Genomic DNA, 57,671 nt, shown 5'->3' on the forward strand with positions numbered 1-57,671 from the left:
CATTTTATGCTATAATCAAGTAGAATGATAAAGGTGGAGGAATAGTAGTTGGAAAAGAAAATTGTAAAAGATATGATGTTTTTATCGCAAGTATCCCAGCCTGCGAGTCAGGAGGATTTGCCTCTAGCAAAGGATTTGCAAGATACCTTGCTGGCAAATCGTGAAACCTGTGTTGGACTAGCGGCCAATATGATTGGAGTGCAAAAGCGCGTGATTATTTTTAATATTGGCATGATTCCCATGGTTATGTTTAATCCCGTTCTCAAGTCTTTTGAAGGGCCTTACGAGACCGAGGAAGGATGTTTGTCTCTGACGGGTGTAAGACCGACAACTCGGTATGAAAAAATTACCGTATCCTATAGAGATGTTCATTGGAAAGAACAGACCATTACCCTGACAGGTTTTCCGGCTCAGATCTGTCAGCATGAACTCGATCATTTAGAAGGTCGTATTATTTAGGCTCAAATCCTTGGTAGTCATAGGAAAATATGCTACACTAAGACTATGAAAATTCTAATCCCAACTGCAAAAGAAATGAACACTGAAATCCCTAGTTTAGATGCAAATCCCTTGCGTCCTGAAAGTCAGGCTATACTAGAGGAGTTAGCAACATACTCGGTCCAAGAACTAGAGACTTTTTACAAAATTTCTGCTGAAAAAGCACAAGAAGAGTATGAACGCATCCAAGCTTTAAAAAATGGAACTGCAAACTCTTATCCTGCTTTGCAACTCTTTGATGGACTTATGTATCGTAACATCAAACGGGACAATCTAACCAAGGCTGAACAAGCCTATCTGGAGAAACACCTCATGATAACGTCAGCTCTTTACGGTGTGATTCCAGCCTTTGCACCGATTGCACCTCACAGACTGGACTTTTTGATGAAGCTTAAAATCGCTGGGAAAAGCCTGAAAAGTCACTGGCAGTCAGCTTATGAAGAGTCGGTGAAGGGTGAAGAACTAATCTTTTCACTCTTGTCTTCGGAATTTGAAACTGTCTTCCCTAAAGAGGTTCGCGAGCAAATGGTGACCTTTAAGTTTATGGAAGACAGAGATGGAAAACTTAAAGTCCACTCAACCATTTCAAAAAAAGCTAGAGGTGCTTTCTTAACAGCCTTGATGGAAAATCAGGTGACTTCTGTAGAAGAAATCAAAAAGCTCAGCTTTGCAGGTTTCCACTATCGAGAAGACTTGTCTAGTGACAAGGAAATGGTCTTTGTAAAATAGATTGAAAATAGAGTCTGTCCTAGGTTGTATCAGGGCAGACTTTTTTATGATTTGACGCTCCTATTTTTAATTCAGAATGGTAGGAATTTTCTCACAATTTTGGTATAATAGGACTATTAGAAAATTTCGAGGAGACAAATATGTCAGTTAAGATTGCTTTACTTGGATTTGGTACAGTAGCCAGTGGTGTACCATTCTTACTAAAGGAAAATGGAGAAAAAATTGTTCAAGCAGCACATTCAGAAATTGAAGTAGCCAAGGTTTTGGTCAAAGACGATGAAGAGAAAGCACGCTTGCTTGAGGAAGGAAATGATTTTAATTTTGTAACAAATATCGATGAAATCTTGTCAGACAAAGACATCACTATCGTTGTTGAGTTGATGGGACGTATCGAGCCTGCTAAAACATTTATCACTCGTGCATTAGAAGCAGGGAAACACGTCGTGACAGCCAACAAGGACCTTTTAGCTGTCCATGGTTCTGAATTGCTTGAGATTGCCAAAGCTCATAATGTTGCTCTTTACTATGAAGCAGCTGTTGCGGGAGGAATTCCAATCCTTCGTACCTTGGTTAACTCGCTAGCATCAGACAAAATCACACGTGTTCTTGGTGTTGTCAATGGAACATCTAACTTCATGATGACCAAAATGGTAGAAGAAGGCTGGTCTTATGCAGATGCCCTTGCTGAAGCCCAACGACTTGGCTTTGCTGAAAGTGATCCAACTAATGACGTTGATGGGATTGATGCAGCCTATAAGATGGTTATCCTCAGCCAGTTTGCTTTTGGGATGAATGTCAAATTTGAAGATGTGGCCCATCAAGGGATTCGCAATATCACTCCAGAGGATGTAGCAGTTGCTCAAGATCTTGGGTATGTGGTTAAGTTGGTAGGTTCTATCGAAGAAACAGCTTCTGGAATCGCTGCTGAGGTTACTCCAACCTTCCTTCCTAAAGCTCATCCACTTGCAAGTGTCAATGGTGTTATGAACGCAGTCTTTGTAGAGTCTATCGGGATCGGCGAATCTATGTACTATGGACCTGGTGCAGGACAAAAACCAACTGCGACGAGTGTCGTAGCCGATATCGTTCGTATCGTTCGTCGCTTGAATGACGGTACCATTGGAAAAGCCTTTAACGAATACCATCGTGACCTTGTTTTGGCTCAGCCAGAAGATGTCAAAGCCAACTACTATTTCTCAATCTTGGCACCAGATTCAAAAGGTCAAGTCTTGAAATTGGCTGAACTCTTTAATGCAGAAGATATTTCCTTCAAGCAAATCCTTCAAGATGGCAAGCAAGAAGGCAAAGCTCGTGTCGTTATCATCACTCATAAAATCAACAAGTCACAGCTTGAAAATATTACAGAAGCTTTGAAGGCCTTGTCTGAGTTTGAACTTCTCAACACCTTCAAGGTTTTAGGAGACTAAGATGAAGATTATTGTACCTGCTACAAGTGCCAATGTGGGTCCAGGTTTTGACTCGGTTGGTGTAGCTGTAACTAAGTATCTAGAGATTCAGGTTTGTGAAGAACGTGAAGAATGGATGATTGAGCACCAACTAGGTAAATGGATTCCACGTGACGAACGTAATCTTTTGCTGAAAATTGCTCTACAAATTGTTCCAGACCTACAACCACGACGTTTGAAAATGATTAGTGATATTCCTCTTGCACGTGGACTTGGTTCATCGAGCTCTGTCATCGTTGCAGGGATTGAACTGGCAAATCAATTAGGAAATCTTAAATTAAGCGATCATGACAAATTGCAATTGGCGACTAAGATTGAAGGGCATCCTGATAATGTTGCCCCAGCCATCTACGGAAATCTGGTCATTGCAAGCTCAGTCGAAGGTCAGGTTTCAGCTGTTGTGGCGCCTTTCCCAGAGTGTGCTTTCCTAGCTTATATTCCAAACTATGAATTGCGAACTCGCGATAGTCGTGGTGTCTTGCCTAAGAAATTATCATACAAGGAAGCTGTTGCAGCAAGTTCAATAGCCAATGTGGCTATCGCAGCTCTATTGACAGGAGATATGGTCAAAGCTGGTCAAGCTATCGAGAGTGACCTTTTCCACGAGCGTTATCGTCAAGATTTGGTTCGAGAATTTGCGACAATTAAAAAAGTTGCCAAGAGAAACGGTGCTTATGCGACCTACTTGTCTGGCGCTGGGCCTACTGTCATGGTTCTAGCTGATCCTGATAAGATGCCGAAGATTAAGGCAGAGCTTGAAAAACAACCGTTCAAAGGCAAGCTTCATGATTTGCAAGTAGACACACAAGGCGTGCGCGTCGAAGAAAAATAAATATTGCGATAGGATGGGGAAACTCTCTATTAGAGGGCTTCCTATCCTTTTTTTGAAAATGAAAGATGGGATATGAAATGTTTCCCACTTTTGCTGACCGATAGATGGTCAAGGAGGATTTGAAATGGCAGAAATATATCTAGCAGGCGGTTGTTTTTGGGGTTTGGAAGAATATTTTTCCAGAATTTCTGGAGTGTTGCAAACCAGTGTTGGTTATGCTAATGGTCAAGTAGAAACTACTAATTATCAATTAATCAAAGAAACAGATCATGCAGAGACTGTGCAAGTTATCTATGATGAAAAGGTGGTGTCCCTCCGTGAGATTCTACTCTATTATTTCCGAGTCATTGATCCACTGTCTGTCAATCAACAAGGAAATGACCGTGGTCGTCAGTACCGCACAGGGATTTATTACCTAGATGAAGAGGATTTGCCGACTATCTATGCTCTTGTCCAAGAGCAGGAGCGCATGCTCGGTCGCAAGATAGCGGTAGAAGTGGAGAAACTCCGTCACTATATCCTGGCTGAGGACTATCACCAAGACTACCTCAAGAAAAATCCTGGTGGCTATTGCCACATTGATGTGAGGGATGCTGAGAAACCACTGATAGATGCCGCCAACTATGAAAAACCTAGTCAGGCAGTTTTAAGAGAGAATTTGTCAGAAGAGTCTTATAGAGTTACTCAAGAAGCTGCGACGGAAGCTCCCTTTAGAAATGCCTACGACCAAACTTTTGAGGAAGGAATTTATGTTGATATCACGACTGGTGAGCCTCTTTTCTTTGCTAAGGATAAGTTTGCCTCAGGCTGTGGTTGGCCAAGCTTTAGCCGACCAATTTCCAAGGAACTCATTCATTACTACAAAGACTTGAGTCATGGAATGGAGCGAATCGAAGTTCGGTCACGTTCGGGTAATGCCCACTTGGGTCATGTCTTTACAGACGGGCCTCAGGAACTAGGTGGTTTACGCTATTGTATTAATTCTGCCTCTCTACGATTCATTGCTAAGGATGAAATGGAAGAGGCTGGTTATGGCTACCTACTTCCATATTTGAACAAATAAAAAGATGGTGGTTTTTCCACCTTCTTCATTTTGAAAATAGAAGGGACTTATGAAACACTTACTTTCTTACTTTAAACCCTACATTAAGGAGTCTTTCCTAGCACCTTTGTTTAAGCTGCTAGAAGCTGTTTTTGAACTCTTGGTCCCCATGGTGATAGCTGGAATTGTTGACCAATCTATCCCTCAAAAAGATCAGGGGCATCTGTGGATGCAAATGGGACTCCTCTTTGTTTTTGCAGTTATTGGCGTCCTAGTTGCCCTAGTTGCTCAGTTTTACTCAGCCAAGGCAGCAGTCGGCTTCACCAAGGAGTTGACCAATGACCTTTATCGTCATATTCTCTCCTTGCCAAAGGATAGTCGAGACCGTTTGACGACTTCGAGTTTGGTGACGCGTTTGACTTCGGATACCTATCAGATTCAAACTGGTATCAATCAATTTTTACGCCTATTTTTAAGGGCTCCTATTATTGTTTTTGGTGCCATTTTCATGGCTTATCGACTATCGCCTGAATTGACCTTCTGGTTCTTGGTCATGGTTGCCATTTTGACCCTTGTCATTGTCGTTTTGTCACAGTTGGTCAATCCCCTCTACAGTAGTTTGAGAAAGAAAACTGACCAGCTGGTTCAGGAGACGCGCCAACAACTACAAGGTATGCGCGTGATTCGAGCTTTTGGCCAAGAAAAACGAGAAATTGAACATTTCCAAGTACTAAACCAAGTCTATATGGCTATCCAAATGAAAACAGGATACTGGTCTAGTCTCTTGACCCCCTTGACCTATTTGATCGTCAACGGAACTTTGCTGGTGATTATCTGGAATGGTTATATTTCTATCCAGGGAGGCTGGCTCAGTCAGGGTGCCTTGATTGCCCTAATCAACTATCTCTTACAGATCTTGGTAGAGTTGATTAAACTAGCCATGCTGATTAATTCACTCAACCAGTCCTATATATCAGCTAAGCGTATTGAGGAAGTCTTCGCAGAAAAACCTGAAGATATTCATTCTGAGATTCATGTAGGAAAAGTATCTGGACATCGAGTTTTACAAGTTAGTCACTTGACCTTTACTTATCCAGATGCATCTCAACCTTCGCTAAGGGATATTTCTTTTGATATGCAGCAAGGAGAAATTCTTGGAATTATCGGAGGAACTGGTTCTGGTAAGTCAACCTTGGTACAGGTTTTACTTGGTTTGTACAAACCAGATAAAGGAACAGTGGCCCTCTATCAGGCTGGGAATAGTCCTCAAAATCTTGCTCAATGGCGTTCTTGGATGGCCTATGTTCCTCAAAAGGTTGAACTTTTTAAAGGGACTATTCGTTCTAATTTGACTCTGGGTATGGAAGAGCCTGTCTCGGACCAAGAACTCTGGCAGGCCTTGGAAATTGCCCAGGCTAAGGACTTTGTCAGCGAAAAGGAAGGTCAGCTGGACGCAGTGGTTGAAGCGGGTGGCCGTAATTTCTCAGGTGGGCAAAAACAACGTTTGTCTATTGCCCGAGCAGTCTTGCATCGAGCACCATTTCTCATCTTGGATGATGCGACTTCAGCTCTTGATACCATCACCGAGTCCAATCTTCTAAAGGCCATTCAGGAGAACTTGCCAAATACGAGCTTACTCTTGATTTCCCAACGGACCTCAACCTTGAAGATTGCAGAGCAGATTCTTCTTTTAGAGAAAGGTCAGCAATTAGCACTCGGAAATCATGAGGAATTGATGAAATCTAGTCAAGTCTATCGTGAAATCAATGCATCCCAACATGGAAAGGAGGACTAGAATGAAAGGCAAACATGCAAGTCAAACCCTTAAACAATTGGCAAAAGATTTAGCAAGTCATCCCGTCCTTCTTTTCCTAGCGTTCTTAGGAACCATTGCTCAAGTGGCCCTATCAATCTATCTTCCAATCTTGATTGGACAGGTAATCGACCAAGTCCTAGTGACGGGCTCATCTCAGGTATTTTGGCAGATTTTTCTCCAGATGATATTGGTGGTGATAGGAAATACACTGGTACAATGGGCCAATCCCCTCCTATACAACCGCCTCATTTTCTCCTATACTAGGGATTTGCGCGAAAGAATCATTCAAAAACTCCATCGTCTCCCCATTGCCCTGGTAGACAGACAGGGGAGTGGAGAAATGGTCAGCCGTGTGACGACAGATATCGAACAGTTAGCAGCAGGACTGAACATGATTTTTAACCAATTTTTCATCGGAGTTCTGATGATTTTGGTCAGCATCCTTGCTATGCTTCAAATTCATCTTTTGATGTCTTTATTAGTTCTGCTCTTAACACCTCTGTCTATGGTCATTTCACGCTTTATTGCCAAGAGATCCTACCATCTCTTTCAAAAACAGACGGAGACTAGAGGGATTCAAACCCAGTTGATTGAGGAGTCGCTTACCCAGCAGACTATCATCCAATCCTTCAATGCCCAGGAAGAATTTATCCAAAAACTCCATGAGGCAAACGATACTTATGCAGGATATTCTCAGTCGGCTATCTTTTATTCTTCGACAGTCAATCCTTCAACCCGTTTTGTAAATGCCCTTATTTATGCCCTTCTTGCTGGAGTTGGTGCTTTCCGTATCATGATGGGCTCTACTTTGACAGTTGGACGTTTAGTGACCTTTTTGAACTATGTGCAGCAGTACACTAAGCCTTTTAATGATATTTCATCGGTCTTAGCTGAGTTGCAAAGTGCCTTGGCTTGTGCAGAACGTGTTTATACTGTTTTAGAAAGCCCTGAGATTAGAGAAACAGGTCTTGAAGTCTTGAACAGCGACCAAGTCAAAGGAGCTATTTCCTTTAAGCATGTTTCTTTTGGCTATACTCCAGAAAAAATCTTGATTAAGGACTTGTCTATTGATATTCCAGCTGGTAGTAAGGTTGCTATCGTAGGACCAACGGGTGCTGGGAAGTCTACCATCATTAATCTTCTTATGCGTTTTTACCCGATTAACTCTGGAGCTATTTTATTGGATGGTCATTCCATTTATGACTATACTCGAGCTTCTCTTCGACAGCAGTTTGGAATGGTGCTTCAAGAAACTTGGCTCAAGCAAGGAAGCATTCATGACAATATTGCCTTTGGCAATCCTGATGCTAGCCGAGAGCAGGTCATTGCGGCAGCCAAGGCAGCTAACGCAGACTTCTTTATCCAACAGTTGCCACATGGTTATGATACCAAGCTTGAAAATGCAGGGGAATCCTTGTCTGTTGGTCAGGCTCAGCTCTTAACTATTTCCCGTGTCTTTCTAGCTATTCCTAAGATTCTTATCTTAGATGAAGCGACTTCATCCATCGATACCCGGACAGAGGTTTTGGTTCAGGATGCCTTTGCCAAACTCATGAAGGGGCGAACAAGCTTCATCATCGCCCATCGTTTGTCTACCATTCAAGATGCTGATTTGATTCTTGTCTTGGTGGATGGAGATATTGTCGAGTATGGCAATCATCATGAACTCATGGCTAGAAAAGGCAAATACTATCAAATGCAAGAAGCAGCTGCTTTTAGTCCAGAATAGACTTTTAATCGTTTATAAAGCAATAAGCAAATACGGAATAAAAGTTGCCTTCGGGTGACTTTTTTGTTACAATAGCTAGAAAAATTATCTAGTATGAAAGCTAATACTCAATGAAAATCAAAGAGCAAACTAGGAAGCTAGCCGCAGGTTGCTCAAAGCACTGTTTTGAGGTTGTAGATGGAACTGACGTAGTCAGTATCCTACACATACGGCAAGGCGACGTTGACGCGGTTTGAAGAGATTTTAGAAGAGTATAATTTAGAAAAGGAGCCTATTGATGAAAGTCTTTCAGCATGTAAATATCGTGACTTGTGACCAAGATTTCCATGTCTACCTGGATGGTATCTTAGCTCTTGAAAATTCTCAAATCGTCTATGTCGGTCAGGAAAATCAAGAAATTCTCAAGCAAGCAGATCAAATCATAGACTATCAGGGTGCTTGGATTATGCCTGGTTTGGTTAACTGCCATACCCACTCTGCCATGACAGGCTTGAGGGGGATTCGTGATGATAGCAATCTCCACGAATGGCTAGAAGACTATATCTGGCCAGCAGAAGCAGAATTTACACCAGAGATGACTACAAAAGCCGTCAAAGAGGCGCTAACAGAGATGCTCCAGTCAGGAACGACAACATTCAATGATATGTACAATCCGAATGGAGTAGAGATAGAGAAGATTTATGAAGCAGTCAAGGCATCCAAGATGCGTTGCTATTTTTCTCCAACTCTCTTTTCTTCAGACATGGAGACCACAGATGAGACTATAGCAAAAACTCGTGCTGTCATCGGGACAATCAAAGGCTATCAGGATCCCAATTTCAAGGTTATGGTGGCTCCTCATTCGCCCTACAGTTGTAGTCGAGAATTGTTAGAGGCTAGTTTGAACCTAGCAAAAGAAGAAGATATTCCACTTCATATCCACGTGGCAGAAACCCAGGAAGAGTCAGGCATTATCCTGAAACGCTATGGCAAAAGACCAATAGCCTTTCTAGATGAACTCGGGTATTTAGATCATCAGGCTGTATTTGCCCACGGTGTGGAGTTAAATGAAGCAGAAATTACCCGCTTGGCAGATTCGCAAGTCGCTATCGCCCACAATCCTATCAGCAACCTCAAACTAGCTTCGGGAATTGCACCAATCATTCAATTACAAAAAGCAGGTGTTCCAGTTGGTATCGCGACGGACTCAGTTGCTTCTAACAATAATCTCGATATGTTTGAGGAAGGACGCACGGCGGCCCTTTTACAGAAAATGAAGAGCGGTGATGCCAGTCAATTTCCTATTGAAACTGCTCTCAAGGCACTAACGATTGAAGGAGCTAAGGTGTTGGGAATGGAAGATGAGATTGGTAGTCTAGAAGTTGGCAAGCAAGCAGATTTTCTAGTTATTCAACCCCAAGGAAAAATCCATCTCCAACCTCAAGAAAACATGCTGTCTCACCTCGTTTATGCTGTCAAATCCAGTGACGTTGATGATGTATACATTGCAGGTGAGCAAGTCGTGAGAGCTGGGAAGGTACTAACAGTAGATTTGTAAGTGATACTCTTTCTAATTTTTTTAAGCTAGGTCAGTATCGACTTGACTTCGTTTGCTCTAACAAGCTTATTGAGTGGGTATTTATTGTATAGTCCGTAAAGAAAAAAAGAAGGCTCTGTAAGGTCTTCTTTTTGTTACATAATATTTAATTTGAACATTTTTGAGAAGGCTAAGCTAATGACCTCTATCCTCTTTTAGTCCCTGCACGAACTAGGTCAAGTGCATCATGTAGTGTTTTATCTTTGATAATAAAGAGGGGGATAGCGTAATAAGTATTCTATACTAGATAGTAATCGATAACCCAACGCCATTTTTTTTGATAAAATTTTTGAAATCTTGTATAATAGATAGAACTGAAAGTATGAGGTTACGAACTATGAAAATGAAACAAATCAGTGATACGACTTTAAAAATCACCATATCTTTAGAAGATTTGATGGATCGTGGAATGGAAATCGCAGACTTTCTCGTTCCACAAGAGAAAACAGAAGAGTTTTTCTATGCAATCTTGGATGAGCTAGAAATGCCAGACAGCTTTTTGGATACAGGTATGCTTAGCTTCCGAGTAACACCTAAGCCAGACAAGGTTGATGTTTTTGTGACAAAATCTAAGATCGACCAGAATTTAGATTTTGACGATTTGGCAGATCTTCCTGATATGGATGAGTTGGCTAAAATGTCTCCAGATGAGTTTTTAAAAACCTTGGAGAAAACCATGGCAGAAAAAACTAAAGATGATATTGAAGCCATTCAATCTTTAGAGCAGGTTGAAAAGGAAGAAGAAGCAGCGCTTGATGAAACCCTCGAAGTAGAAGAAGGAAAAAGAGAGCCTTATATCTACTACATCTTACGTTTTGACGATTTGTCTAGTTTGGTTTCTTTTGCCAAAACGGTTGACTACCAAATGGAAACTTCAGAACTCTACAAGATGAATTACCAGTACTATCTGACAGTTTTAGTTGATGTAGAAGATCAACCTAGCCTTTATCCAGCTTGGTTGTTGGCACGTATGCGCGAATTTGCGGATGATAGTGATATCAGTCGTTCTGTCCTACAAGAATATGGGCAACTACTTATCAATCATGATGCTGTTCAAGGACTCCAAAAAGTTTAATCTATAAAAAACAGAGAAGCTACCCTTCTCTGTTTTTGTAAAATCTAGTTTTTAAAATTTTGGATTCAGTTTGTATCCAAAAAACTGTCATATTATAATTTGAGGATAAAATTAAAGTTTTAGCATCATTTTATGAAAATTTTCTGAATCATCATCTAAAGCTACAAGGAAGAAAAAGTGCCTAAAAAATAAGCAAAGTAGTAGCTTTAATAGAAGAAATGGGGTAGAATAGTAGAAGTTGCTTTTCGGTAGTTTATAATCGAATTGACTGACAAATCTTTTAGGTGTAAATGTTGTTACATCAACGATTTTACTAAACTATTATATTTTTTTTGTTTTCAAAGTATAATTTATCTTATATTTGAAACTAGATGAATTTGAATCAGTTTTTAAAAAGAGCCCTCATATAGTTTTTGAATCCTAGCAAATGGTATTCCTATGTCTTCCAATCTTGCTAAAATTGATGAAAAACGATATGATAGAATGAAAAAAAGCGAGGTGAAAAATGGACCAAAGACGGATTCAAACAGAAACACAGCAGATACTTGAAGATGTTTTAGACAAGGCTTCTATACAGGAAGGTGCACTATTTGTCTTAGGTTTGTCTTCGAGTGAAGTGCTGGGAGGACACATTGGCAAAGATTCGAGTCAGGAGATTGGTGAGCTAATCGTCAAGACAATGTTGGAGCTGTTGACGGCTAAGGGGATTCATCTAGCTGTTCAAGGTTGTGAACATGTCAATCGCGCTCTAGTTGTTGAACGAGAAGTGGCTATAAAATATCAGTTGGAGATTGTAAGTGTACTCCCGACCTTGCATGCAGGAGGTTCTGGTCAATTGGCCGCCTTTCGCTATATGAAGGATCCCGTGGAGGTCGAATTTATTAGAGCTGATGCTGGTTTGGACATTGGAGATACTGCTATCGGTATGCATATCAAACATGTTCAGGTACCCATTCGACCAGTCTTGAGAGAGATTGGTCAGGCTCATGTAATGGCACTTGCAAGCCGACCAAAACTCATTGGAGGAGCGCGTGCTCAATATCCAATAGATCACATTAGAAAGATTTAAAATGAAAAACAGAAAAATGCAGTTTGATAAAGTCATCAAATACTCTATTCGGAAGTTCTCAGTTGGTGTAGGTTCTGCTGTTATCGGGACATTTCTTTTGGGAGCAAACAACTTTTTAGTTGAAACTGTTGCAGCTAACGAAGTAGCAACACCTAGCCAAGTTCATTACCGTTATTTGGCTGAACAGGAATTGACAGAAGCAGAAAAAGCTTTGATCCATCGCGAACTCCCTTCAGATTTAAAACAAGATGATGTTGTCTATCTTGTATACAGAAAAAAGGAAGTGAATTCTCAACAATTGCCTAACACTGGAAGCAAGGAGTTGGCATTGGCAACTCTCGGTTTTGCAACAGCGTCTTTGGTTGTTGTGGTGATGTCTAAAAAACACCGCAATAAAATGTTGGGTCTTCTCTTTATTGGAGCTCTAGGTGGTAGTTACTTTATCCCTCAGTCAGCTCAAGCATTTGAGAATAAAATCTTGGTGTCCTACAACCAAACGATTGCAGCAAGTAGTCAAGAGGACTTGGCAAAAGGTGTTATTCAAATCGAAGGATACGAATACGTCGGTTACTTTAAAGCATCAGACTTCCAAGACCAACCAGAGCAAATGACGACTGCTAAGGGAACTCAAGAAGCAGGCCACGAAGGCGAATCTTTGGTTCAACCAGAGTTGCCAGCCTACACCGGCGAGCTTACAGCCAAAGGCACCCAAGAAGAAGGCCACGAAGGCGAATCCCTAGTTCAACCAGAAGCTCCAGCTTATACAGGCGAGATTAGTGCTAAAGGCACCCAAGAAGAAGGCCACGAAGGCGAATCTTTGGTTCAACCAGAGTTGCCAGCCTACACCGGCGAGCTTACAGCCAAAGGCACGCAAGAAGCAGGCCACGAAGGCGAATCTTTGGTTCAGCCAGAGTTGCCAGCCTACACCGGCGAGATTACAGCCAAAGGTACTCAAGAAGAAGGTCACGAAGGTGAGTCCTTAGTTCAGCCAGAATTGCCAGCCTACACCGGCGAGATTAGTGCTAAAGGAACTCAAGAAGAGGGTCATGAAGGCGAATCTTTGGTTCAACCAGAATCCCCAGCTTATACCGGCGAGATTAGTGCCAAAGGCACCCAAGAAGCAGGCCACGAAGGCGAATCCCTGGTTCAACCAGAGTTGCCAACCTACACCGGTGAGATTACAGCCAAAGGCACCCAAGAAGCAGGCCATGAAGGCGAATCCTTAGTTCAACCAGAATTGCCAACCTACACCGGCGAGCACACAGCTAAAGGCACGCAAGAAGAGGGTCACCAAGGTGAATCTCTTGTCCAGCCAGAATTGCCAGCCTACACCGGCGAGCTTAGCGCAAAAGGTACTCAAGAAGTAGGTCATGAAGGTGAATCTTTGGTTCAACCAGAGTTGCCAGCCTACACCGGCGAGATTAGTACCAAAGGCACCCAAGAAGAAGGTCATGAAGGCGAATCCTTAGTTCAACCAGAAGCTCCAGCTTATACAGGTGAGATTACAGCCAAAGGCACGCAAGAAGCAGGTCATGAAGGCGAATCTTTGGTTCAACCAGAATCCCCAGCTTATACAGGCGAGATTAGTGCCAAAGGAACCCAAGAAGCAGGTCACGAAGGTGAATCCCTAGTTCAGCCAGAATTGCCAGAGTATACAGTAGCTGAAGCAACTATTACAGAAACTGAAACAGTAGCAGTTCCATATACAAAGGAGTATGTGGCTGATGATACTCGTTACACTGATGAAGAAACAGTGATTCAAAATGGTCAAGCAGGAAGTCAGCTGATTCATCGTGTCTATAAGACAGTCAATGGCCAAAAAGTTGGGGAGCCAATCAGCACAAGTACTGAAACTGTTAAGGCTCCAGTAAACGAAAAAATTAGTCGTGGTACCAAGGCTATTGAAGGTCAAGTTGAAGAAGTTTCGTTTGAAGAAATTCCTTTCGAGACAAGAACAGAAGTAGACAGCACTCTTCCGAAGGGAACAGAAGTTGTTGCTCAAGCTGGTCAGAACGGTAAGAAAAAGATTACCAAAGTCTATAAGACTCTTAAAGGCGTGAAAACTGCAGATGCTCCAACGATTTCAGAGGAAGTTGTTGAAGCAGTTCAAGATCGTATCATCAAGAAAGGTGATCAAATCCTGACTGCGCCAACGTTGACACTTACTCAAATTGATAAAGAAGAGTTAGAGCGTAGTGCCAAGGCTCGTTACCAATTGGTCAAACCAACAGGTGTAACCATTAAATCTCTTGAAGTTGTCTTGAAAGATGGAGACACTAGTCTTCAAACAGTCAATATGTCTGAGGGAGATTTGACCGCTAATCTTACAAACTTGAAGTATTACAAGGACTACAAGATTGCGACCAAGATGGTTTACGATCGTGGAAATGGGAACGAGGAAGTAGTTCTTGCGGAAGAACCACTAAGGCTGGATTTAAAGAAAATCGAGATTAAAGATATTCTAAGAACGGATTTGATCAAATATGAAAATCAAATCGAAATGGATGAAACTCGACTGACTTCAGTGCCAACCGACTTGTCAAACTATTATCTGAAAGTTACCTCTAATGACCATAAGACCAATCTACTAGCGGTTCAAAAAATCGAAGAGTCAACAATTGATGGAAAACAAGTCTACAAGGTAACAGCAGCAGCGGAGAACTTGGTTCAACGTAATGTCGATAATCGCTTTAATGAAACTTATACCTACTATATTGAAAAACCAAAAGCTAGTCAGGATGGTGTTTTCTACGACTTTGGAGAATTGATCCAAGCCATTCAGGCAAATCCTGCTGGTGAATTTAAACTGGGTCAAAGTATGAGTGCTCGTAACGTTGTTCCTCAAGGTAAATCTTACATTACTTCGGAGTTTACTGGTAAACTATTGAGTGATGGTGACAAACGTTTTGCTATCCATAATTTGGAACATCCCCTCTTCAATGTCATTAATGGTGGGACTATTAAGAACATTAACTTTGAAAATGTAGATATTAATCGTTCTGGTCAAAATCAAATTGCGACGGTTGGATTTAACCTTAAAAATAAAGGTCTGATTGAAGATGTTAAGGTGACTGGTTCGGTTACTGGTAACAATGATGTTGCAGGTATTGTCAATAAGATTGATGAAGATGGTAAGGTTGAAAATGTCGCCTTTATTGGTAAAATCAACTCTGTAGGAAATAACTCGACAGTTGGTGGTATTGCTGGTTCAAACTATATGGGCTTTGTCAATAGAGCCTATGTAGATGCGACTATTACGGCGCAAAATGCAAATGCAAGTATGCTAGTGCCATTTGTCACTTACATGCTAAATAGTTGGAAATCAGGTACAAAAGCAAGATTAACAAATTCTGTTGCCAAGGGTATCCTTGATGTTAAAAATACTAGAAACGTTGGTGGTATTGCCTCTAAAACATGGCCATACGGAGCTGTACAAGATAACGTAACATATGCTAAAGTAATCAAAGGTCATGAAATATTTGGTTCTAACGATGTTAACGATGAAGATGGTGGCCCACATATTAAAGACCTTTTTGGCGTAGTTGGCTATAGCTCAGCTGAGGATGGTACTGGTAAAGATACCAAGAGCCCTAAAAAACTCAAACATTTGACTAAGGAAGAAGCTGATAAGCGTGTTGCTGGTTACAATATTACAGCCGATAAATTCATAAGTGAACCTTATGAATTGAACAAGTTGAACAATGTAAGCACTCGTGAAGCAGCTTATGAGTCTATTCAAGACTACAATCCAGACTATAAACTTGCTTATAAGAATATTGAAAAAATACAACCATTCTATAACAAAGATTTTATCGTTAATCAAGCTAATAAACTAGATAAGAACCACAAGTTAAATACTAAAGAAGTTATTTCTGTTACTCCAATGAATGATAATAACTTTGTAACAGATCTAAGTGTTGCAAACAAAATTATTGTTCACTATGCTGATGGAACAAAAGATTACTTCAACCTATCTTCTAGTGGTGAGGGTCTAAGTAATGTTAGAGAATACACCGTAACAGACTTAGGTATTAAATATACACCTAATATCGTTCAAAAAGATCATAGTGCTTTAATTAACGGTATCGTAAATATCTTAAACCCTATCGAGCTTCAATCTGATCCAATTTACCAAAAACTTGGCAGAACAGGACAAAATAGAGTAAATGCGATTAAAAATCTATTCTTAGAAGAGAGTTTCGACTATGTAAAAGCTAATTTAAACACATTAGTAACTAAATTGGTTGAAAATGAAGATCATCAACTTAATAATTCTCCTGCAGCGCAACAAATGATTCTTGATAAAGTTGAGAAAAATAAAGCTGCCCTATTGCTAGGTTTAACATACTTAAATCGTTACTACGGCGTTAAATTCGGTGATGTTAACATTAAAGAATTAATGTTATTCAAACCTGATTTCTATGGTAAAAACGTTGATGTTCTTGATAGATTAATTGAAATTGGCTCTAAAGAAAATAATATTAGTGGTTCAAGAACATATGATGCTTTCGGTGAAGTTCTAGCGAAATACACTAAATCTGGAGATTTAAATGGTTTCTTAGACTACAACAGAGGATTATTCACTAATATCGATAATATGAATGATTGGTTCATTGATGCGACTAAGGATAAGGTCTATGTAGTAGAAAAAGCTTCTCAAAATCCAGGAGTTGGCGAACATAAATATCGTGCTTATGACAATTTGACTCGTGGTCTTCATAGAAAAATGATTCTACCTTTGTTGAATCTAGATAAGACAGAAATGTTCCTCATTTCTACTTACGATACGATGTCTTATGGTACAGCTAATAAGTACAATACTACTTTGGAAAAACTTAAACCGGAGATTGATTTAGCCGCACAACGTCAGATTAATTATCTTGATTTCTGGCATCGATTGGCCTTGGATAATGTGAAGAATAGATTGTTCAAAGATATCGTCTATCCAGTTTGGGAAGGATTCTATGTTTGGGGTCACGGTTGGCCAGGCTGGCCTGAACGCTATGGCCAATTCAAAAATAGTACGGAAGTATATGCCCCAATCCGTGAAATCTATGGACCTGTAGGAGAATACTACGGTGATAATGGAGCTGTTGCTGGAGCTTATGCAAGTATTTACGATAATCCAAATGATAATCGTGCTAAAGTAACTTTCGTTATGTCTAATATGATTAGCGAATACGGAGCTTCTGCGTTCACACACGAGACTACACACTTAAATGACCGTCTTGTTTACTTCGGTAATTTTGGTCGTCGTGAAGGTACAGATGTTGAAGCCTTTGCCCAAGGTATGCTTCAATCACCTGCAACACAAGGCCACCAAGGTGAATATGGAGCTCTAGGATTAAACATGGCATTTGAAAGACCTAACGATGGGAACCAATGGTATAATACGAATCCAAATGATCTTAAATCACGTGAAGCTATCGATAACTACATGAAAGGTTATAACGATACTCTGATGATGTTAGACAATCTTGAGGCTGATGCAGTTCTTGGACAAAATAGTCAAGAATTGAATAATGCTTGGTTCAAGAAGGTTGATAAGCAAATGAGAGGAAACTCTAAGAACCAATACGATAATGTTCGTGCTCTAAATGATACTGAAAAAGCAATTCAACTTCATTCCGTGAACGACCTAGTAGATAACAACTTTATGACTAACCGTGGACCAGGAAATGGTATCTATAAACCAGATGACTTTAGTTCTGCATATGTCAACGTCCCTATGATGACAGGTATCTATGGTGGTAACACAAGTGAAGGTGCTCCTGGAGGAATGTCATTTAAACATAATACATTCAGATTATGGGGTTACTACGGATATGAAAAAGGCTTCCTAGGCTATGCTACTAATAAGTATAAACAAGAGGCTAAGGCTGCAGGTAAGAACACCCTAGGTGATGACTTTATTATCAACAAGATTTCTGAAGGAAAATTCAACAATCTTGAAGATTGGAAGAAAGCTTACTATAAAGAAGTGAAAGACAAGGCTACAAATGGTTTGACAACCTTTGAAGTAAATGGAACTAGCATTTCATCTTACAGTGATCTTCTTCGCTTATTCAAGGAAGCTGCTGCTAAGGATGCTGCAACCTTAAAAACAGAGAAGAATGGTAATAAGTCTGTGTCTACAAATAATGTAACCAAACTCAAAGAAGCTGTTTATAAGAAACTTCTTCAACAAACAGATAGCTTTAAAACTTCTATCTTTCAATAATCCAAAGCTCTCATCTGCTTAGCAGGTGGGAGTTTTTATAATCAAGAAGCTTAATGATTTTCCAAACAGATTCTAAGTATTTTTAGCAAGGTAGGTATATAATAGAACTACAAAGTGAATATCTATATTCATATAACAAAAAAGAAGGTGATGAAGATGAAAACATGGCAAGCAACTGTATTGGTCTGCACTAGTTTGTTTTGTCTATCAGCTTGTAAAAATCAGACAACAAGCGAGGCTGATAAACAAAATGGAGACAAACAAGCGCAAGTTAGCTCTCAGGTAGCAAAAAACGGAGAAGCAGTTACAGACTTTGAACTCACGGGAGTTGATGGGAAAACCTATCATCTATCTGATTATAAGGGTAAAAAGGTCTATCTCAAATTTTGGGCATCTTGGTGCTCTATTTGTCTAGCCAGCCTCCCTGATACCGATGAGCTGGCTAAAGAAGAAAGCGATGACTATGTTGTTTTGACAGTCGTTTCTCCTGGTCAAAAAGGCGAGCAAGCAGAAGAAGGCTTCAAGAAGTGGTATCAGGGCTTGGACTATAAAGATTTACCAGTATTGTTAGACCCTTCGGGACAACTTTTGGCGAGTTACGGAGTTCGTTCTTATCCGACTCAGGCCTTTATTGATAAGGAAGGTAGACTCGTTAAGACCCAGCCAGGTTTTATGGACAAAGAAACTATTTTACAGACGCTAAAAAGCATAGATTAGAGGCTCATCATGAATGATAAATTAAAAATAATTGTATTCATTGGAATCATCATTTGCATTATTATCGGAATTTTATTTCTTTTGGGAAAAAGGAGCGCAAGCTACACAGATACCACTCAAATCGAGAAGGCAGCAGTTAGTCAAGGACAAAAGGCCAAGAAAAAAACTGAGCTAGGTAAAGATGCGGACTTGCATGAAATCTATCTAGCTGGAGGTTGTTTCTGGGGAGTCGAAGAATATTTTTCACGAGTAGCAGGTGTGACAGATGCTGTTTCTGGCTATGCAAATGGTAGAGGAGAAACAACCCAGTATGAATTGATCGGCCAAACTGGGCATGCTGAGACTGTTCATGTGACCTATGATGCCAATCAAATCTCTCTAAAAGAGATCTTGCTCCATTATTTCCGCATTATCAATCCAACTAGTAAAAATAAGCAGGGAAATGATGTGGGAACTCAGTACAGAACAGGAGTTTACTATACAGATGAGAAAGATTTAGAAGTCATCAATCAAGTCTTTGACCAAGTTGCTCAGAAATACGACCAACCTCTAGCGGTTGAAAAGGAAGCCTTAAGCAATTTTATCGTGGCTGAAGATTACCACCAAGACTATCTCCAGAAAAACCCTAATGGATATTGCCATATCAATGTCAATCAAGCATCCTATCCTGTTATTGATGCAAGTAAATATCCAAAACCGAGTGACGATGAATTGAAAAAACTTCTGTCTCCTGAGGAGTATGCTGTGACTCAAAATGGTCAAACAGAACGTGCCTTTTCAAATCGTTACTGGGATAAATTTGAAGCAGGTATTTATGTGGATGTTGCGACTGGCGAACCTCTCTTTTCTTCGAAAGATAAATTTGAATCGGGCTGTGGTTGGCCTAGCTTTACCCAGCCTATCAGCCCAGATGTTGCAACCTACAAGGAAGACAAGTCATACAATATGGTCAGAACGGAAGTCAGAAGTCGAACAGGGAATTCTCACCTAGGACATGTCTTTACAGATGGACCTCAGGACAAGGGAGGTCTACGCTATTGTATCAATAGTCTATCCATCCATTTTATCCCAAAGGATCAAATGGAAGAAAAGGGCTATGGCTATTTGTTGGATTATGTTGAGTGATCTTGAGATTATTAAAAAGTGTTTACTAGAAATACATTTTAATTCATAAGAAGTGTAGAATTTGGATTTTAGAAGCGGTTGGGCAATTTAATAGAACATGTTGGTAGTATTCTTGCAAATATTTCGATATTGAAAATAAGTAAGGCGAAAGTTATCCGTTTTTCAATGCTTGAAGCTATCTACTAATAACTAGGTCGCTAGCCAGATGATTTATTGGAATATCTACCAAATTAAAAATGTTCGATTTATCTCGAAAATATTTTGTAAAAAAATCAACAAAATATTATAATAAAATTATGAAAACGGAATAAAGGAGATGTCTTTAAGGACAATAACAAAGCTGACATGGAAGATAGAAAAAAGCTACAAAAATTTGCCATTCGTAAACTGAGCATGGGAGTGGGCTCGGTATTGATTGGACTTGCCTTCATTGGAGGAACACTTGAACCGAAACTGGTTCAGGCTGATGAAACCAAGCAAGTTTCCTTTCATTACTTAGCAGAATCGGAGTTGACAGCTGCTGAACGTGAACTCATTCATCATGAATTGCCACAAGATTTGAGCCAAGATAACTATTATCTAGTTTATCGCAAGCAGGGACAAGCCGTCTTACCCCAAACTGGATCTATCAGCTTCCCCTTGGCTGGTGTTGGTCTTTTGACTGCTAGTTTAGTGGTTTTCCTATTTTCAAAGAAAAAACCTTCTAAGATAGTTGGAGTGTTATTGATTGCTTCTGTAGGTAAGAGTTTATTACTACCTTATCAAGTATTTGCTTTTGAACACAAGGACTTGCTAGCTTATGATCAGACTAAAACCCTTGTGTCTGCAGATGGTTTCTCTCAAGGGATTATTGACATTAAAGGCTATGACTATGTCGGCTATTTATTAGAGTCGGATTTAAGAGGAACAGGGCAAGATCTAACATCTATTGCAAGCCCAGAAATTCCTGCAAAGCCAGTAAATCAAGCAGCCGTTCATGAAATTTCCGAATTCACAGGTGGCGTATCCGGCGAATCCTTAGTAGAGCCAACAAAACCAACATTTGAAGGTGGCGTCAATGGCCCAGGTACAGTAGCCGAATCCTTACCAGAGTATACCCCAGAGTTTAGCAGTCAAAGTGGCATCCCAGAAGTCCACGCCAAACCAGATTTCACAGGCGGTGTATCCGGCGACTCCTTGGTTGAACCATCTAAACCAACATTTGAAGGAGGAGTCAATGGCCCAGGTACAGTAGCCGAATCCTTACCAGAGTATACCCCAGAGTTTAGCAGTCAAAGTGGCATCCCAGAAGTCCATGACAAAGCAGACTTTACAGGTGGTGTATCCGGCGAATCTTTAGTCGAGCCGTCTAAACCAGCATTTGAGGGTGGTGTTAATGGCCAAGATACAGTATCCGAAGCCTTACCAGAGTATGAAGGTGGTGCAGTTCCAGTTGATACTCTGAAACAGGAACATACTGAGTTCACAGGCAGTGTATCCGGCGAATCCTTAGTTGAGCCAACAAAACCAACATTTGAAGGTGGTGTTAATGGCCAAGGAGCAGTAGCTGAATCCTTGCCTGAGTATAAAGCAGAATTGAGTAGTCAAAGTGGCGTGCCAGAAGTCCACGCCAAACCAGACTTCACAGGCGGTGTATCCGGCGAATCCTTAGTTGAGCCAACAAAATCAACATTTGAAGGAAGCGTCAATGGTCAAGGAGCAGTAGCTGAAAGCTTACCAGATTATGAAGGTGGTGCAGTTCCAGTTGATACTCTGAAACAGGAGATTCCAGAGTTTACAGGTGGTGTATCAGGCGACTCCTTGGTTGAACCATCTAAACCAACATTTGAAGGAAGCGTCAATGGTCAAGGAGCAGTAGCTGAAAGCTTACCAGATTATGAAGGTGGTGCAGTTCCAGTTGATACTCTGAAACAGGAGATTCCAGAGTTTACAGGTGGCGTATCCGGCGAATCCTTAGTTGAGCCAACAAAACCAACATTTGAGGGTGGTGTTAATGGCCAAGGAGCAGTAGCTGAAACCTTACCAGAGTATGAAGGTGGTGCAGTTCCAGTTGAAACTTTGAAACAGGAAATTCCAGAGTTTACAGGTGGTGTATCCGGCGACTCCTTGGTTGAGCCAACAAAACCAACATTTGAAGGTGGAGTCAATGGCCCAGGTACAGTATCCGAAGCCTTACCAGAGTATGAAGGTGGTGCAGTTCCAGTTGATACTCTGAAACAGGAACACCCAGAGTTTACAGGTGGTGTATCCGGCGATTCCTTAGTTGAGCCAACAAAACCAACATTTGAAGGTGGAGTCAATGGCCAAGGGGCAGTAGTCAAAGCCTTGCCAGCTTATGAAGGCGGCGCAGTTCCCGTTGATACTCTGAAACAGGAAATCCCTAGCTATAGTGGTGGTGTGAATGCTACTGAAGCGCTGATTCAGGATACAAACCCGACTTTACATATTGAAGTCCGAAAAGAGTTGATTCCTAAACAAACCAGGGAAAAGATTGATCCAGACATGCTTGTCGGTGAAACAAGAATCGAGCAAGTCGGTCAAGATGGTGAGAAAGAGATTGTTACCAGCTATGAGGAAAAAGATGGGAAACGTATTTCAGAGCCGAAAGAAACAACACGGATTTTAAGAGAAGCGAAAGATCAGGTTATCATCCGCGGCAGTAAGGAAAAGGAAGAAATTAAACCTGAACCTGTCCTAACTCTTTCAAATATTACTGGAAATTCGATGGGTCGTTCAGCTCGCTTAAGTTATAATCTGAACAAGGCAGATGGCGTTACCGTCTCAAAAATTAGTGCCACTATCAAAGCCAAGGGGGTAGAGGATCAGACCATTGACTTAACGAGTGATCAGCTGGAAGCAACAGTTGACAATCTAAAACTTTATACGGATTACACCATATCTACAAGGCTGGTCTTTAATCGTGGTAAGGGTGAGGAGAGCGCTCTACTTGAGGACAAGAAGCTTCGTTTAGAACTTAAAAAGCTGGAAATAAAAGATATCAAGGAAACAAGTCTTATCAAGGTTAACAATGGCAGAGAGACTGAGATTCAACAATTTGCGGAAGCACCAAGGAATTTGGAAAACTACTATCTCAAGGTCAGCTCTAAAGATCATAAGACCAGCCGTTTAGCCATCAAGTCCATCCAAACTGAGAGAATAAACGGAAAAGAGTATTACAAGGTGACTGCTGAGGCAACTGACTTGATTCAACGTAATGCTCAGAAAACCTTTGAAGAAGGCTTTAGCTATTACCTGGCTAAGTCAAGTGCTGATACTCCTACGATTGCTGGTGTAAAAGAATACGCTTATCAGGATATCCAAGATTATGATAGTCGCCATGATCAAGCCTATCGCAACCTTGAAAAATTACAGCCTTTCTACAATAAAGAATGGATCGTTAATCAAGGAAACAAACTGGATCTTGATCACAATCTAGCCAAGAAAGAGGTAGTCTCTGTTATTGCCATGAAGGGACAAGACTTTGTGACGGACCTGTCAGTGGCAGATCATATCATGGTTCATTATGCAGACAAGACCAAGGATGTATTTGCAATCACCTCACAAAATTCTGGCTTGACTGCCATCAAGGAATTCAAGATTGCTGACTTGGATGTGCTGTATACTCCAGATATGCTGGTTAAGGACCGTTCAGCCCTAGCCAAGGACCTGACCTCAATCTTGAAAACAGTGGACTTACAGTCTGAAGGAGTTTATCAAGTTCTAGATGATCAAACCACCAGCCTTGATAAGAAGGTTGAGGCCGTGAAAAATTGGTATCTAGAAGAAAGCTTTGCAGAGGTCAAAGCGCAGCTGGGAACTCTGGTTGATAAGTTACTTACAAATCTAGACTACCAGTGGAATGATTCACCTGCTAGTACCGCTGCTCTGAAGCAAAAAGTTCAGGATCATCAGTCTGCTATCATGCTGGGACTTGCTTATCTTAATCGCTATTACGGTATCCGATTTGCCGATTACAATCTGAAAGAACTCATGCTCTTTAAACCAGATTTTTATGGCCAAAATGTGGATGTTTTGGATCGGTTGATTGAACTTGGTTCAAGAGAAAGCAACCTAAAAGGCGACCAGACTCATGAAACTTTTGCCAGAGTCTTAGCCAAGGATACAAAATCTGAAGATTTACATGCCTTCTTAGACTACAACAGACAGTTATTGACGACTGACAAGGATATGAATGACTGGTTTGTGAATGCCACTAAGGGCCATGTGTACATAGCAGAGCGAGCTTCGAAGAATCAAGAAATTGCAAATCGGAAGCATCGGGCTTATGACAATCTGAATAACTGGTTGCATCGCAATATGATTCTGCCTTTGTTGAATGTGAAGAAGGCACAGATGTTCCTGATTTCCAACTACAATACCATTACCTTCGGGTCAGCTGATAAATCTGGCAAAACCATAGACCAGATGAAAGCTGACATTGATCTAGTAGCGGACCGTCAGTTGACTTACTTGGACTTTTGGTATCGTCTTGCCGCTGATGATGTCAAAGACCGTATGGTTAAGAGTGACTTTAATGTAGCTACACCAGTTTGGGAAGGCTATCGCGTTGATGGACGTGGCTGGATAGAGCGTTATGGACATACTAGTGGTATGGCAGACTATGCGCCAATTCGTGAAGTATTTGGGCCAGCAGGTCGCTATTATAAGGACAATAAACTAGGAGCCTATGCCTCTATCTATCCTAAGATCAATGCCAGAGATGCTGTTCACTTTGTGGAAATTGATATGATGAGTGAGTATGGCTTGTCTGTCTACACCCATGAGACAACGCACGTCAACGATCGTATTGTCTATCTGGGTGGCTACAAACATCGTGAAGGAACCTATGTAGAAGCCTATGCTCAGGGCATGCTCCAGTCACCGGCTGAGGAAGGCCATCAGGGTGAATATGGCGCTCTCGGGCTCAACATGGCATACATGCGACCAAATGATGGGGATCAATGGTACAATCCTGATCCGACCAAGTTGCAAACACGCCAGCAGATTGACCACTACATGAAAGGTTATAACGAAGCCTTGATGCTTCTAGATTATCTGGAAGGAGAACGCGTTCTCGCTAAGAATGATCTGGCTTTGAAGAAGGCTTGGTTCAGCAAGATGACCAAGCAAATGCGCTATCAGGACCAAGATAATAAACTCCTTGCTCCAAACCAGTGGGACTATGTTCGTCCATTGACGGATGAGGAAGCCAAGACTCAGCTAAATTCTGTAGATGACCTAATCAAACATAACATCATCACCAATAGGCATTATCAGGGAACTTACAGACCAGAAGAACTCAAGACAGCTTATGTCAATGTCAAGATGGTAGATGCTATCTACGGTGGAAATACAAGTCAGGGAGCTCCTGGAGCCATCTCCTTCAAACATAATGCCTTCCGTATGTGGGGTTATTATGGTTACGAAAATGGTTTCCTAGGCTATGCTTCTAATAAATACAAGGATGAGGCCTTAAGCGAGGGACGTGACACCCTTGGGGATGATTTCATTATCCAGAAGGTTTCGAAAGGCAAGTTCCAGAACTTGGAAGAATGGAAGAAGGCCTGGTTTGATGACATTATTGCCAAGGCAAAACGAGGAATCCATAGTTTTGAAATTGATGGTCAGCAAATTGATTCTTATGAGAAATTGCAAGACTTGTTTGACCAAGCAGTAGAAACGGATTACCGAAACTTCAAGTATGGGGGCTCAGTTGCCAATTATACAGTAGCTCTGAAGAAAAAAGTCTTCCAAAAACTATTGCAGGTGACAGATGCCTTTTCATCCGAACTCTTTCCTAAAGGATAGATAAAAAGTCGGTGTGATAAAAGAGAATGCTATGTTCAGATTTTCTTAGGAAGTGCCTCTACTTTATCATTCTTAAAGAATAAAATTGCCAGATCTCCTGTTGGGGTCTGGCTTTTATGGTATACTTAGGATATGCATAGAAAAACAGTGATTGATTTTAGAGCTTTGGGTGAGCGATACACCTTTACCCAGCCTATCAAAGAGTTAAAAACCAGAGATTTAGCAGAAGTAACAGACTTGTTAGCTCAAGTGGAAAGCTACCAAGAACAGGGCTACTATGTGGTGGGTTATGTCAGCTATGAGGCTGCGCCAGCTTTTGAGGAGAAGTTAGCAGTTCACGAAACTCCTTTATTGGGAGAGTATCTGCTCTATTTCACCGTCCATGACAGTGTTGAAAGATCCAGCATCCCTCTGACTTATGAGGAGGTGGATTTGCCAACAAACTGGCAGGAAGTAACATCTGCAGAGGACTATGAAAAGGCGATTGCTCGGATTCACCATCATTTAAGACAAGGGGATACTTATCAGGTCAATTACACGGTTCAACTCAAGCAGGAGTTGTCTGCTAATCCTTTTGCAATCTACAATCGCATGGTGGTGGAGCAGGAGGCAGGCTACAATGCCTACGTAGAGCATGACGACATGGCAGTGATTTCCATGAGTCCAGAACTCTTTTTTGAGCAAAATGATCGTGAATTGACAACTCGTCCTATGAAGGGAACGACTAAACGTGGTCTGACTGATGCAGAAGACTTGAAAGAGGCAGTTTGGTTAGAACAGGATCCCAAAAATCGCTCAGAGAATATGATGATTGTGGACCTCTTGCGCAATGACATGAATCGTCTGTCTGAGGTGGGAAGTGAGCATGTGGAACGTTTATGTCAGGTGGAACAGTATTCAACGGTTTGGCAGATGACTTCGACCATCAAGAGTCAGTTACGACCAGATATTGACCTAGTAGAAATCTTCCGTTCTCTCTTTCCATGTGGTTCAATTACAGGAGCACCCAAGATAGCGACCATGGAAATTATCAAGGACTTGGAGCCCCAATCTAGAGGAGTTTATTGTGGGACGATTGGTATCTTGCTTCCCAATGGACGACGGATTTTCAATGTGGCTATTCGAACCATTCAACTGCATAGAGGGCAAGCCATCTATGGAGTCGGTGGAGGCATCACATGGGATAGCACTTGGGAGTCAGAATACCGCGAAGTCCATCAAAAGGCTACTGTTCTTTACCGAAAACAGCCTCGTTTTCAACTAATTACTACAGGGAAAATTAGCCAGAGGAAATTACTTTTTGAAAATAAACATATGGAAAGACTGCGAAAAGCAAGTCGTTACTTTGCCTTTCCATTTGATGAAGCTGGTTTGATAGAAGAAATAGAGAAGGAATGTCAGGCTTGTGACCTCCACCAAGACTATCGTTTGCGACTCAGTCTTAGCAAATCCGGAGAGATTGAAATTGAACAACAAGTATTGACACCGCTTAGCTCTAGCTTCTGTCAGGCCAAACTTTGTCTACAGGAAGCTGATTTACAGCAGGCCTTTACCTACTTTAAGACGACATACCGACCACATTTGACAGTGGGAAATCAGGAAATCATCTATCACACTGCTGATGGAAAATTGCTTGAAACCTCTATTGGCAATCTGGTTTTGAAAATGAATGGGAAACTCTATACACCGCCAAGTCAACTAGGTCTTTTACCAGGGATTTATCGTCAACACTTGCTTGAAAATGGGCAAGTAGAGGAGAAAATTCTGACTTTAGCAGATTTGAAGCGAGCAGAAGCTATCTATGGTTGTAATGCAGTCAGAGGCTTGTATGAGTTGTCAGTAAAGGAGCACTAAATGAAACTTATATTTTTACACGGTTTGGGTCAGTCCGCAGATAGTTGGAAAGAAGTTCAGGTTTTGCTAACAGATTATCCTTCTGAAGCCATAGAGTTATTTCCTACTGGAGTTGGGACTTATCAAGAAGCCAAAGAGCGCATTTATCAGCACTTATCAAAGGAAACAGAGCCTTTTGTCTTAGTTGGCTTATCTTTAGGGGCTGCACTTGCATTGGAGCTTTCAAGTTCTGAGATACCAAATCTTCAGGCCTTGGTTTTGTCAGGATGTCCACTGAAATTAGCAGGTAACATTCCTTTTTACATTCAGTTGCTGATATTCAAATTGCTTCCTAAGAGGATATATGAGAAGCAGGGGGCAGATAAGGCTCTTATGGTTGGAGTTTCCGAGGAATTAAAAACACTTGATTTAAGAGAGATTGCACGGGATTGTCCCTATCCAAGCTTGTTGATCTGTGGTAGTCAGGATAAGCCTAATCTCAGCTCAATGAAAAGTATTCATGAACTGATGCCAGATTCCCAGTTTGAAATTATCCCTGATGGCCCTCATGTTTTGAATAAGGCAAAACCAAAAGAGTTTGCAGAATTAACCAGAAGTTTTCTTGAATTGCTGAAACAAGTTTGATAAAATAATAAAGAAGTGATAAATCATAAAGGAGATAAAAATGAGTCAAAAGATTATTGGGATTGACCTTGGTGGAACTTCTATCAAGTTCGCTATTTTAACGCAAGAAGGAGAAATCCAAGAAAAATGGTCTATCAAGACTAACATTTTGGATGAAGGAAGCCATATCGTAGACGATATGATTGAAACTATTCAACACCGTTTGGGATTGCTTGGATTGTCTGCTGAAGATTTCCGTGGAATTGGTATGGGGTCACCTGGTGTAGTTGACCGTGAAAAAGGAACTGTTATCGGTGCCTACAACCTCAACTGGAAAACTCTTCAACCAATCAAAGAAAAAATGGAAAAAGCCTTGGGTATTCCATTCTTTATCGACAATGACGCTAACGTAGCTGCTCTTGGTGAGCGTTGGATGGGTGCTGGTGAAAACCAACCAGATGTTGTCTTTATGACACTTGGTACAGGTGTTGGTGGCGGTATCGTGGCAGAAGGAAAATTACTTCACGGTGTTGCAGGTGCTGCAGGTGAACTTGGACACATCACAGTTGACTTTGATCAACCAATCGCATGTACTTGTGGTAAAAAAGGCTGTCTTGAGACAGTAGCTTCAGCAACAGGTATTGTTAACTTGACTCGTCGTTATGCAGATGAATACGAAGGCGATGCAGAGTTGAAACGCTTGATTGATGACGGAGAAGAAGTAACAGCTAAAACTGTCTTTGACCTTGCGAAAGAAGGGGACGACCTTGCCTTGATCGTTTACCGTAACTTCTCACGTTACTTGGGTATTGCATGTGCCAACATCGGTTCAATCCTAAACCCATCAACGATTGTTATCGGTGGTGGTGTATCAGCTGCTGGAGATTTCCTTCTTCAAGGCGTGCAAAAGGTTTATGATGAAAATACTTTCCCACAAGTTCGTACAACCACTAAATTGGCTCTTGCCACTCTAGGAAACGACGCTGGAGTTATCGGAGCAGCATCACTTGTATTGCAATAAAGCACATGAATCAAGAGCTTGGTTATTGATCAAGCTCTTTTTAAGTTGAAGTTGTTAGAATAAAGTAATAACTCACTAATGATAGGAGGAGTTTTGGATGAATACTGCAGAACAATCCATGTTTGATATAGTCTTGTCTATCGCTACGGAAGCTCATAGAGGACAATTTGATAAGGCAGGAGTAGATTATATAAAACACCCACTTTTTGTAGCAAGCCAAGTTGTTACTGAAGAAGAAAAAGCAGTGGCTTTGCTACATGATGTTATTGAGGACAGTCATTATACGGCTGAAGAACTATTACAAGCTGGTTTGCCAGAAACAGTAGTTACTGCCGTTCAGATTTTGTCAAAGAAAAAGGGGCAAGACTATCAAACATATCTGGAAAATGTGAAATCTAATTCTCTAGCACGTGTTGTCAAATTAGCAGATTTGAAGCATAATTCGGATTTATCTAGATTGAGTTCTGTTACTGACGAGGATTTGGAACGATTTGAAAAATATAAAAAAGCCATCGATTATCTGAGTATGTAGAAAAGCTCTTTTTATGCTATACTAGTTAAGACAATAATTGAGGTGAGAGTAAATGACAAAAGCAGACACGATTTTTAAAGAAAATATCGAGCGAATTCTCAATGAAGGAGTTTTTTCAGAACAGGCTCGTCCCAAGTATAAGGATGGAACAGTAGCTAACTCCAAGTACATCACAGGTGCTTTTGCGGAGTACGATTTGTCTAAGGGGGAATTTCCCATCACGACCTTGCGCCCCATCGCAATCAAATCAGCCATCAAGGAAGTACTTTGGATCTACCAAGACCAGACCAATAGTTTGGAAGTACTCAATGACAAGTACAATGTTCACTACTGGAATGACTGGGAAGTTGGAGATACAGGGACTATTGGGGAACGTTATGGGGCTGTTGTTAAGAAGCATGACATCATTAACAAGATTCTCAAACAGTTAGAAGCTAATCCTTGGAACCGTCGCAATATCATCTCTCTTTGGGATTACCAAGCTTTTGAGGAGACAGATGGTCTCCTTCCATGCGCCTTTCAGACTATGTTTGATGTCCGTCGTGTAGATGGGGCTATCTATCTGGATGCGACTTTGACCCAGCGTTCTAATGATATGCTGGTGGCTCATCATATCAATGCTATGCAGTATGTGGCTCTTCAAATGATGATTGCCAAACATTTTGGATGGAAGGTTGGGAAATTCTTCTACTTTATCAATAACCTTCACATCTATGACAATCAATTTGAACAAGCTCAGGAATTGCTTCGTCGTGAGCCTTCAAACTGCCAACCACGTTTGGTCTTGAATGTACCAGACGGGACTAACTTCTTTGATATTAAAGCAGAGGATTTTGAGCTGGTTGATTATGATCCAGTCAAGCCACAGTTGAAGTTTGACTTGGCAATTTAATACTCTCTGAAAATCTCTTCAAACCACGCTAGATTCCTAGTTTGCTCTTTGATTTTCATTGAGTATAAAAGAATAGAAAAAAAGAAGTTGAGAAAAATCCCAACTTCTTTTGTTTTTTAACGTGATACGCGACGACGCGCTGCTTTCTTACGGTTTTCTTCGATGAAAGCTGCTTTTTGTTCTTCTGGTTCGATCACTTTCTTTTTAACTGCGTATACTGCACCTGCAACTGCAGCGACAGTTCCTGCAATACCTGTTACAAGACCTTTAGCGAATCCTTTAGCCATGAGTATTCCTCCTTTAACTTATAAATCAGCCAGCTACCTCAAGAGGTCGCATTTTTCTGACTGACCTTTTTATGATATAATAATAGTAACGAAAAAATGGGAATTTTTCAAGGAAAAAAGATGAAAACAAAAATAATTGTGATTGTTGGACCGACTGCAGTTGGAAAAACAGCTCTAGCCATTGAAGTTGCTAAGCATTTTAATGGTGAAGTAGTTAGTGGAGATAGCCAACAAGTCTATCGAGGACTGGATATTGGGACAGCCAAGGCAAGTCCGGGGGAGCAGGCAACTGTCCCTCATCATTTGATTGATGTGAGAGAAGTAACCGAGTCTTACTCGGCTTTTGATTTTGTTTCAGAAGCTAAGGCGGCTATTGAGGATATTCAAAGTCGAGGTAAGCTCGCTATTATTGCAGGTGGGACAGGACTTTATATTCAGAGTCTATTAGAGGGATATCATCTAGGTGGAGAGACACCACATGAGGACATTTTAGCCTATCGGACTAGTTTGGAACATTATACAGATGAGGAATTAGCTCATCTGGTGGAGCAAGCAGGTCTTGAGATTCCCCAGTTTAATCGTCGTCGTGCTATGCGTGCCTTGGAAATTGCCCATTTTGGTCAGGATTTGGAAAATCAAGAGACCTTGTATGAACCTCTGATTATTTGCTTGGATGATGAGCGTAGTCAGCTTTATGAGCGTATCAATCACAGAGTGGACCTGATGTTTGAAGCTGGACTTCTAGACGAAGCCAAGTGGCTGTTTGACCATTATCCAGATGTTCAAGCTGCTAAAGGGATTGGCTATAAGGAACTATTTCCCTATTTTCGAGGTGAGCAGAGCCTGGAAGAAGCTAGTGACAGCCTCAAACAGGCGACACGTCGTTTTGCCAAGCGCCAGCTAACCTGGTTCCGTAATCGCATGCAGGTGACCTTTTATCAGATAGGAGAATCTGGTGTAAAAGACCGTATTTTAAACCAGATTGAGGAGTTTTTAAATGATTGAAACGGAGAAAAAAGAGGAGCGAGTCCTGCTGATTGGTGTTGAACTCCAGGGCATGGATAATTTTGACCTCTCCATGGAAGAACTGGCTAGTCTGGCTAAGACGGCTGGTGCGGTTGTAGTCGATAGTTACAGACAAAAACGTGAAAAATACGACTCTAAGACTTTTGTCGGATCTGGTAAATTAGAAGAAATTGCTCAAATGGTGGATGCAGAAGAAGTCACGACTGTCATCGTCAACAACCGTTTGACACCACGTCAAAATGTCAATCTAGAGGAAGTGCTAGGAGTCAAGGTTATTGACCGAATGCAGTTGATTTTGGATATCTTTGCCATGCGGGCTCGAAGCCATGAAGGAAAACTTCAAGTCCACCTAGCCCAGCTTAAGTATCTCTTACCTCGCTTGGTTGGTCAGGGAATTATGCTCAGCCGTCAGGCTGGGGGCATTGGTTCTCGTGGTCCAGGTGAAAGTCAGTTGGAGCTCAATCGTCGTAGTGTTCGTAACCAAATCACAGATATCGAGCGCCAGCTCAAAGTCGTTGAGAAAAATCGAGCGACAGTTCGAGAAAAACGTTTGGAGTCAAGCACCTTTAAGATTGGTTTGATTGGCTACACCAATGCTGGAAAGTCAACTATTATGAACACCTTGACTAGCAAGACCCAGTATGAGGCAGATGAGCTCTTTGCGACTCTGGATGCGACGACTAAAAGTATTCATCTGGGGGGCAATCTTCAGGTGACTTTAACTGATACTGTTGGGTTTATTCAAGATTTGCCGACAGAGTTGGTGTCTAGTTTCAAGTCGACCTTGGAAGAAAGCAAGCATGTAGACCTTTTGGTTCATGTTATCGATGCCAGCAATCCTTACCATGAGGAACATGAAAAAACAGTTCTTTCCATCATGAAAGATTTGGACATGGAGGATATTCCTCGCCTAACCCTTTATAATAAAGCGGATTTGGTGGAAGATTTCACGCCTACCCAAACGCCGTATGCACTGATTTCTGCAAAGTCTAAAGATAGTCGAGAACAGTTGCAGGCTTTATTGCTAGATAAGATTAAGGAAATTTTTGAACCCTTTACTTTGCGCGTGCCTTTTTCTAAGTCTTACAAGATTCATGATTTAGAAAGTGTTGCGATTCTTGAAGAACGTGACTACCAAGATGATGGTGAAGTCATCACAGGCTACATTTCTGAGAAAAATAAATGGAGATTAGAAGAATTTTATGACTGATATCAAATCATTAGCTCTCAAGTATGGTGGCTATACGAGTTTAGACAAGGTATATCTAGATCAGCTTTTAGCTGGTAGGTCTGAAGAGGAGCAACTAGCTCTCATCACCCCTCCACCTAGCGTGGTTAATGCCTACTTTGCAGAACTCTACCAGAAAAAAAGTCCTCAAGCTGCGACCGATTATTTTGCGGAAGTCAGCCAGGAACTGAACCTCTACAATGCTAATCCAAGTTTCACGGAAGAAAGCAAACCCTTTATTCGTCTGAATCTGTCAGGCAAATCTTTTGGTTTTTGCTATGAGAGTGAAGGTTTAGGTCGGATTTTCTCAGAGGCTGAGGAAACAATCACAGCTGACTTGCTTTTTGAGATTGCGCAAATTTTCCCCCATCAGCTAGTCTTTGAGGAGTCTGGAAAAATTTATATGAAGGCTGTCGAAGATGAGGAAGTTGTTAGCGTGGAAAATCTTACAGCCTTGACAGATTTGGAAAGTTTGGCAGATGGTCGCAAGCGTCTCAAAGGTTATAGTCAAGAGGATTTGCTACAAGAAGCTAAAGCCTATACTGGTAAGTTTTATTATCGCTCAGAAAACCGCACCGCTATGTTATATATTGATTAATTAGAAAGTATCGAATGGATATTCAATTTTTAGGAACGGGGGCTGGTCAGCCCTCCAAAGCCCGCAACGTTTCCAGTCTCGCCCTGAAACTATTAGACGAGATTAACGAAGTTTGGCTCTTTGACTGTGGAGAAGGGACGCAAAATCGCATTCTGGAAACCACGATTCGACCACGAAAAATCAGCAAAATCTTTATCACTCACTTACACGGAGACCATATCTTTGGTTTGCCTGGATTTCTCTCTAGTCGTGCCTTTCAAGCCAATGAAGAGCAGACAGATTTGGAAATCTATGGTCCCCAAGGTATTAAGTCATTTGTCTTGACTAGTTTACGTGTCTCTGGTTCTCGTCTACCCTATAAGATTCATTTTCATGAATTTGACCAAGATTCTCTTGGGAAAATCCTTGAAACGGATAAGTTTACTGTATATGCGGAAGAGTTGGATCATACTATTTTCTGTGTCGGCTATCGTATCATGCAAAAGGACCTAGAAGGGACCTTGGATGCTGAAAAGCTCAAAGCTGCTGGTGTCCCATTTGGCCCTCTTTTTGGAAAAATTAAAAACGGTCAGGATGTCGTCTTAGAAGACGGCACCGAGATTAAGGCAGCAGATTATATCTCAGCACCGCGACCTGGTAAGATTATCACCATTTTGGGAGATACTCGAAAAACAGATGCCAGTGTGCGTCTTGGTGTCAATGCAGATGTTCTTGTCCATGAGTCGACTTATGGCAAGGGAGACGAAAAGATTGCCCGCAATCACGGACACTCAACCAACATGCAGGCTGCTCAGGTTGCAGTAGAAGCAGGAGCCAAACGACTCTTGCTCAACCATATCAGTGCACGCTTCCTTTCAAAAGACATTAGCCAGCTCAAAAGAGATGCGGCAACAATTTTTGAAAACGTCCATGTGGTTAAAGACCTAGAAGAAGTGGAAATCTAGAATCTCGAGAAAGGAAAAGTATGCGTACTGTTCTCATAACAGGAGCTAGCGGAGGTCTAGCCCAAGAAATGGTCAAACTCTTGTCCAATGATCAATTGATTTTGCTGGGTAGAAATAAGGAAAAATTAGCTCAAGTATACGGAAATCATCCACATGCAGAATTGGTTGAGATTGATATTACCGATGCTCAAGCCTTAGAAGAACTAATGTCTGAACTTTACCAGCGTTATGGCAAGATTGATGTTTTAATTAACAATGCTGGCTACGGGATTTTTGAGGAATTTGACAAGATTTCTAATCAAGATATTCATCAAATGTTTGAGGTCAACACCTTTGCTTTGATGAATCTGTCTCGTTTGGTTGCAGCTCGTATGAAGGAGACACGAAAAGGGCATATCATCAATATCGTTAGTATGGCTGGTTTGATAGCGACTGGCAAGTCCAGTCTTTACTCAGCGACCAAGTTTGCGGCTATTGGTTTTTCAAATGCTTTGCGTCTCGAACTCATGCCTTATGGAGTCTATGTGACGACGGTCAATCCAGGTCCGATTCGTACAGGATTTTTTGACCAAGCTGACCCAGACGGCAGTTATCTAAAATCGGTTGACCGTTTCCTACTCGAGCCAGATGCAGTAGCTAGAAAGATTGTTAAAACCATAGGAAAAAACAAACGGGAACTTAATCTCCCAGTCTTGCTTCACTTAGCCCATAAGTTTTATACTCTCTTTCCCAAGTTAGCAGATAAGTTAGCTGGGGAAACCTTTAATTATAAGTGATAAAGCTGTTCCCTTGTTGAATGGCTTTTTACTTTAATTAGGAGGAGTTGTTCATCAAAAATAATCCCTGAAAATACTGGTAGTTTATCTCTATTTGATTGTTTTGGAGTATAATTGAGATAAGAACCTTCATTAGATAAATGAAGTCACAAACCAGCTAGCTTATACTCTTCAAAAATCAAATTCAAACCGCGTCAACGTCGCCTTGCCGTACTCAAGTACAGCCTACGGCTAGTTTCCTAGTTTGCTCTTTGATTTTCATTGAGTATTACCCTAGATAATGCTCTATGTATAGTCCGAGGTCGACAATGGAATTATTGACAATTGACCAAATCATTTTCCTTACCCAAGAAGAAACACAAGGGCTGGACTCTGAGATAAGAGAAGGGATAGTCCTGAATAAAACAGATTTGCCAGTGTCTGAACTGGATCGTTTAAAAAGCCAACTTCAAATCCAAGATTTGGATCCGATTTTTAGGAAATATATTCTGGCCTATAACTGGGGGCAGATCGGTTTTTTAAGTTACCAGTTTGGATATGGGGACGACGCTAGCCTGACTTGGCTGATCAATCGCAATTTGGAATACCACGATTACTCGACTCTACAAGAAAGAGGCTTGATCATCATTGCAAATGGAGATCCCTACACTATTTTGCTGGATTGTAAAATTGGGACTGTCTATGCTGTTGATGCAGAGCTGAACTATGATGAAAAAATATGGCTGTCACCAGATTTTCTAGCATTTGTGAGAGCCATGGGGACGGCTCAATCTGCAGTTTGGAAGGGTTGTGAAAGTGACTTCATCCACTTGATGACTAGAAAATGCCATGCGTCCAGTTTGATATTCTGGAAGAGTCTGGTCGGATTTTATGATTGAAAATAGAAGGAGCAAGTCATGGAATTTATAGTAGCTGAGGAAGGAATTCCTCAAAATATCGGATGTCAGGGAGCCTTGATTGCCTATTATGGCAGTGAGATAGAATTTCATTATGAAACCGTGCCACCGCATGGGGATGAGATTTTTTCTGCCAAGTTGCCTTTGTTAGAACTTGAACTGCCCTTTTGGATTTATGGGAGAAATCTCATATTTTTAGACGCTTACTATCTTTTAGCTGAAACTGTTAAGAAAGGGACTTGGAATCCCATAACCAGTATACTTATCAACATTCATATGGGGAAATACGCCAGCCTAGACCATTGGTACAATAATATATCTATTGAGCAAGACGGTCTTGAGTTGAAAAATGATTATGATGGACAAGTCCTGACTTTGAAAACTGTTGACAATCTTCATTGGCTTGCCCTAGATGATGTATCAGAAGAAAGGAACTAAAGATGGCAAAGAAAAGAGTTACCTTACCTAAGGACTTCAATGAACTACTAACTGACGGCAATATTGACCAATTAAAGGCCGTATATGACAAGTGTGAGCTAACTGCCCATAACGGGAGATATAGTTTAAGTACGGCTCTGCATTTTGGTGGGGTTCCTGATGAGCTGGTTATCTGGCTTGTCGAACAGGGCTTAGATATCAATACCCCTGATTATTATGGAGCGACTCCTTTGTATCGTCAGGCAACCATGGGGAGAGATACTGTAAAACTCTTGCTTGAATTGGGAGCAGATATTGAAAAAAGCAATACTTATGGAAATACACCTCTACACATGGCAGCTGAGTTTTTTCATCCTAAGACCGTTGCGCTTCTTTTAGAAAAGGGAGCAAATGTCAACACTAAAAATGATAGGGGACAAGCTCCCCTAGACTCCGTTCTCACTGTCTGTCGGGGAATCTATATTGCCCAAACAGCTGAAATCGCCACAATGCTGCTGGATGCTGGTGCTAAGAAAACACCAGCCATGAAAGAAAAGGTCGAAAATATTGGTAAGGATTTTGAATTTCATAGAGAAGGAATCAATTCTGACTATCTAGAAGCAGCAGATAAAGGTTTAGCCAAACTTTATCGTTTGTTTGATGTCAAGCCGGTAGCCAAACGAATAACTCATGATGGCAGTGCACCAATTTTGGTCAAAGAAGGAACTTGGGAGGAGCAATATGAGGAACTTTGGTCCTTCTTAATCCCTTCGAGTGGCGCAGCAAAAACTGTTCAGGGAGAAGTTATCCGTATACCAGGTCGAGTTCGAGATGAACTGGATCGCAATGGTGGGGCCAACTGGGACAGGGACTATAGAAAAATACTTCAAGCTCTCCCTCAATACTTGTCTCTGGGAATCCCTCTTTCAGATCAAGAATTAAAAGAGACTAAAGAGCTTATTGCTCAAGTTCATGGGAAAGATTTTGATGACGAGCCTCGCCTAGACCGCCTGTGTCAGCTAGCTATTGCTTGGATTAAGCAAAATCCTGAACCCCTTCCCCTAGAAAAAACAAGTTATAATCGTTAAAAAGCATTGTAAGACAGATAAAACAAAGAAATCATGGTGAAATGATGCAACTAATTGACAAAGTTAAAAATATAGAAACTTATATTTGTGAGTATTTTGAAGACTGGGATTTGGATGATCCTGTGGAAGAGGAATACCTAGATGATTATCAGAATATTTCTGGTGCTTCCGAGGAAGAGCTTCAAGCTTTGGAGGAAATACTTGTCATTCGTCTACCTAGTGACTTCAAAGAGCTTTATAGCTACAAAAATGGGAGCAAATACTTCTCTATTTTACCTTGTGTGATTGACCAGAGAGAGCTGCCTTTTTCTCTCATGAGTTTGCAGGAAATTGAGACTTGTAAAAAATACTTTCAAAATAGGGATGCTCTGTTAACAGAATTTCCCGACTATTTTTCTAGTCAAGACCTGGAAAATATGCGTGATAGTAGAATAAAGTCCTATCTTTTTAATAAAAAATGGTTTCCTTTTGCTCAGTATTGTGACTCTTGTTATCTTATGCTGGATTTTGATCCAGACCGAGAGGGGCAGGAAGGGCAGATTATTTGCTACATTCATGACCCTGATGAAATTATCTATGTAGCAGAAAGTCTTACGGAGTTGATTGAAGGGATTATGGATGAGATCATATGAACGGACAAATGTATCAGATAGCCTGTATCGTGGCAGCCGCTAGGAAGGCTTTAAAAAATGATAAAGAAATATGCTATAAGCCTGAAAAATATACAAATAAGTTGAGCTTTCAAATTTTGCCGTCAGAAAAGGGGGAAGTTATAGAACTATCTGTATCTGATTGGTTTGAAAACCTTAAGGAAAAAGGTTTGAAGGATTTACAATTATTTTGTCCTATTTCAGTTGAAGACAGAGGGATTTTAGGATTTTCCAATACAACACAGAGTGCAATTCTCTGTTTTTATAAAGATGGGAAGGCAAGTTATTTCCTATCAAATTGGAAATCTGCTTCCTCAGGCAGAGGCTGGGATGTCACCTACACCGAGTATGAATGGGAAAGGTCTTCTCAAGACATTCCTCACTATGAAAATAATCTGGAAGAATTTAAGGACGTATTGGCTCGTATAGAAGATCTAGCAATTAAAATTGAATGTGAGAACTTTGCAAAAGTCTTTCACTCTGCCAGAAACTTTTTGCTAGACCCAGAATCTGGTAAAGGACTGGCAGAACCTCAAATTCCACCGCAACATCTAAGCATATTTAGAGCTGCAAGTGCAGCGGATGTTTTTGGAGCAATGGGTTCCTGGAATGATGAACCTGGATGGCTGGCACAAGATAAGGGACTGGGTCAAGTATACGATGAACTTTCGGATCAGTTGCTAAGAAATATTCGATTAGCCATTCTATTTGCCATCAATGAATGGTGATTGTTTATACTCTTCAAAAATCAAATTCAAACCACGTCAGCTTCGCCTTGTCGTACTCGAGTACAGCCTTTGGCTAGCTTCCTAGTTTGCTCTTTGATTTTCATTGGGTATTAGGAGGAAGAAAATGGGGAAGCTAAAGTTAAGCCTATTAAAAAAATGGGAACTAGACAAGGACTATAATAGTGTTCTCAATTCTGTCATGTTACAGGATGGTAGAGCCTTTGTCTTGACCAGTGAGAAGGAAGATTTCAATCGCTACTGTCTGCTTGAAGTATCGCCTTTGGGTGTGAAGGAGATAGATGCTTGGGATTGTGACCATGTTTGGGAGGAAGAGCCTCTACTCTTTACAGATGGACAAAACATTGGCATCATCAAGGCTGGTAAGGAAATAGTCTATTATACTGGTGATTTTTCTCATCCAGAAATCATTGCCATAAAGGATTCGCAAAGTATACTTCCTAAAAAGGCACAAGAGAGATATTTTCAAATAGTATCAGATAGCGACCAGATACCCGTGTGTTTTGAAGATCAAGTTTATTCAAATCAGGCAAGAAACTTTGCCCTTTTAGAATTTGATAGAGAGAAAAAGCAGGCTAAGTGGACCACTTATTCGCATATTGATAAAAAATATTTAAACCACCACGACAGGAGCACAGATGCTTGTCCTAAAATCGATAGTCTGAAATGGTGGCAGCAAGAGCTTTATGCCTTTAGCTCTGGAGAAAGCCAAACCTCCGTCAATAAATGGGGCATGGACTATTATGCCCTAGTTAAAATCTCTAGTGATGGTCGTATTATCGAAAAGTTATTAGAATCTGAACATTTAAAGGCTTTAGGTAAAAAAGCTGGTGTCAATGGACTCTTTACGGATTCGCCTTATCTTATCCTGAGCCCCCTATTTAAGAATGATGACTGGAAAGGCAAGCAAAAGCTATTTTCTCTGGCAACAAGAGAACTGTGCGAAATAGCCATGCCTAGAGGAATGAGTAAACATAAGGTTCAAAATATAACAGACAACTATTGTTTAACCTTTCTGTACGACAGAGGATTAAAAGAACTTGCCCTTTGTCAGATTGACTAGGCTGTGAGGCTGATTTTGAGAGCTTTTTTATTGATAGGTGCTGAAATTTCTTGATTAGTCTACAGTATCTATTTTGTGCTGTTTTTTGTGAAATTTGACCAAGTATTGCAAATAAACAGTTAAAATAGTATACTAGAACTAGCAATTATGAAAATGTTTGCACTTTTGTTGATGATGATTATTTAGGAGACAAGACATGGAATTAACAGCCATTTATCATAGACCAGAATCAGAGTATGCTTATCTTTATAAGGAAGGTCAGCTACATATTCGAATTAGAACCAAGAAAAATGATGTCCAGCAGGTCATTCTACACTATGGTGATCCCTTTATTTTTATTGAGGATAAGTATGAAGCTAAGAATGAAATGACCAAAGTAACCTCAGACGCCTTGTTTGATTATTGGCAGGTTACAGTATCGGTTGATTTTGCACGGATTCAGTATCTCTTTGAACTTCTTGATAAGGAAGGTCAGGGAGTCTTCTACGGAGATAAGGGTTGTGTAGAACATACTCAAGAAAACTTGGATGCTGAAGGAAATGGCTTTAAACTTCCTTACATTCACGAAATCGATGGTTGCCAAGTTCCAAGCTGGGTTTCAAATACCGTTTGGTACCAGATTTTTCCAGAACGCTTTGCTAATGGAAATCCTAATTTGACTCCTGATGGAGCTCGAGCGTGGGATGCAGAGATTTCTCCTGAAAGGGATGATTTTTTTGGTGGAGATTTGCAAGGGATTATTGACCATTTAGACTATCTTAAAGATTTGGGAATCACTGGACTTTATCTATGTCCGATTTTTGAAGCTACAACCAATCACAAGTACGATACGACGGATTATTTTGAAATTGACCGTCACTTTGGAGACAAGGAAATCTTTCGTAATCTAGTAGAGGAAGCCCATAAACGGGGCATCAAAATCATGTTAGATGCAGTGTTTAACCATATCGGAGATCAGTCAGCCCAATGGCAGGATGTTCTAAGGAATGGAGAAAATTCCCCTTATAAAGATTGGTTCCATATTCAAGAATTTCCAGTTACTGAGGATAAACTTAAGAACCCAAGAGAACTACCGTATCATACCTTTGCCTTTGCTAGCTATATGCCTAAGTTAAATACAGCAAATCCTGAGGTGAAAGCTTATCTTTTAAGTGTTGCGACCTACTGGATTGAAAATTTTGATATCGATGCTTGGCGCTTGGATGTTGCCAATGAAATTGACCACCAGTTCTGGAGAGATTTCAGAAAGGCAGTTCTTGCTAAAAAGCCTGATTTGTACATCTTAGGTGAAATCTGGCATACCTCACAACCTTGGCTACAAGGAGACGAGTTCCATGCTGTTATGAACTATCCACTCTCTGAAAGTATCAAGGATTATTTCTTACGTCAGCATAAAAAGACGGAGCAGTTCATTTCAGAAATCAATAGCCAGTCTATGTACTATAAGCAACAAATTGCTGAAGTTATGTTTAACCTTTTAGATTCTCATGATACAGAGCGTATCCTCACAACTGCCAAAGGAAATATCCAGCATGTTAAGGCTGCTTTAACCTTCCTCTATCTTCAAAAAGGGACTCCTTGTATCTATTACGGAACAGAGCTGGCACTTAAAGGTGGACCAGATCCCGATTGCCGTCGTGTCATGCCTTGGGACCGTGTTTCTGAGGACAATGATATGCTGAATTTCATGAAGAAATTGATTCAGGTCCGTAAGGAAATTTCAAGCATGATCCAGCATGGTTCCTATAGCTTGCAAGAATTGAAACCAGATGTCCTATCCTTGAAGTGGAACTACCAAGGGAAAGAAGTTCAAGCAATCTTTAATCAGTCTTCTGAGAAATATATTTTAGACAGAGATTTAGTTGATTTAGCGAGTCATTGCCAGTTTGAAGATGGTCAGCAAGTCATCTTGCCAGATGGATTTGTAGTTTATTTAGATTCGATTTAAATCTATTTTTAACTTCAGTACAGATTTGTTTTAAACTAGAAAGGAAAGACCGATGGAAAAACTTCAAGTTTCCGAAGAATGGTTGCAAAAATACCAAGAAATCAAACATATTTTGACCTCGTCTGTCAATTACGCAGCGTGTTTCGAGATGAAAGAAATAGACGGCAAGGAAGTCTTTGTCTTAGATATGGGGGAAGTGACCTTCCCAAGTGGAGAAATTTTAGTTAGGGATCCCTTGGTCTGGCTCCGTAGGAATGAAAAACCCTATTTAGAGACCGTTCCAAAAGGAACATTTCCTCTCAAAACCTTGGTAGTTAAAATCGAAGAAGATCATTATAGGTATGTTGCAACAAGAGTTCAATTTACAGATAAACTTCCAGTTGTTTACTATGAAGCTTTAACTGGTACTGAAAACCTGGATTCTGTTGAAGAAGATTCTTATTTTGGATTTTCAGTCGATGCAGGCTTGGCAACTATTGTGGATGTTGAGACAAAAAATGCCTACTGTGATTTTGAAGAAAAATGGTATCAAGAAAATCCTGAAAAAAACATCTATGATGATTTCTTTGAGGAAATTTTTGCTCAAAATGCCATAGAACATCCCCTATATCAACGAGAAGGCGGTGATTGGATTAACTTTAAAATACCACATACAGACCTGACTATTCCAATGATTCAATCTGGTTTTGGAGATGGAAATTATCCTGTTTACTTTGGCTATGACAAGGATCATCAACTATGTGATGTGGTTATTGAGTATATCTATGTAGGATAAGGAGTTGGATAATGGCACTCAAGGAAGTTTATGATTATTTTCGTCACTATGATAAGGAAACTTATCAAGTTGTCGCCTGCATGGGCAATGAACCATCGGAAGAAGATGTTCAGGATTTTGAAAATCAATACGGCATTCGTCTGCCAGAAGATTTCAGGGAATTCACCATGTCAGCTCTGGGAGGTCTCTTTATGGAAGTCAGGGAAGAGCTATGGCCAAGAGCCAAGGCTTACGATGTAGCCCCTTTTTGGACCTTCTGCCGAGGTATCAAGGTCTTGGGAATTGCAAATGGCATCCCAGACTTCCTAGACATTCGAATAAAAACCAAGGAATTACATGATTTAGGGTTTGTTGACTATATTCCATTTCTGTCTATCATCGGTGATGGAGATGTAATTTTCTGCTTTGATAAGGACAATCATATAGTAGCTCTGGATTGGTTTAATAGTGGCGAAACTGAAGAGCTTGAATGTGATTTTTCAGAGCTTTTGCTTCAGCAAATTGCCGAGCTTGAAGAACGTAAAGATGAGATGGTCAAGCTTTTGGAAAAGGGAAAATCTAGTCAATAATCTAATAGGAAATGTTAGTTTGATAGTCCGTAAAAGAGGTTGGGACAAAAGATCCCGACCTCACTTTTTATTAGCAATCAAACGTTGACGCGGTAGCTGATTGAACTTTCTGTTCGTCTTTTATACTCTTCGAAAATCTCTTCAAACCACGTCAGCGTCGCCTTGCCGTATATATGTTACTGACTTCGTCAGTTCTATCTACAACCTCAAAGCAGTGCTTTGAGCAACCTGCGGCTAGCTTCCTAGTTTGCTCTTTGATTTTCATTGAGTATTAGACTCCAAAAATCTCCTAATCATCCTCGCGGAGCTGGGACTACGAAATCGAGACTTTGTCTATCGATTTCTGTCCCAGCGCCTTTTTTAGTAAAATCATTCACTAAATGTACATTCAGATTTTTAAACTTTTCTACAAATTATAGAAAAAAGAATCAAAAGTATGATTTTTATGTTGCCAGTATTGAAGTTTCTTATATTATTTTATAAAATAGAAGCAAAATACTACTGGAAAAGTAGAGCGCTTACATAAAATTAGAAGCGGTTACGAATATAAGGAGGATCTTATGGGAAAAGATCATTGGAATCGAAAAAGAGTGTACAGTATCCGAAAATTTACCGTTGGAACTTGCTCTGTAGTTATCGGCACTTGCTCAGTCTTATTTGGAGCAAGTGTAGCTGGTGCAAGCCAAGTTTCAGCTGATGAAACTCCAATTGCAGTTGCTGCAGAAAAAGTAGAGGATGATTCTCATAAAGAGGAACTTGGTGAAACAAGAAGTCCAGAACAGCCAGCATCAACTGAAGCAGCTGCAAGTGAAGTTGCTACACCAGCTCATGAAGTTGAAAAAACACAGGACAACCAAACTGTACAGTCAGATTCTGACAAAAAAGAGGATTCCATCTTAGATAAGAAACCTCAAGCAATTACTCAAGATCAATCTGCTCAAACGGAAAAACCGGACCTAAAACCGGCTACCAGTGAGGAGGTAAATCAATTGGTTGAGGACCGTAAAATAGAATTTAACCAAAACTGGCATTTTAAACTTAATGCCAATGCTAAAGACGCTATCAAACCAGATGCAGATGTATCAAGCTGGAAGAAATTAGACCTTCCTCATGACTGGAGTATTTACAATGACTTCGATCATGATTCTCCTGCCCAAAACGAAGGTGGACAACTCAATGGTGGGGATGCTTGGTATCGCAAGACCTTTAAACTAGATGAAAAAGACCTTAACAAGAATGTTCGCCTGGTCTTTGATGGTGTTTATATGGATTCGCAAGTCTATGTAAACGGTCAGCTAGTTGGTCACTATCCAAATGGTTACAACCAATTCTCTTATGACATCACTGATTATCTCAATAAAGATGGTCGTGAGAATGTCGTGGCTGTACATGCGGTCAACAAACAACCAAGTAGCCGTTGGTACTCAGGAAGTGGTATTTACCGTGATGTTACCCTTCAAGTCACAGATAAAGTTCATGCTGAGAAAAATGGAACAACTATCTTAACACCAGACCTTGAAAAACAACAAAATGGTAAGGTTGATACTCATGTAACAAGTAAGATTGTCAATACAGATGACAAAGATCATGAAATTGTTGCTGAATACCAAATTATTGAAAGAAATGGTCAGGCTGTAACGGACGTGGTTCGTACAGATAGCCAAGTCTTGAAAGCTCATCAATCAACTAGCCTAAATGCTATTTTACAAGTTGAGAAACCAAAACTCTGGACAGTCCTTAATGATAAACCAGCTCTTTATGAATTAGTGACTCGTGTTTATCGTGACGGCCAATTGGTCGATGCCAAGAAGGACTTGTTTGGTTACCGTTACTATAATTGGACACCAAATGAAGGATTCTCTTTGAATGGTGAACGCATTAAATTCCATGGAGTTTCTCTTCACCATGACCACGGAGCTCTAGGGGCTGAAGAAAATTATAAGGCAGAATACCGTCGTCTGAAACAAATGAAGGATATGGGTGTGAACTCTATCCGTACAACCCACAACCCAGCTAGTGAGCAAACGTTGCAGATCGCTGCCGAGCTTGGTTTGTTGGTGCAAGAAGAAGCCTTCGATACTTGGTACGGTGGGAAGAAACAGTATGACTACGGACGTTTCTTTGACAAAGACGCCACTCACCCAGATGCTAAAAAAGGTGAAAAATGGTCTGACTTTGACCTACGTACAATGGTCGAGAGAGGCAAGAACAACCCTGCTATCTTCATGTGGTCTATCGGTAATGAAATCGGTGAAGCAGACGGTAAAGCTCGTTCTCTAGCGACTGTTAAACGCTTGGTGCAAGTGATCAAGGCAGTTGATAAGACACGCTATGTCACTATGGGAGCAGACAAGTTCCGCTTTGGTGATGGTAGTGGTGATCATGAAAAGATTGCGAACGAACTTGATGCGGTTGGATTTAACTATTCAGAAGACAACTACAGGAAGCTTCGTGCGAAACATCCAAATTGGTTGATTTACGGTTCAGAAACTTCTTCAGCAACACGTACTCGTGGTAGCTATTTCCGTCCAGAAAGTGAGCTAGTTCACAGTAACCAAGCATATCGTCATTATGAGCAGTCAGACTACGGTAATGACCGTGTTGGTTGGGGTAAAACAGCCACTGCATCGTGGACTTTTGATCGTGACAATGCTGGTTATGCTGGTCAGTTTATCTGGACGGGTACCGATTATATCGGTGAGCCTACTCCATGGCACAACCAAAACAACACACCAGTTAAGAGTTCTTACTTCGGTATCGTAGATACAGCTGGCATTCCAAAGAATGACTACTACTTGTACCAAAGCCAATGGGTTTCTGCTCAGAAGAAACCAATGGTTCACCTCCTTCCTCACTGGAATTGGGAAGACTCTAGTCTAAAAGAGAATGTAGCGGATGCAGATGGTAAGATTCCTGTTCGTGCATTTTCAAATGCTGCCAGTGTGGAACTATTCTTGAATGGTGAGTCCTTAGGTAAGAAAACCTTTAACAAGAAACAAACAAGTGATGGCCGTACTTATCAAGAAGGTGCCAATGCAAATGAACTTTACCTTGAGTGGAAGGTTGCTTATCAACCTGGAACCCTGGAAGCAGTAGCTCGTGATGAGGCAGGTAACGAAATTGCTCGTGATAAGGTTACGACTGCTGGTGAGCCTGCAGGTGTTCGCTTAGTCAAAGAAGAAAATGCTATCGCAGCAGACGGGAAAGACCTCACTTATATCTACTACGAAATCGTTGATAGCGCTGGCAATGTGGTTCCTACTGCTAATAACCTTGTGCGCTTCCAGTTGCATGGACAAGGTCAGATTGTCGGTGTGGACAACGGTGAACAAGCAAGCCGTGAGCGTTACAAAGAGCAAGCTGATGGTTCATGGATTCGCAAGGCCTTCAATGGTAAGGGTGTTGTCATTGTCAAATCAACTGAGCAAGCAGGTAAATTCACCTTGACTGCCCACTCTGATCTCTTGAAATCTGATCAAACTACTATCTTCACAGGTAAGAAAGACCAAGCAGAAAAAACTGTCTTAGGTACAGAAGTTGCTAAAGTCCGTACCGTTATCGGGCAAGCACCAAAAATGCCTAAGAAAGTAGCCTTTATCTACAGTGACGGCAGTCGTGCAAAACTTCCAGTAGAATGGTCAGCAGTTGATGTCAATGAACCAGGAATTGTAACTGTTAAGGGTGTAGCAGATGGACGTGATGTAGAAGCGCGTGTTGAAGTCTTGGCTCTCGAAGCAGAATTGCCTATAGTCAAGAGAATCGCTCCAAATACAGACCTAAATTCAGTTGACAAATCTGTTTCCTACGTATTGTCAGATGGTACTGTAGCAAGCTATGATGTTGATAAGTGGGAAATTGCAGCTGAAGATCAAGCTAAACTAGCAATCCCAGGATCTCGCATCCAAGCAAAAGGTATTTTAGAAGATGAAGAAATCGCTGCGACCTTGGTAGTGGCAGAAGGTGAAGCTGCTAATCCAGTAGTTCCAAATGTAACTGTGGCAGATCAAGCGGTTGAAGGTCTTTCAACTGACCAACCTGTAAAATACCACAAGCTTGCTTATGGCGTAGCTTTGCCAGAGGTTAAAGCTACGGCTGAAAATGCTCAAGTGACAGTTATTCAAGCTAATGAAGCAAATGGTATGCGTGCAAGCATCCATGTTCAACCCAACGATGGTGGCCCACTACAAACCTATGCTATCCAATTCCTACAAGAGGCTCCACAAATTGAACGTTTGAGCCTAGAAGTTGAAAATGCAGCTACTTTGAAAGAAGACCAAACTGTCGGTATCAAGGTATTGGCTCACTATCAAGACGGTACACAAGCAGTCTTGAAGGCTGATAAGGTTACCTTCTCAACTACAGGTGAAGGAGATGTAGCCGTTCGTAAAGGTATGCTTGAATTGCATAAACCTGGTCAAGTAACTCTGAAAGCTCAATTTGAAGGAGCAGAAGGTCAGGTTGACTTGAACATTCAAGAAAATACTGAAAGCAAAGTTGTCCAAGCCATCCGTCCAGTTAGTGTCGTGACAGGTTTGAACCAAGAACCAAGTCTACCTGCTACTGTAACTGTAGAGTATGATAAAGGATTTCCGAAGGTTCACAAGGTGACTTGGCAAGCAGTTGCTAAGGAAGACCTTGCTAAATACCATAGTTTTGATGTCTTAGGTAAAGTTGAAGGAATTGAGAAAGAAGCACATGCTAAGGTATCTGTCGAAGGTATCATTGCTGTCGAAGAAGTGAGCGTAACTACTCCAGTTGCAGAAGCTCCTCAACTACCAGAGAGCGTTCGTACTTACCACTCAAATGGCCAAGTCTCTTCAGCTAAAGTAACTTGGGACGCAATTGAACCAAGCCAATACGCACAAGAAGGCAAGTTTACTGTGACAGGACATGTCGAAGGTACTCAACTACCAACTAAACTTCATGTTCGTGTGTCTGCTCAGACAGAAACTGGTGCTAATATTTCTGACCAGTGGACTGGTTCAGAATTGCCACTTGCCTTTGCATCAGACTCAAATCCAAGTGACTCAGTAGCCAATGTCAATGACAAACTAATTTCATATAACAACCAACCAGCAAACCGCTGGACAAACTGGAACCGTACAAGTGAAGCATCCGTAGGAATTCTCTTTGGTGACTCTGGTATCATGTCTAAACGTTCAGTGGATAACCTCAATGTAGCCTTCCACGAAGACCACGGTGTTGGTGCACCTAAATCCTATGTCATCGAATACTATGTCGGTTCAGCAACTCCAACAGTTCCTAAGAATCCAAGCTTCGTAGCACGCGAAGACCATGTCTTTAATGACGATAAAAACTGGAAAGAAGTAACAAATCTCAAGGCTCCAGATCAAGTCAGAGCTGGAGAAATGACCCACTTTAGCTTTGATAAAGTCAACACTTATGCTGTTCGTATCCGCATGGTTAGACCAGATGGTAAATGGGGTACTTCTATTACAGAAATGCAAATCTTCTCTAAACAAGTAGCTGCAGCTAAGAATGCTCAAGCAAAAATCCAAGTAGATGGAAAAGATTTGCCAAACTTTAACCCAGGCTTGACTGACTACTATCTAGAAGCAAGCCAAGGAAAAGCTCCAGCTGTTACAGCAAATGTCACTGAAAATGGTATTGCAACAGTTGTACCAAGCGTAGGTGAAGGAGATCCAGTTCGTGTTGTTGTCAAGGCTGAAAACGGAGATATCCTAGGTGAATACCGCCTACACTTCACAAATGATAAAGATTTGCTCGCAAGTAAACCTGTTGCTGTTGCCAAATCATCTCGCTTGGTTGCTAAAGGACAAACCCTTGAGTTACCAACAAAAGTTCCTGTCTACTTCACAGGAAAATCTGACTATGAAGTGAAAGACTTGGCTGTTGACTGGGAAGCAGTTCCAGCAGAAAATCTAACAAAAGCAGGTGAATTTACAGTTCATGGTCGTGTTTTGGGTACTGATTTAACTGCTGAAGTAGCTGTTCGTGTAACAGACAAACTCGGTGAAAACCTATCAGACAACCCAGACTTCGATGACGATAGCAACCGTTCATTTGCCTCAGCAACTAACGATATTGATCCAAACTCTCATGACCGTGTAGATTATGTTAACGATGGTTCAGATGATGAAACTCGTCGTTGGACCAACTGGTCTCCAACTCCATCTGATAATCCAGAAGTCTCAGTAGGGGTTATCTTCAGAGAAAATGGTAAGATTGTTGAACGTACTGTAGCTGAAGGAAGCATTCGCTTCTTTGCAGATGGTGGAACAGATGCACCTTCTAAACTTGTTCTAGAACGCTATGTGGGACCAGAATTTGATTCACCAGAATATTACTCTAACTACCAACCATACGATCCAGAACATCCATTCAACACTCCTTCTAACTGGGAGAAAGTTGAATATCGTGCGGATCAAGAAGTTCAAGCAGGAACTGACATCCATGTAACCTTTGCACCGGTCAAAGCTAAAGCTATGAGATGGCGCATGGACAGAAAAGCAGACAAGAAGGGTGTGGCTATCACTGAAATGGCCTTTATCGCACCAAGTGAAGCACCTAAAGACAATACAGCTTCTAAACTTCTAGTAGATGGTAGAGAGCTTGCAGACTTCTCTGAAGCTCGTGTGGATTACCAAGTAACCTATAGTGGAAACCGTCCTAAAGTGACCGTTGAAGCTGGTGAAAACGTAGCGGCAACAGTTGTTGATAGTGGTGACGATAAACTTCCAGTCTTGGTACGTCTCGTTTCAGAAAGTGGTAAACAGGTCAAGGAATACCGTATCCAATTGACCAAAGAAAAGGTTGAAACTGGGAAAGTTGCCCCAGCTGTTCAGGAAGAGCTTCCTAGCCTAGAAGTGGTAGAAGAAGCTCTCAGCTTCAAGACAGTGAAGAAAGAAGATCCAACTCTAGCAGAAGGTGAAACTCGTGTAACTCAAGCAGGTCGTGAAGGTAAAGAACGTATCCTGACTGAAGTAGCACTAGATGGAAGCCGTACTGAAAAACTTCGCGAAACTATTGAAGCACCGCAAGATGAGATTGTCTTAGTCGGAACTAAGAAAGAAGTATCTGGTAAAACAGATCCAGCTATCCATGAGGTTCCAGAATTTACAGGTGGTGTCAATGGAGCAGAAGCAGCTGTTCATGAAGTCCCAGAGTACCCAGGAGTCATTGGCACAGCAGGCGATGAAGCAGCACCAGTAGTAGAAGTACCAGAATTTACAGGCGGTGTCAATGGGGCAGAAGCAGCTGTTCATGAAGTACCAGAGTATACTGGTCATGTAAATGGTTCAGAAGGAACTACCCATCAAGTTCCACACTTTGAAGGTGGCGTTCCTGGTGGAGAAGGGACTAGTCACCAAGTTCCAGAATTTACTGGACGTGTGAATGGTTCAGCCCCAACTACAGGTGAAACACCAGCATACAGAGATGAGCAGTCACAAGTAGCTCTTGCTATGTCACAAGACAAGACCTACCAAGCGCCTGCAAGTCATCAAAATATCCTCCCTGAAACAGGTACAAAAGAAAATGCAACCCTTGCAACAGCAGGTGTTGTAGGAGCACTACTTGGTCTCTTTGCAATGGGAAAGAAAAAAGAAGACGAATAAGATGATGTTATAGCATCTAAGTCATAGAGATTGGACTAAGAGACTAATCTCGATCATAAAAAGCGGACAAAACTAGTTTTCTGATAAACAGAATCTGGTCTTGTTCGCTTTTTTTCTCATGAAGCAATTGCAAAAGAAGACCAGAGATGATATTCGACAAAAAACTAAAATAACAAACTAGAGGAATTGTCTCAGAAACATGGTGAGTAAGGCATGGCTATACTGACTTGAATTCAGCGCATCTGAGGACTTTGAAAATCTCTCTAAAGTCTACAGGGATAAGCTTTCTTTCTCTCCACAAAAGAGTTATAATAAAGATGAAAATAGGGATAGAAGAGTAGGAGATAGGATGGCTTATATTGAAATGAAAAACAGCTATAAGAGGTATCATACTGGTGATACAGAAATTGTAGCCAATCGGGATGTCAACTTCGAGATTGAAAAGGGAGAACTAGTCATTATCCTTGGGTCATCTGGAGCAGGGAAGTCAACCGTTTTAAATATTCTTGGTGGTATGGATACAAATGATGAAGGGCAAGTCTGGATTGATGGGACCAATATCTCGAATTTCACTTCTCATCAGAGAACTAACTATCGTAGAGATGACGTTGGCTTTGTCTTTCAATTTTACAACTTGGTTTCTAACTTGACTGCCAAGGAAAATGTTGAGCTAGCTTCAGAAATTGTTGCCGATGCCTTGGATCCTGAGCAGGTTCTCAAGGATGTTGGATTAGGGCACCGTCTTAATAACTTTCCAGCTCAGCTGTCAGGCGGTGAGCAACAACGGGTATCCATTGCTCGAGCCGTGGCTAAAAATCCTAAAATTCTCCTTTGTGATGAACCAACGGGAGCTTTGGATTACCAGACTGGTAAGCAGGTTCTAAAGATTCTTCAAGATATGTCACGTAAGAAGGGGGCCACCGTTATCATCGTGACCCATAATGCCTCCCTAGCTCCAATAGCTGATCGGGTGATTCAGATGCATGATGCCAGTGTCAAGAGTGTTGTCCTCAATCCTCAACCACAGGATATTGATGATTTGGAGTACTAAGATGAAAAGAAAGACATATTGGAAAGACCTGCTCCAGTCTTTCACAGGTTCAAAGGGACGATTTTTATCCATCCTAACTCTAATGATGTTAGGTTCTTTAGCCGTGGTTGGTCTCAAGGTTGCTAGTCCTAATATGGAGCGAACAGCTTGGGCTTATCTGAAAGATACTAATGTGGCAGATATGACCGTCATAGCAGATTATGGTCTAGATCAGGCAGACCAGGAAGAATTGCAAACTCTATCGGGAGCAGATGTTGAATTTGGTTATATGACAGATTTTACTCTGGCAAATAGTGAAGATGCCATACGAATCTTTTCAAATACTGAAAAGATTTCAAAATTTCAAGTAACGGAAGGTCGTTTGCCTGAAAAAGAAGATGAATTGGCCTTGGCGGATTTTTGGAAAGATCGTTATCAGATTGGTCAAGTCATTCAGTTGAGCCAAAAGAAGGGCAGTAATTCTCAGTTGAAGCGGGATAGTTATACCATTACAGGCTTCGTCCACTCTCCAGATATTTTCTCAAAAACGGATATGGGGAGTTCAGCCAGTGGTAATGGGAATCTAGCAGCCTATGGTGTCGTAACAAAAGATAACTTTAAGAGCTTTGTTTACACGATTGCCCGCCTGCGTTTTGCTAGTCTAACAGATGTCAATCCTTTTTCAAGCGATTACGAAAAGAAGCAAGAGGAAGAAGAGGGAACTCTCAAAGACCTAGTTGCTGATAATGGTCAAGCGCGGCTAGAAAAAATGAAAAAGGACGCTCAAGAGTCCCTTGATGAGGGCAAGAAACAGCTAGACGAGGCTGAAAGCAACTTGACAGCTGGCAAGAAACGTCTACAGGAAATCGAAACGCGTCTACAAGCTCAAGAAAATCAAGTGAGCCAACTACCAGAACCACAAAAAAGTCAAGCATCTAGTCAGTTAGGAGAAACAAAAGAACAACTAAAGCAAGAAAGGGAAAAGCTGAGCCAAGCCGAAACAGATCTTACTAAGGAAAAGGCTAAGTGGCAGACCAGTCAGGATGAGGTCAAGGCTCTAACAGAGCCAACCTATCATGTCTACAATCGCAAGAGTTCTCCTACTGGTCAAGGTTATCTCATGTATAGTAACTCGGCTATGAGTATTCGTGCCGTAGGGAATATCTTTCCAGTTGTTCTCTATGCCGTTGCAGCCATGGTTACCTTTACCACCATGACACGATTTGTAGACGAGGAAAGAACCAATGCAGGGATTTTCAAAGCTCTAGGATACCATAGCAAGGATATCATTGCTAAGTTTGTGATTTACGGCCTGGTTGCTGGAACTCTTGGAACCCTTCTAGGAATCTTGCTTGGGCATTACGTCTTGGCACCTACAATCTCTCATATTATCACTGAGCGAATGATTGTTGGAGAGAGTCAGCAGTATTTCTACTGGACCTATAGTTGTTTAGCTCTGACTCTAAGCTTAGTGGCTAGTGTCCTACCTGCCTACCTTGTATCTCGCAGAGAATTGCATGAAGAAGCAGCGCAATTATTACTACCTAAGCCACCAGTCAAGGGTTCTAAAATTCTCTTGGAGCGCATAACCTTTATCTGGTCACGCTTGAGTTTTACTCAGAAAGTGACAGCCCGCAACATTTTCCGTTATAAACAGCGTATGCTGATGACCATTTTTGGAGTTGCTGGTTCAGTAGCCCTCCTCTTTGCAGGGCTTGGGATTCAATCCTCTGTGGTTGGCGTGGCAGACAGGCAGTTTAAGGATCTGCAACAATACCAGATGGTTCTCTCTGTCAATTCTCGAGCTTCTGATTCTGACAAGGCTAAGCTAGAGGAAAAACTGAAAAGTGATGAAGTTGAAAACTATCGTTTTATTTCTTCCAAACAGATTGAGGAAGACTATGCCGGTAAGGCTGGCGTTCAGACCGTGACCATGATGGTGACGGATCAAGATGACCTAGCTCCCTTTGTCCTCCTAGAAAAAAATGGGGAAAAACTGAGCTTATCTAATGGAGTTGTCTTGACAGAAAAATTGGCCCAGTTGGCAGGAGTTTCTGTTGGTGACAATTTTACAATAGATGGGAAAACCTTTAAAGTAGGTGCTATTACCGAGCACTATGTGGGCCATTTTGTCTATATGAATCAGGCAACCTATGAGGAGATATACGGTCAAGCACCCAAGATGAATACATATTTGGTCCAACTCAAGGATAAAAGTGAAGTCAATACCGAAAGAGTCGCAGGAGAATTTATGGAGCAAGCAGCTGTCAGTGGCCTCGTTCAAAACGCCTCCACCATTCAGCTCTTTGAAAGTTTTGCCAATTCTCTGAATCACACCATGGCGATTTTGGTGCTGGTATCGGTGCTACTAGCCATTGTGATTCTTTATAATTTGACCAATATCAATGTTGCTGAACGGATTCGGGAACTTTCAACCATCAAGGTTCTTGGTTTTCATAACAAAGAAGTGACCCTTTATATCTATCGGGAGACCATCATATTGTCACTAATTGGAATGATTGTAGGATTGGTATCAGGCTTTTATCTCCATCAATTTCTCATTCAGATGATTGCACCCGGTACCTTCCGTTTTCAACCAAAGGTCGGCTGGGAAGTTTATCTCATTCCAGTTCTAGCTGTCAGTGTCATTTTGACCATCCTAGGAGTTTTTGTCAATCATTATCTCCGAAAGGTAGATATGCTTGAAGCCCTCAAGTCTGTAGAATAGTTGATCGAGGACAAAAACAAATAAGAAAGCCCTTTGTGGCTTTTTTATTTTCATAAAAATGGTAAAATAGTAAGAGTAGAAATGGAGTTCTAGATATGAAACGAATTGATCAATTTGAAAATAAGAAAGTATTAGTCCTAGGTTTGGCTAAATCTGGTGAATCTGCAGCTCGTCTCTTGGATAAGCTAGGTGCCATTGTGACAGTGAATGATGGCAAGCCTTTTGAAGAAAACCCAGCTGCGCAAAGTCTCTTGGAAGAGGGCATCAAGGTTGTCACTGGTGGACATCCTTTGGAATTATTGGATGAAGATTTTGCACTTATGGTAAAAAATCCAGGAATTCCTTATAGCAATCCAATGATTGAAAAAGCACTAGAAAAAGGCATTCCAGTCTTGACTGAGGTTGAGTTGGCTTATTTGGTTTCAGAGGCACCGATTGTTGGTATTACTGGTTCTAATGGTAAGACTACAACTACAACCATGATTGGAGAAGTTCTGACTGCTGCGGGGCAAAATGGTCTCTTATCAGGGAACATCGGTTATCCTGCTAGTCAGGTGGCTCAGACAGCGACAGATAAGGACACCCTTGTCATGGAGCTATCCTCTTTCCAATTAATGGGAATCCAGGAATTCCATCCTGAAATTGCTGTTATCACCAACCTTATGCCAACCCATATTGACTATCACGGTTCTTTTGAGGACTATGTGGCAGCTAAGTGGAATATCCAAAATAATATGACAGCAGCTGATTACCTAGTATTGAACTTCAACCAGGAATTAGCTAAAGAACTTGCGACAAAGACAAATGCTACTGTAGTACCATTCTCAACACTTGAAAAGGTTGACGGAGCTTACCTCGAAGATGGTCTTCTCTACTTCCGTGGTGAAAAAGTCATGGCAGCTGATGAAATCGGTGTTCCAGGTAGCCACAATGTGGAGAATGCTCTTGCAACCATTGCCGTTGCTAAACTTCGTGGTGTTGACAATGAAACCATTAAGGAAACCTTGTCAGCCTTTGGTGGCGTTAAACACCGTCTCCAGTTTGTAGACGAAATCAATGGGGTGAAATTCTACAACGATAGTAAGTCAACCAATATCTTGGCAACTCAAAAAGCCTTGTCAGGATTTGATAATGGCAAGGTTATCTTGATAGCTGGTGGTTTGGACCGTGGTAACGAGTTTGACGAATTGGTGCCAGATATTACTGGACTTAAGAAAATGGTCATTCTCGGACAGTCTGCAGAACGTGTCAAACGTGCAGCCGATAAGGCAGGTGTGACTTATGTCGATGCAACAGATATTGCAGATGCAACTCGCAAGGCTTATGAACTTGCAGAAGAAGGAGATGTGGTTCTCCTCAGTCCTGCTAATGCTAGCTGGGATATGTATGCTAACTTTGAAGTACGTGGAGATCTTTTCATCGACACTGTAGCGGAGTTAAAGGGATAATATGAAAAAAATAGTATTTACTGGTGGGGGAACGGTTGGACACGTTACCCTCAACCTTTTATTAATGCCTAAGTTCATCGAAGATGGCTGGGAAGTCCACTATATTGGTGATAAAAATGGGATTGAGCACCATGAAATCCTCAAGTCAGGTCTAGATGTCACTTTCCATTCGATTGCAACAGGGAAATTACGTCGTTATTTCTCATGGCAAAATATGGTTGACGTCTTTAAGGTTGCTTTTGGAATTCTTCAATCGCTCTTTATCATGCTACGTGTTCGTCCACAAGCCCTCTTTTCTAAGGGTGGATTTGTATCTGTTCCGCCTGTTATCGCAGCGCGAGTATGCAGAGTACCAGTCTTCATCCACGAGTCTGACCTCTCTATGGGATTGGCTAATAAAATTGCCTATAAGTTTGCGACTAAGATGTACTCTACTTTCGAGCAAGCGTCTAGTCTCACTAAGGTAGAACATGTAGGAGCTGTGACCAAGGTTTCTGGTCCAGTTATGGAAGAACCTGAAGAAATGGTGGATATCCGAACTTCTTTCAACGACAAGTTACCAACCCTTCTTTTCGTCGGTGGTTCTGCTGGTGCGCGTGTCTTTAACCAATTAGTTACAGACCACAAGGAAGAACTGACTAGTCGCTACAATATCATCAACCTGACAGGTGATGCTAGTTTAAATGAACTAAGTCCAAACCTCTACCGTGTTGACTATGCGACGGAACTCTATCAACCACTCATGAATCTGGCTGATGTGGTCATCACTCGTGGTGGTGCCAATACCATTTTTGAGCTCCTTGCTATGGCTAAATTGCATGTCATTGTGCCGCTGGGGCGTGAAGCTAGTCGTGGAGACCAGATTGAAAATGCAGCTTATTTCGTGAAAAAAGGCTATGCAGAGGAGTTGCAAGAGAGCGATTTGACCTTGTCTACTTTAGAAGAAAAAGTAAGCAAGCTTTTGACTCACAAAGAAGACTACCAGAGTACGATGAAGAATTCTCATGAATTAAAATCTGTGGCGGATTTTTATGCGCTACTAAAAAAAGATCTATCATAAGGAAAATCGATGTCAAAGGATAAGAAACAAGAGCCAACACAAGGCAAGGAATTGTCAGAGTGGCAAAAACGAAATCAAGAATATCTTCAAAAAAAGGCTGAAGAAGAGGCTCAACTAGCCAAAGAAAAGGCCCAAGCAGATACCAATAAAAAAGAAGCGGCAAAAGCTCTAGAAGAAGAAGCCACCTTATCA

39 protein-coding genes and 3 pseudogenes (1 of these 42 only partly in view) are annotated in these 57,671 nt (G+C 41.2%); 41 read left to right on the top strand and 1 reads right to left on the bottom strand.

The genetic code is table 11. The features are described 5' to 3' along the window. Window positions 1-48 precede the first annotated feature (48 nt). The 19 genes from QM460_RS05490 (at window position 49) to QM460_RS05580 (ending at window position 30,604) form a co-directional block, all read left to right on the top strand. On the top strand, window positions 49-459 hold the full coding sequence (locus tag QM460_RS05490; RefSeq protein ID WP_414289471.1) for a peptide deformylase: 411 nt from the start codon (window positions 49-51) through the stop codon (window positions 457-459). A 45-nt stretch (window positions 460-504) separates the two neighbouring features. Further along, window positions 505-1,227 carry a peroxide stress protein YaaA gene (yaaA, locus tag QM460_RS05495; protein WP_414274000.1) on the top strand — a complete coding sequence of 241 codons (723 nt, stop codon included), beginning with the start codon at window positions 505-507 and terminating at the stop codon, window positions 1,225-1,227. A 140-nt stretch (window positions 1,228-1,367) separates the two neighbouring features. Continuing rightward, window positions 1,368-2,654: a homoserine dehydrogenase gene (locus QM460_RS05500; RefSeq protein WP_414289472.1), complete on the top strand. Its 1,287-nt coding sequence runs from the start codon at window positions 1,368-1,370 to the stop codon at window positions 2,652-2,654. A gap of 1 nt (window position 2,655) precedes the next feature. Continuing rightward, on the top strand, window positions 2,656-3,525 hold the full coding sequence (gene thrB / locus QM460_RS05505; protein WP_049509590.1) for a homoserine kinase: 870 nt from the start codon (window positions 2,656-2,658) through the stop codon (window positions 3,523-3,525). 124 nt (window positions 3,526-3,649) lie between these two features. Continuing rightward, window positions 3,650-4,588: a peptide-methionine (R)-S-oxide reductase MsrB gene (msrB, locus tag QM460_RS05510; RefSeq protein WP_414289473.1), complete on the top strand. Its 939-nt coding sequence runs from the start codon at window positions 3,650-3,652 to the stop codon at window positions 4,586-4,588. A 49-nt stretch (window positions 4,589-4,637) separates the two neighbouring features. After that, a complete protein-coding gene (locus QM460_RS05515) occupies window positions 4,638-6,362 on the top strand; it encodes an ABC transporter ATP-binding protein (RefSeq protein WP_414289474.1) in 1,725 nt (574 codons plus the stop codon). Window position 6,363: 1 nt separating this feature from the next. Further along, a complete protein-coding gene (locus tag QM460_RS05520; RefSeq protein ID WP_414289475.1) occupies window positions 6,364-8,112 on the top strand; it encodes an ABC transporter ATP-binding protein in 1,749 nt (582 codons plus the stop codon). A 277-nt stretch (window positions 8,113-8,389) separates the two neighbouring features. After that, window positions 8,390-9,649 (top strand): TRZ/ATZ family protein, encoded by a 1,260-nt coding sequence (locus tag QM460_RS05525; protein WP_414289476.1) that lies wholly within the window; start codon window positions 8,390-8,392, stop codon window positions 9,647-9,649. Between the two features lie 376 nt (window positions 9,650-10,025). Beyond that, window positions 10,026-10,763: an adaptor protein MecA gene (mecA, locus tag QM460_RS05530; protein WP_414289477.1), complete on the top strand. Its 738-nt coding sequence runs from the start codon at window positions 10,026-10,028 to the stop codon at window positions 10,761-10,763. 505 nt (window positions 10,764-11,268) lie between these two features. Continuing rightward, window positions 11,269-11,832, top strand: a complete 564-nt coding sequence (locus QM460_RS05535; RefSeq protein ID WP_414289478.1) for a TIGR01440 family protein — start codon at window positions 11,269-11,271, stop codon at window positions 11,830-11,832. 1 nt (window position 11,833) lies between these two features. Next, window positions 11,834-18,052, top strand: coding sequence for a ZmpA/ZmpB/ZmpC family metallo-endopeptidase (locus QM460_RS05540; protein ID WP_414289479.1), 6,219 nt, complete (start codon window positions 11,834-11,836; stop codon window positions 18,050-18,052). 156 nt (window positions 18,053-18,208) lie between these two features. Further along, window positions 18,209-18,769, top strand: coding sequence for a TlpA family protein disulfide reductase (locus tag QM460_RS05545; protein ID WP_414289480.1), 561 nt, complete (start codon window positions 18,209-18,211; stop codon window positions 18,767-18,769). A 9-nt stretch (window positions 18,770-18,778) separates the two neighbouring features. After that, entirely contained in the window at window positions 18,779-19,894 is a 1,116-nt protein-coding gene (gene msrB / locus QM460_RS05550) for a peptide-methionine (R)-S-oxide reductase MsrB (protein WP_414289481.1), read from the top strand. Between the two features lie 345 nt (window positions 19,895-20,239). Beyond that, on the top strand, window positions 20,240-25,702 hold the full coding sequence (locus QM460_RS05555) for an SIALI-17 repeat-containing surface protein (RefSeq protein WP_414289482.1): 5,463 nt from the start codon (window positions 20,240-20,242) through the stop codon (window positions 25,700-25,702). 132 nt (window positions 25,703-25,834) lie between these two features. After that, window positions 25,835-27,556 carry an aminodeoxychorismate synthase component I gene (pabB, locus tag QM460_RS05560; RefSeq protein WP_049508569.1) on the top strand — a complete coding sequence of 574 codons (1,722 nt, stop codon included), beginning with the start codon at window positions 25,835-25,837 and terminating at the stop codon, window positions 27,554-27,556. Further along, a complete protein-coding gene (locus tag QM460_RS05565) occupies window positions 27,557-28,180 on the top strand; it encodes an alpha/beta fold hydrolase (RefSeq protein WP_049508571.1) in 624 nt (207 codons plus the stop codon). Window positions 28,181-28,220: 40 nt separating this feature from the next. Continuing rightward, window positions 28,221-29,180, top strand: coding sequence for an ROK family glucokinase (locus tag QM460_RS05570; RefSeq protein WP_316107619.1), 960 nt, complete (start codon window positions 28,221-28,223; stop codon window positions 29,178-29,180). 97 nt (window positions 29,181-29,277) lie between these two features. After that, entirely contained in the window at window positions 29,278-29,712 is a 435-nt protein-coding gene (locus QM460_RS05575; RefSeq protein ID WP_414289483.1) for a GTP pyrophosphokinase, read from the top strand. A gap of 52 nt (window positions 29,713-29,764) precedes the next feature. Beyond that, window positions 29,765-30,604: a thymidylate synthase gene (locus QM460_RS05580; RefSeq protein WP_414289484.1), complete on the top strand. Its 840-nt coding sequence runs from the start codon at window positions 29,765-29,767 to the stop codon at window positions 30,602-30,604. Window positions 30,605-30,720: 116 nt separating this feature from the next. On the opposite strand, the gene QM460_RS05585 is transcribed toward QM460_RS05580, so the two are convergent. Continuing rightward, window positions 30,721-30,891, bottom strand: a complete 171-nt coding sequence (locus tag QM460_RS05585; RefSeq protein ID WP_049526232.1) for a DUF3042 family protein — start codon at window positions 30,889-30,891, stop codon at window positions 30,721-30,723. A gap of 120 nt (window positions 30,892-31,011) precedes the next feature. Between QM460_RS05585 and miaA the strand changes: the two genes are divergently transcribed. The 22 genes and pseudogenes from miaA to QM460_RS05695 all read left to right on the top strand — a co-directional run. Continuing rightward, a complete protein-coding gene (gene miaA / locus QM460_RS05590; protein ID WP_414289485.1) occupies window positions 31,012-31,896 on the top strand; it encodes a tRNA (adenosine(37)-N6)-dimethylallyltransferase MiaA in 885 nt (294 codons plus the stop codon). Continuing rightward, complete coding sequence (gene hflX, locus QM460_RS05595; protein ID WP_414289486.1) at window positions 31,889-33,127, top strand: GTPase HflX; 1,239 nt, start codon at window positions 31,889-31,891, stop codon at window positions 33,125-33,127. Before miaA ends, hflX begins: the two co-directional genes overlap by 8 nt. Then, complete coding sequence (locus tag QM460_RS05600) at window positions 33,120-33,743, top strand: cystathionine beta-lyase (RefSeq protein ID WP_414289487.1); 624 nt, start codon at window positions 33,120-33,122, stop codon at window positions 33,741-33,743. The genes hflX and QM460_RS05600 overlap by 8 nt, the downstream gene beginning before the upstream one ends. Window positions 33,744-33,757: 14 nt before the next feature. Next, window positions 33,758-34,687 (top strand): ribonuclease Z, encoded by a 930-nt coding sequence (gene rnz / locus QM460_RS05605; protein WP_414289488.1) that lies wholly within the window; start codon window positions 33,758-33,760, stop codon window positions 34,685-34,687. A 20-nt stretch (window positions 34,688-34,707) separates the two neighbouring features. Then, complete coding sequence (locus tag QM460_RS05610) at window positions 34,708-35,463, top strand: SDR family NAD(P)-dependent oxidoreductase (protein ID WP_414289489.1); 756 nt, start codon at window positions 34,708-34,710, stop codon at window positions 35,461-35,463. A gap of 308 nt (window positions 35,464-35,771) precedes the next feature. Beyond that, on the top strand, window positions 35,772-36,341 hold the full coding sequence (locus QM460_RS05615) for an SMI1/KNR4 family protein (protein WP_414289490.1): 570 nt from the start codon (window positions 35,772-35,774) through the stop codon (window positions 36,339-36,341). An 18-nt stretch (window positions 36,342-36,359) separates the two neighbouring features. Continuing rightward, on the top strand, window positions 36,360-36,797 hold the full coding sequence (locus QM460_RS05620; RefSeq protein ID WP_414289491.1) for a hypothetical protein: 438 nt from the start codon (window positions 36,360-36,362) through the stop codon (window positions 36,795-36,797). 2 nt (window positions 36,798-36,799) lie between these two features. Then, complete coding sequence (locus tag QM460_RS05625) at window positions 36,800-37,864, top strand: ankyrin repeat domain-containing protein (RefSeq protein ID WP_414289492.1); 1,065 nt, start codon at window positions 36,800-36,802, stop codon at window positions 37,862-37,864. A 44-nt stretch (window positions 37,865-37,908) separates the two neighbouring features. Beyond that, entirely contained in the window at window positions 37,909-38,496 is a 588-nt protein-coding gene (locus QM460_RS05630; RefSeq protein WP_414289509.1) for an SMI1/KNR4 family protein, read from the top strand. Beyond that, window positions 38,493-39,242, top strand: coding sequence for a hypothetical protein (locus tag QM460_RS05635; protein ID WP_316107635.1), 750 nt, complete (start codon window positions 38,493-38,495; stop codon window positions 39,240-39,242). Before QM460_RS05630 ends, QM460_RS05635 begins: the two co-directional genes overlap by 4 nt. A 124-nt stretch (window positions 39,243-39,366) precedes the next feature. Beyond that, window positions 39,367-40,323 (top strand): hypothetical protein, encoded by a 957-nt coding sequence (locus QM460_RS05640; RefSeq protein WP_414289493.1) that lies wholly within the window; start codon window positions 39,367-39,369, stop codon window positions 40,321-40,323. A 196-nt stretch (window positions 40,324-40,519) separates the two neighbouring features. Then, window positions 40,520-42,271, top strand: a complete 1,752-nt coding sequence (locus tag QM460_RS05645) for a glycoside hydrolase family 13 protein (protein ID WP_414289494.1) — start codon at window positions 40,520-40,522, stop codon at window positions 42,269-42,271. Window positions 42,272-42,323: 52 nt separating this feature from the next. Continuing rightward, window positions 42,324-43,046 carry a DUF4241 domain-containing protein gene (locus tag QM460_RS05650; RefSeq protein ID WP_000413612.1) on the top strand — a complete coding sequence of 241 codons (723 nt, stop codon included), beginning with the start codon at window positions 42,324-42,326 and terminating at the stop codon, window positions 43,044-43,046. Between the two features lie 11 nt (window positions 43,047-43,057). Next, window positions 43,058-43,615, top strand: a complete 558-nt coding sequence (locus QM460_RS05655) for an SMI1/KNR4 family protein (RefSeq protein WP_001185400.1) — start codon at window positions 43,058-43,060, stop codon at window positions 43,613-43,615. 560 nt (window positions 43,616-44,175) lie between these two features. Continuing rightward, window positions 44,176-44,343 (top strand): annotated as a pseudogene (locus QM460_RS05660) (YSIRK-type signal peptide-containing protein); the annotation flags it as partial. A 210-nt stretch (window positions 44,344-44,553) separates the two neighbouring features. Continuing rightward, a pseudogene (bgaA, locus tag QM460_RS05665) lies at window positions 44,554-50,668 on the top strand (LPXTG-anchored adhesin/beta-galactosidase BgaA); the annotation flags it as partial. 32 nt (window positions 50,669-50,700) lie between these two features. Continuing rightward, window positions 50,701-51,213: pseudogene (locus tag QM460_RS05670) on the top strand (SIALI-17 repeat-containing surface protein); the annotation flags it as partial. Window positions 51,214-51,562: 349 nt separating this feature from the next. Further along, a complete protein-coding gene (locus QM460_RS05675) occupies window positions 51,563-52,264 on the top strand; it encodes an ABC transporter ATP-binding protein (RefSeq protein WP_000323392.1) in 702 nt (233 codons plus the stop codon). Window position 52,265: 1 nt separating this feature from the next. After that, a complete protein-coding gene (locus tag QM460_RS05680; RefSeq protein ID WP_000824283.1) occupies window positions 52,266-54,971 on the top strand; it encodes an ABC transporter permease in 2,706 nt (901 codons plus the stop codon). Between the two features lie 95 nt (window positions 54,972-55,066). Continuing rightward, the gene (gene murD, locus QM460_RS05685; RefSeq protein ID WP_414289495.1) at window positions 55,067-56,419 is read left to right on the top strand and encodes a UDP-N-acetylmuramoyl-L-alanine--D-glutamate ligase; all 1,353 of its coding nucleotides are present in this window, start codon (window positions 55,067-55,069) and stop codon (window positions 56,417-56,419) included. A gap of 1 nt (window position 56,420) precedes the next feature. Beyond that, complete coding sequence (locus tag QM460_RS05690) at window positions 56,421-57,479, top strand: UDP-N-acetylglucosamine--N-acetylmuramyl-(pentapeptide) pyrophosphoryl-undecaprenol N-acetylglucosamine transferase (RefSeq protein ID WP_414289496.1); 1,059 nt, start codon at window positions 56,421-56,423, stop codon at window positions 57,477-57,479. A 9-nt stretch (window positions 57,480-57,488) separates the two neighbouring features. Further along, on the top strand, window positions 57,489-57,671 hold the 5' portion of the coding sequence (locus tag QM460_RS05695; RefSeq protein WP_414289497.1) for a cell division protein FtsQ/DivIB. 1,104 nt of this gene lie beyond the right edge of the window; only the first 183 of its 1,287 coding nucleotides appear in the window; the start codon lies at window positions 57,489-57,491; its stop codon lies beyond the right edge, outside the window.

Source organism: Streptococcus infantis (assembly GCF_047464415.1).
Taxonomy (GTDB): Bacteria; Bacillota; Bacilli; order Lactobacillales; family Streptococcaceae; genus Streptococcus; species Streptococcus infantis_AE.

Bases quoted from the DNA above. Each gene is read 5' to 3' on its own strand.
- QM460_RS05600 (WP_414289487.1), top strand. From the start codon at position 33,120: ATGACTGATATCAAATCATTAGCTCTCAAGTATGGTGGCTATACGAGT.
- QM460_RS05565 (WP_049508571.1), top strand. From the start codon at position 27,557: ATGAAACTTATATTTTTACACGGTTTGGGTCAGTCCGCAGATAGTTGG.
- QM460_RS05535 (WP_414289478.1), top strand. From the start codon at position 11,269: ATGGACCAAAGACGGATTCAAACAGAAACACAGCAGATACTTGAAGAT.
- QM460_RS05680 (WP_000824283.1), top strand. From the start codon at position 52,266: ATGAAAAGAAAGACATATTGGAAAGACCTGCTCCAGTCTTTCACAGGT.
- hflX (WP_414289486.1), top strand. From the start codon at position 31,889: ATGATTGAAACGGAGAAAAAAGAGGAGCGAGTCCTGCTGATTGGTGTT.
- QM460_RS05545 (WP_414289480.1), top strand. From the start codon at position 18,209: ATGAAAACATGGCAAGCAACTGTATTGGTCTGCACTAGTTTGTTTTGT.
- QM460_RS05570 (WP_316107619.1), top strand. From the start codon at position 28,221: ATGAGTCAAAAGATTATTGGGATTGACCTTGGTGGAACTTCTATCAAG.
- QM460_RS05580 (WP_414289484.1), top strand. From the start codon at position 29,765: ATGACAAAAGCAGACACGATTTTTAAAGAAAATATCGAGCGAATTCTC.
- QM460_RS05625 (WP_414289492.1), top strand. From the start codon at position 36,800: ATGGCAAAGAAAAGAGTTACCTTACCTAAGGACTTCAATGAACTACTA.
- QM460_RS05575 (WP_414289483.1), top strand. From the start codon at position 29,278: ATGAATACTGCAGAACAATCCATGTTTGATATAGTCTTGTCTATCGCT.
- QM460_RS05650 (WP_000413612.1), top strand. From the start codon at position 42,324: ATGGAAAAACTTCAAGTTTCCGAAGAATGGTTGCAAAAATACCAAGAA.
- QM460_RS05540 (WP_414289479.1), top strand. From the start codon at position 11,834: ATGAAAAACAGAAAAATGCAGTTTGATAAAGTCATCAAATACTCTATT.
- QM460_RS05640 (WP_414289493.1), top strand. From the start codon at position 39,367: ATGGGGAAGCTAAAGTTAAGCCTATTAAAAAAATGGGAACTAGACAAG.
- msrB (WP_414289473.1), top strand. From the start codon at position 3,650: ATGGCAGAAATATATCTAGCAGGCGGTTGTTTTTGGGGTTTGGAAGAA.
- QM460_RS05615 (WP_414289490.1), top strand. From the start codon at position 35,772: ATGGAATTATTGACAATTGACCAAATCATTTTCCTTACCCAAGAAGAA.
- QM460_RS05500 (WP_414289472.1), top strand. From the start codon at position 1,368: ATGTCAGTTAAGATTGCTTTACTTGGATTTGGTACAGTAGCCAGTGGT.
- QM460_RS05515 (WP_414289474.1), top strand. From the start codon at position 4,638: ATGAAACACTTACTTTCTTACTTTAAACCCTACATTAAGGAGTCTTTC.
- mecA (WP_414289477.1), top strand. From the start codon at position 10,026: ATGAAAATGAAACAAATCAGTGATACGACTTTAAAAATCACCATATCT.
- QM460_RS05610 (WP_414289489.1), top strand. From the start codon at position 34,708: ATGCGTACTGTTCTCATAACAGGAGCTAGCGGAGGTCTAGCCCAAGAA.
- QM460_RS05525 (WP_414289476.1), top strand. From the start codon at position 8,390: ATGAAAGTCTTTCAGCATGTAAATATCGTGACTTGTGACCAAGATTTC.
- miaA (WP_414289485.1), top strand. From the start codon at position 31,012: ATGAAAACAAAAATAATTGTGATTGTTGGACCGACTGCAGTTGGAAAA.
- yaaA (WP_414274000.1), top strand. From the start codon at position 505: ATGAAAATTCTAATCCCAACTGCAAAAGAAATGAACACTGAAATCCCT.
- pabB (WP_049508569.1), top strand. From the start codon at position 25,835: ATGCATAGAAAAACAGTGATTGATTTTAGAGCTTTGGGTGAGCGATAC.
- QM460_RS05585 (WP_049526232.1), bottom strand. From the start codon at position 30,891: ATGGCTAAAGGATTCGCTAAAGGTCTTGTAACAGGTATTGCAGGAACT.
- QM460_RS05620 (WP_414289491.1), top strand. From the start codon at position 36,360: ATGGAATTTATAGTAGCTGAGGAAGGAATTCCTCAAAATATCGGATGT.
- msrB (WP_414289481.1), top strand. From the start codon at position 18,779: ATGAATGATAAATTAAAAATAATTGTATTCATTGGAATCATCATTTGC.
- QM460_RS05520 (WP_414289475.1), top strand. From the start codon at position 6,364: ATGAAAGGCAAACATGCAAGTCAAACCCTTAAACAATTGGCAAAAGAT.
- QM460_RS05690 (WP_414289496.1), top strand. From the start codon at position 56,421: ATGAAAAAAATAGTATTTACTGGTGGGGGAACGGTTGGACACGTTACC.
- QM460_RS05645 (WP_414289494.1), top strand. From the start codon at position 40,520: ATGGAATTAACAGCCATTTATCATAGACCAGAATCAGAGTATGCTTAT.
- QM460_RS05555 (WP_414289482.1), top strand. From the start codon at position 20,240: ATGGAAGATAGAAAAAAGCTACAAAAATTTGCCATTCGTAAACTGAGC.
- QM460_RS05675 (WP_000323392.1), top strand. From the start codon at position 51,563: ATGGCTTATATTGAAATGAAAAACAGCTATAAGAGGTATCATACTGGT.
- QM460_RS05630 (WP_414289509.1), top strand. From the start codon at position 37,909: ATGCAACTAATTGACAAAGTTAAAAATATAGAAACTTATATTTGTGAG.
- thrB (WP_049509590.1), top strand. From the start codon at position 2,656: ATGAAGATTATTGTACCTGCTACAAGTGCCAATGTGGGTCCAGGTTTT.
- QM460_RS05655 (WP_001185400.1), top strand. From the start codon at position 43,058: ATGGCACTCAAGGAAGTTTATGATTATTTTCGTCACTATGATAAGGAA.
- murD (WP_414289495.1), top strand. From the start codon at position 55,067: ATGAAACGAATTGATCAATTTGAAAATAAGAAAGTATTAGTCCTAGGT.
- QM460_RS05635 (WP_316107635.1), top strand. From the start codon at position 38,493: ATGAACGGACAAATGTATCAGATAGCCTGTATCGTGGCAGCCGCTAGG.
- rnz (WP_414289488.1), top strand. From the start codon at position 33,758: ATGGATATTCAATTTTTAGGAACGGGGGCTGGTCAGCCCTCCAAAGCC.